This window comes from Bacillus sp. FSL R7-0685 (assembly GCF_038002425.1).
In the GTDB taxonomy this organism is placed as follows: Bacteria; Bacillota; Bacilli; order Bacillales; family Bacillaceae; genus Bacillus; species Bacillus subtilis.
This window is the reverse complement of record NZ_JBBOCN010000001.1, coordinates 1,151,797-1,208,656: the sequence shown is the minus strand read 5'-3', so window position 1 is coordinate 1,208,656 and position 56,860 is coordinate 1,151,797. Positions and strand designations below refer to the sequence as shown.

Here is a 56,860-nt window from a genome sequence, read left to right as displayed (position 1 = left end):
GGTCTCCCCCGCCAAACTTAATATCGGTCAGCAGACGTTTCGAAATTCCCAGTTCACCGGCATATTCTTTTACAGTCATCCCGTCCTCAGCGGAAGTAATGTTCTTTCTGATAAAAAAATGCTCCACGATATGTCCTCTTTCTATTCACCTTTTCCAATAAACGAATCCTGGACTCTTTTCCAAAATGGAAACGGACGGAATCTCGCAAACCGCACTTTTTCGGATGCAACTTGGCAGCGGATCGACTTTACATCCTTATGGAGAAGGGTTAAATGGTCAATCGTCACTTGAAAGTCAACTTCGTTTCTCGGCTTAATCATGCAATCATGATGGGATGGGAGAAGCAGAGGTGACCCGACCGTACGGAACACGCGGTTATTAATTGAAGCCATTTCCGCAAGCTGGATCGCCCTGATAGACGGATGGATAATCGCTCCGCCCAGCGCCTTATTGTAGGCTGTACTGCCTGATGGAGTTGACAGGCAGAGGCCGTCGCCCCGGAAGGTTTCAAAGAGCTGCCCTTTGATTTCCACATCAGCAACAAGGCTTCCTTCGATGCTTTTAATCGTACATTCATTCAAAGCTAAGTATCTTTCTTCCCGCTCGTTTTCGTGATAGGTCACAATGACTTCGAGAAGCGGATATTCGACTGTATGATACGGCGTTTTCGCGATGGCAAGAACAAGTTTTTCAATTTCATGAGGAACCCAGTCGGCATAAAAACCCAGATGACCTGTGTGAACGCCGACAAATGCTGTTTTGTCCAAGCGGTCGCTGTATCTGTGAAAAGCATACAAAAGCGTTCCGTCGCCTCCGACTGAAATAACGATTTCCGGTTCATTTTCATCCAGTTCCATATCAAAATCCAATAAATACGCCTGTATTTTGCTTTTCAGCGTATCAGAAACTTGATCTCCTTTTGATGATACGGCAAATTTCATGCTCTTCTTCCCCTTTACCTATTGTTGCTCGCTTCCTTTTTTCTTTCTTGAAAAGGCAGCTTGAGCTTCCTGTACTTCACCCCTGATCTCCGACATCTCTTCATCAAGCCGGGAAGCCGCTTCAGAAGCGCGCTGAAGCCTTAGTTTTACTTTTTCAGGAATGTTTCCGCTGTATTTATAATTCAATGAATGCTCAATGGTCGCCCAAAAATTCATCGCCAGTGTACGGATCTGTATTTCCACGAGAACATGCTTTTCTCCGGATACCGTCTGCAAAGGGTACAGCACAACAAGATGGTATGATCGGTATCCGCTCTCTTTATGTTCCGCAATATAATCCCTCTGATCCACAACGGTGAAATCTTTTCTGGCAAAAAGCATCTCTTTTACGATTTGGATGTCATCGACAAATTGGCACATGATTCTAAGGCCAGCAATGTCCTGCATGGTTTCAATTTCATGCAGCGGTATGCTTTTCCGTCTCGCTTTTTCAAGTATGCTCGCCACAGGCTTGACGCGTCCGGTCACAAATTCGATCGGTGAATGGTCGTCCTCGTATTCATATAGTGTGCGGATCCCCTTGAGCTTCACTTTCAACTCTTCGACAGCCTGGCGGTACGGCACTAAAAAACGCTCCCATTGTTTGTCATCCATCATACATCCCCCAATTCCGAACCAGTTTCTATAAAAACACGCGTTTCACTTTTTCTTCCATTTCTTCTCCATAGTTTGCATTATCTTTTATATTTTCTAAAAGATATTCCAGCTCCTCATGCAGGCCTGCCAGTTCAATTGTTTGGTCTCCTGCCTCTAAAACAACCGGTATTTTTTGTGCATGGGCCTGCTTTAGTTCCGGCCATACATGTTCCTTTATAATGACATATTCAAAAGAATCAGCTAATTCAAGTATGTATACAAAAGCAAAGTGGTCAGAATCAACAAGCATTTGACCTGACGGCTTGCGTTCCGCTTCGTTTCCTTCTGTCTGACAGGCAAGGCGAAGCTGATCATCCGATAATGTTGCATTCAAAATTTCGATTCTGTTTTGCATAATGCTCTCCTTTTTTAAACAAAGTACAGATTCATTTTATCATATCGAGCTCGATATTGATAAACCTAACATCTAAAGAGATAATAGTAAAAATAAGATTTACAGGGCGGAAAGGAAGAGCATCATGAGCCAAGAAATTGAAATCGAATTTAAAAACATGCTGACCAAACAAGAATTCAAAAACATAGCAGCGGCACTCCAGCTGACAGAAAAAGATTTTACAGATCAAAAGAATCATTATTTTGATACAGACAGCTTCGCGCTGAAACAAAAACATGCTGCGCTTCGTATCCGCAGAAAAAACGGAAAGTATGTCCTTACATTAAAGGAGCCGGCAGATGTGGGGCTTCTGGAAACGCACCAACAGCTTTCAGAGGTATCAGATCTCGCTGGATTTTCAGTTCCCGAGGGCCCTGTGAAGGACCAGCTGCACAAGCTTCAGATCGATACGGATGCCATACAATACTTTGGATCTTTAGCAACAAGCCGTGCGGAAAAAGAAACAGAAAAAGGCTTAATAGTTTTAGACCACAGCCGATATTTAAATAAAGAGGACTATGAAATTGAATTTGAGGCGGCGGATTGGCATGAGGGCAGAAAAGCCTTCGAAAAGCTGCTTCAGCAATTCAGCATTCCTCAGCGCGAAACCAAAAATAAAATTCTGCGTTTTTATGAAGAAAAACGAAAGTCTATATAAGGTGGAATGACATCGTGAATGTAACGAATTGGGCAGCTTTACTTCAGCTTCAGGCACTACAGTCCATATCTAATGCACGCAGCAGCTCGGATAATCAGAATACGGAAAGCCCGCTTTCAAGTTTCAGTTCTTTGCTCAGCCAATATACAAACGGTCTGGCATCTCAGCAATCAGCACCTTCTTCATCGCCAAGCCCGCTCAGCATGCTGAACAGCGCGAATACAACAGCGCCGCCACTGCTTTCAGCGTATGGGCTTAACTCATATACGAGCAGCAATTCAGGTTCAGTCACAAAAGCGGCAGAAAGCACTGAAACAGCTGTTGCAGATTCAGCTTCAAACAAACATGAAGCAAATCAGATCAGTTCGGGAGACTTCTCTATTGACAGTGCGATTAAAAAAGCCGCTGATAAATATGGCGTTGATGAAAAACTGATCCGCGCCGTCATCAAACAGGAATCAGGCTTTAATGCAAAAGCGGTCAGCGGAGCAGGTGCGATGGGCCTCATGCAGCTGATGCCGTCAACAGCAAGCTCACTTGGCGTTTCCAATCCGCTTGATCCGCAGCAAAATGTGGAGGGCGGAACGAAATATTTAAAACAAATGCTGGATAAATACGACGGCAATGTGTCTATGGCATTAGCGGCTTACAACGCCGGACCGGGGAATGTTGACCGATACGGAGGCATTCCTCCTTTCCAAGAAACGCAAAACTATGTAAAAAAAATAACTTCAGTTTATTACGCGTAACCAGAGGTGCTCTTTCCCTCTGGTTTTTTTGCGAAGTGAAATCTTACGCATTCCTGATTTTTATGTGATATGATATGAAATACAAACCCCGGCTGTCAGCCGAAATGAGTCATCAAACGCATAAAAGGCAGTTTGTTTGTAGAAATGATGCCTTGTTGCTAAAATAAATCTAGATGAAACAATGAAATACAGAAAATTACTTTTTGCAATAGGATTTATGATTCCTATTAGCCATATTTAAAGGAGTAGTCAACATGGGACAATCGTTTAACGCACCTTATGAAGCGATTGGAGAGGAACTTCTATCGCAACTTGTTGATACTTTTTATGAGCGTGTCGCGTCTCATCCTTTGCTGAAGCCGATTTTTCCAAGCGATTTGACAGAAACCGCCAGGAAACAGAAGCAATTCTTAACTCAGTATTTAGGCGGGCCTCCTCTTTATACTGAGGAACACGGCCATCCTATGCTCAGAGCAAGGCATCTTCCCTTTCCAATTACAAACGAGAGAGCTGATGCGTGGCTCAGCTGTATGAAGGACGCAATGGACCATGTAGGGCTGGAGGGCGAAATTCGTGAGTTTTTGTTTGGCCGGCTGGAGTTGACAGCAAGGCATATGGTGAATCAAACGGAAGCGGAGGATCGATCATCTTGACAAACTATCAGCATGAGCTATACTTCGCCCATTGCCACGGTCATCCAAAAAAACCGCTTGAAATTTATATGTTTGTAGACCCTTTATGTCCTGAATGCTGGTCCTTAGAGCCCGTCATCAAAAAGCTGAAAATCAGATACGGACGTTTTTTCACTTTACGCATTATCGCTTCCGCAAGCCTTACCGCTTTAAATAAAAAGCGAAAAAAGCATCTTCTCGCAGAAGCATGGGAAAAGATCGCGAGCCGCTCTGGCATGTCATGTGACGGCAATGTGTGGTTCGAACAGGATCAGCCGCTTTCATCGCCTTATATGGCTGCTCTCGCTTTTAAAGCAGCCGAACTGCAAGGACGAAAAGCCGGCATGCAATTTCTCAGAAATATGCAGGAGAGCCTATTTGTTTCAAAGAAAAATATTACGGATGAAAACGTGCTTTTGGAGATTGCTGAAAATACAAGTCTCGATCTTGAAGAATTCAAAAAAGATCTGCATTCTCAAAGCGCGGTCAAGGCGCTTCAATGTGACATGAAAATTGCTGCCGAGATGGATGTTTCTGTTAATCCGACACTGACGTTTTTTAATACGCAGCATGAGGATGAAGGGCTTAAAGTTCCTGGCAGCTACTCATATGATGTATATGAAGAAATTTTATTTGAGATGCTTGGCGACGAGCCGAAGCCTTCGGAAACACCGCCTTTAGAATGTTTTATTGAATATTTCCGCTTCGTTGCCTCGAAGGAAATTGCTCTTGTATATGACCTGAGCCTTGAAGAGGTAGAAAAAGAAATGAAAAAACTGGCGTTTGCTAAAAAGGTTGCCAAAGTAGAAGCCAAACACGGAATGTTTTGGAAGTCTCTCAGCACTTATTCTGATGAATATCAATCATGTGAAAAATAGCCGCAGGCGTGCATATGCTTGAGGCTGTTTTTTTACGCCATAACCGAACGCACGTTCCGTTTTTAACACTAAAGAAACCGCGCCGGGATAAGCGCGGTTTCATATGTCTTAACGACAACAAAGGGGATGGGAGAAATTTTTCACGGTCAAACAAAGGGGTAATGTTTGTTTGTGATCAATTTCACATCCTTATGATAACAAAAGATGTCGACTTTTGACAACCTCTATGCTTAATGTTCATATTTTTGTCACAAAACATAACGAAGTGCATTCACTCATATCCTTATAAGGAAAAAGGACGAGGAGGATCGCCATGATGTCTACTTTGATCTCAATTGTGTGCATTGCCGTTTTTTTCTGTCTGAATATCTTAGGCATGATGCATATGCTGCCGCTTTATATTACCTCTCCTCTGCTGTTTCTGTCTATTTTGTTTACCCTCTACCGCTTGAATCACCGGAAAACCTTTAAAGGGTTTTAAAAAAGCCTGTGCTTCATTTCCGCACAGGCTTACTTTTTTAAGACTGCTTGACTTTCATCAGCAGCTCTTCCATTTCATCAAGTTTTTCTTCAAACATTTTGCACGCGGCTTCGATTGGCTCTGGAGACGTCATATCAACACCCGCTTTTTTCAGGACATCAATCGGGTATTGTGAGCTTCCCGCTTTCAGGAAGTCAATATAACGGTCAACCGCCGGCTTTCCTTCCTTCAAAATCTGGCTGCTTAATGCTTGGGCAGCGCTGTACCCTGTCGCATACTGATACACATAGTAATTGTAATAGAAGTGCGGAATACGCGACCATTCAAGACCGATTTCCTTATCAATCACCATGCCGTCTCCAAAATACTTTTTATTCAGGTCGTAATAGACATTTGTCAGAAGCTCAGGTGTAAGCGGCTCGCCTTCTTGCGCCTTTGTATGAATCAGATGTTCAAATTCAGCGAACATCGTTTGTCTGAAGACCGTTCCCCTGAAGCCCTCAAGCATATGGTTGAGAATATATAAGCGCTGTTTTTCATCCTCTAAATTGTTCAGCAAGTATTCGCCAAGGAGCGCTTCATTTGTCGTAGAGGCAACTTCCGCGACAAAGATGCTGTAATTGCCGTATGGATAAGGCTGGTGCTTTCTCGTATAGTAGCTGTGTACGGAATGTCCAAACTCGTGCACAAGCGTAAAGAGATTATTGACGTTATTATGCCAGTTCATCAAAATATACGGATTCGTGCCGTAAGCTCCTGATGAATAAGCCCCATTGCGTTTTCCTTTATTTTCGTAAACGTCCACCCAGCGGTTTTCCAGTCCTTCTTTTAGGATAGAGGCATATTCTTCCCCTAAAGGTGCGAGGCCTTTCAGCATGTAATCTTTGGCTTCCTCGTATGTCACCTTCATCCCAGCATCTTTCACAAGCGGTGTATACAGGTCATAGATATGCACTTCATCAAGCTCAAGCACTTTCTTTCTTAGCGCAATATAGCGGTGCAGGAGCGGCAAATGCTTATTAATCGTCTTAACAAGGTTATCGTATACTTCCTCAGGAATACTGTTGTTAGAAAGCGCAGCCTCACGCGCGGACTTGTACTTTTTCACTCTCGCGTAGAAGTTGTCCTTTTTCACAGTGCCGCTTAGCGTCGTGGCCATTGTGTTTTTATATTGTCCGTACGTTTTATACACTGCGTCAAACGCATTTTTGCGGACTTCACGGTTTTCACTTTCCAAGAAATTAATAAAGTTGCCGTGAGTGATCTGTTTTTCATTCCCATCTTCGTCTTTAATGGATGGAAACGTTATATCTGCGTTATTTAACACACTGAATGTATTTGAAGATGACCCCAGTACCTCGGAGGCTTCAGCAAGCAGTGCCTCTTCCTTCTCGCTCAGCACATGCGGACGTTCCTTTGTAATCTCCTCAATCGCATGAGAGTACAGCTTTAATTCTTCTTTTTCAAGAATGAACTGCTGCAGTTTGTCTTCTTCTATGGATAAAATCTCCGGAACCAGATAAGCTGTCGCGCTTGCGGCCTGTGTATACAGGTTTCCCGCCTTGTCATTCAGCCCCTGGTAAAAGGAGTTCCCAGTATCCTGGTCAGAGCGCATATGCGCATATGTGTACAGCCTACCCAGCCGCTCCATCACTTTATCTTGATACGTAAGAGCCTCGTATAAATGATCAGCTGAATCTGCCAGCTTTCCTTTATACTTAGATAAATTCGGAATTAATTCTTTTACAGCTTGAAATTCTTTATTCCAGGCCTCATCACTAGGAAAAATATCCTCAAGTCTCCATGTGTCTTCTGCCTTTACCTCACTTCTGTCAGGCAGTTGGTTTGCTTTTTTTTCCTCAGCCATGGTGATCCCCCTCGTCTTCTTTGATTCAAGCCAATTGAAAAAACAGCTGTTTCTCAATAAACTTGTGTTGTGAATATCTTCCGGTTTTTCACTGCCTTTTGTCAAATCATATGCAGTAATGAAGAGAACGAATGCCAAAAAAGCAGTAAAAACACGAAAAACCTTTCCTTTTGTGCCTTTCACAGCCTGCCCACCACCTTTGTCTTAGGGTGAGCCAAATAAGACAAACTCATTCTATAAAACAGCTGCGGTCTCTTTCTATGAGATCCTGCATGGAGTGTATGCCGCCTGCAGGCTGATTCAGCACATATACTTCTTTCTGAGTCTCCCTTAAAAATCCCTTCTTGCACAAAAAATCAATATACTGTTTAACCGCTTCTGAAAGACACTCTTCGCTGCATTCAAACCTGAGTGCAATGTTCTTATTATGAATGTGCAGTTTGCACTGCTGCAAAACGGCTGAAAAACGAATTGGCGCACGTTTACCTCCAAGATCCGTCATAAACAAATAAAGAAACCCCTGCCACACAAAAACCGGACTCTTAAAAACTGCCCCTTTTCTAACAGGAACAAACACTTCAGTCGGCAGAAAAGAAAAAGGCGTCTGCCGCTTCTCATAAAACAGCAGCCTAAGGCGATTTGTTTCCTTTGAATTAAACCGATGGGGTTTATGGCGAAAACGGTGAATCGCTTTCGTCCAGCCTGAATATTGAATTGAGGGTTTCGGTTCAGTGAAAAAAAGATCGTCTACACCTGCCCGATGGATAGGGATCGTTTGGACTGAGGAATAAGAATGGTTTGTGTAGAATGGAATGATGTGGCTGAGCCGGAGAAAAGAACGCCTTTCAGGACAATAACATATCATCTCTCTGTATGGACTTGCATTGATAAACTGCCAATGAAAAGCTGAAAGCTGATAAAAGGACGAAGCAGTCCGTTTTAAGCGGCTGTATCCCATAATCCACTGCGGGATGATTCCTTCTTGTTTGAAGCCCTCTGTCCGCTTTTGAAAGACATCTGGAGCGATAGTGGCGCATTGATATTCAACAGCAAGCATATGCTCCTTGATCCTTGCCATGACGTCTGGTCTTTGGTTGATTGTCCTTATATACGGCTCCAATATTGGTGAAGCCCGTTGCGTTTTCAGCCATACATACAGCTGTCTTTTTCCTTCTAAGTGGTAGGCGCTTTCCGGCTCGATGTCTATGGAGCAGGACTTGTTCTGTTTATGGGCAAAATGCGGCGCTTTTTGAAGTCCGAGCTTCACAGCTAGCTCTCCTCCGCATACCGGACAGAAGAACCGTCTCCGCTTTAATTTCTGGTTTTGCTGAGCGCCTAGAAGGTGAAACATTTGGCCGTCTTCAGTCACAGCACTAAACAATTGTCATCTCTCCTTTCCAGATGAAGTATACTTTCTGGAAAAGATGATCAACTCCTGTTCGCTGTATTTTCTGCTTGTCTATATGTTTTTGATTTTTCACATCTCTAAAATGGCATTTTCGTGCATAAAAAAAACCGATTTCCGGAAGGAAATCGGTTTGCTATGATGCAAAGTGTTTTTTTATCGTTTCTAGAGCATGCTCTGAAATAATCAGCTTGCCGTACTCTTCAAGACGGTGTATGCTGATTGAGGATTCATTTGCGTACTCCAGCAGGATGCTTAGCTGATTTTCAACCTCTTCATCAGTCATATTGCAAAAATCTACATATAAATAATATCGGTTCTCAAACGAATATAAAGTCGTTTTGCTTCCGTTAACGTTCAAATTAGATAGAGAAATAACATCCTCAAAATCGCCAAATCGCAAGACAAATTGAAGCTTTTGCTCCTTCTCTTCCTGATTGACGGCTTGCTCTTCTTTCTGGAAATCATCCAGCAAGGCGTCAAGATCCTCAGATGCTGGTTCTTGCTTTTTATCCTCAGGAATCGGCAGTTCGAGCTTTTGTCCGTCTTTGGAAAGCTGGGCTTTTGTGACGATGATTTCTAATCCTTTGTCCAGTGCCTGAACTTGAATCCAAAGTGGGCCTTCAACAGCGAATTCCTCTTCTTCATGAACTTCATCCATGACTTCCCAGAAAAGTTCTTCACTGCGCTCACGGTTATACCAAATTTCTTCTCTGTCAAAACCGCGATCTTCAATATCTCCGTAAGACATATAAAATTTTACTGTATGCTCGTTAATTCTTTCAATTTCCATTTGCCAACCTTCCCTTCTATATAAGATGTTGAAGGGACATCTAAGCTCCCGATTAATTGTACTTTACTACACTTTACCCATTCCGTCCACATCTTAACCTTAACCAAGGCCAGTGTGAATTCCTTTGTATTTCTATTTTATGATAAAACAGTCACAAAAGAAATAAAAATGCACCTTTGCCTAAAAAACGGCAGTTCAGGCGGCTGATATCATAAAATACAACCTGTCTCATATAGTAGTAGTACAAGCGAAGGACTGAAAGCGAGGTGCCGCTTCATGGAGCATGACTATCTGATTTCTCTGCTTGTCATTGTTGGGATTGACCTGATCCTCGGCGGAGATAACGCGGTTGTTATTGCCATGGCCAGCAGACATTTGCCGGACAAGCAAAGACAGCAAGCCATTATTCTCGGAACATTTATTGCCGTTGCCATGAGAATCGGATTAACAAGTGCAGCTGTATATCTTTTGAACATTCCGTTCTTGCAGTGCGCCGGCGGAATTTTCCTGCTGTATTTAGGATATCAGCTGCTGATTGAAAAAAAAGACACGAAGCACATTAAAAGCAGCACCTCCCTGTGGAGAGCGATACGAACGATTGTGCTTGCAGATCTCTTTATGTCGCTGGACAACGTCATCGCAGTTGCGGGAGCATCACATGGTGAGTTTTCTCTCGTTGTTATAGGTTTGTGTGTATCGGTTCCGGTTATTATTTGGGGCAGCAAACTCATCCATATTGCACTAGAGAAAATACCGCTTCTGATTTACGCGGGAAGCGGGCTGCTTGCTTATACTGGCGGAGAAATGATTGTCAGAGACAAAAAGCTGTCGCTTTTTATGGCGCAGCACGGCACAGTCGAAACGCTCCTCCCCATTTTGACGGTTGCGTTTGTCATCCTTGCGAGCATTTATTACCAGCAGGTTGAAAAATAAAAGAAGGCTGATCACTCAGCCTTCTTTTGATGATACGATCTATTAGTTTGCCAAACGCTGTGCTTCTCTTAATTGGAAAGAGCGAACTTTTCTTGGCAGGAAACGTCTGATTTCGTCTTCGTTATATCCGACCTGCAAACGTTTTTCGTCAATGATGATCGGACGGCGAAGCAAACCTGGATGCTCGTTGATCAAGCGGTACAAATCTTGCAGCGGCATAGATTCAACGTTCACATTCAGTTTTTGGAATACTTTTGAACGGGTTGAGATGATTTCATCTGTTCCATCCTCAGTCATTCGAAGAATTTGTTTTATTTCATCAATTGATAAAGGTTCAGAGAAAATGTTTCTTTCTACAAATGGAATATCGTGCTCCTCGAGCCACGCTCTCGCCTTTCTGCATGAAGTACAGCTTGGTGATGTGTATAGTGTAACCATTCATCTTCACTCCTCTAATTAGTAGGATGAACATCTATTTTATTCTTAAATTGAAATTACTCTAAAAAAGGAATCTTTACAGGTATTATACTATAAAAAAGTAAGTGTGAACAGTATCCTAAGAAAAAAATGTGTCAATCCAGCAAATTTTTAATGTTTATGATATGTTCTAATTCTCAATTAGCTTAACTGATCGAAAATATTTTTTTGTTTTTCTTCATCAATGAGTTTCAGGACTTCATCCGTTTTTTCGTACGATTCCCCGTACCATTTCTCGTCTTTATAAGTATGAATGTTTTCATATGTTTGTTTCATGGCTTCAAGAATTTCTTCTTCTGATTCTGTTTTTGGTGACCAGTACAGAATCTCCATCTTGTTTACTTCATTCGTAGCCAATGACCGGCGCCGGTACCCAATTGACTGAGCATGCTTGAAATGCTCTCTTTGATAAAACCTCAGGCGTTTTTCTGTATCAGTATCATCTTCATCCACAGGTTCCACCTCGAGCAATATGGGCTTATTTTTCTTTTTCAGCTTCGCGATCAATTTGCCGCCAAGCCCCTGCCCTCTTGCATCCTTAGACACATACAGATAATCAACGAAGATAAAAGAATCGAATTCCGCAAACATTAAAATATGATGTTTGCCTTCATCTTTATGATAAATATCGCTTCGCTCTTTCAGAAGAGCTTCCATATGCGCTTTTGATTTCATTTCTTCAATTGGAAAGTACTCGCTAAGCTTTTCATACCAGTTCATTGATTTGCTCCTTATGAGTTCGTTGTCTTCATACTTTTAGATATACCCCATTTCTTCTTGTTTAAACAGCCTTACATCTATAAAGACGTGCGAACTTCCGCCATGGTTTCATTTTTTTTTCAGCAAAACGGAGCCAGCTGCTCCGTTCATTTTGAAGTGTTTCTCATTGAACTCGATTTTCTCGCCTGTAATGAACCAGACGGGGCTGCGCCAGTGCAATCAGAAATGTCATGATATATAATGCAGCAGCCGCGATAAAAGCTATTTTCGCACCAGCAGCATCAGCCACTAGCCCCATAATGGAGTAGGTGACGCCTGACCAAGGAGTCAAAATCGCATTTTTTGCAGCCATGATTCCGATTCGTTTCTGCTCGGGAATAACTTCCTGCAGCATGGTTTCCTGGCAAATATCACGCACCTGATAAAAAGGCCCCATTGCAGCACAAGCCAGAGCGCATAAAAATGGGAGTGGAGAAAATGAAAACAAAAGGGTCAGCGCCGACATTACAAGCGAGCTGAACATAATGGCATAGCCCATATTCCGCTCAAAAAAAGAAGAAAAACGAATGGCAATCACACTGCCGACAATTGCGCCTATAAAATAGGAAGCGTTAAACATCCCCCACCACACCTCTGTTTCATGCAAAACAGCCGCAGTAAATGCGAGGAGAATAGCAGATGACCATACGGAACCCGCCAAAGCTTCTATCACGTCCATTACAGTAATGTCTCTTACAATAGGGATGATCATTAAATCCTTCCATATACTTCTGACAGATGCTGTTTCAGCAGTTCCTGCAGCCTCTTCTTCATTTACATGCAGCACACTGATGGAAGCTCCCGATAGAACTAACAGGCAAATGGCAGCGCCGACAACGAGTTCAAAAGGGACGGCGTACGTCAGAAGGCCTCCAAGGCCCCAGCCTGCTGTTAAGAACAATTGATTCGAGAGGGAGATCACACCATTCGCTTTTACATATTGCTTCTTTGGAACAATAATCGGCAGCAGCGCAAATCTTGCCGGCTGAAAAAAAGCGCCCGCGAAGGAAAAACAAAACACAAACAGCAGCGTAATCCAAAAGAATGCCTGTCCGTGATGAGTGACGCTGTATGCCATCAGGATTGTAAAGACCGCTCTAAGCAGATTCGCTCCCGCAAGCACCTTTTTAAAACCGAGAATGCGAAGCACCGGAGAGACGCAAAAGCTTGCTGCTATACTCGCAAACGACATGAACGATAAAATAAGGCCTGCCAAAAAAACGGAGTCAGTCATTTGATAGACCCGGACCATTAAAACGATTGTGACGAGGACTCCTGCTAAAGATTGAAAAGATTGAGACAGCAATAGCGCAAAAACATTTTTGTTATGCAGAAATTGAATCGTATTTCGCCTCCGCTTTTTCCTCTAATTGTAAATGTTATCATTCTCACTTTCTATGAAGACGCAAAAAAATCCTTCAAGAGAAATCTCTTGAAGGATTGATGAATCATGAAAAAGCTTTAAATTCGGCTTCCGTGCACATCACAAAATGTCCCGGTTTGACTTCACGGAATTCCATCGTTTCCCCATCCTTTAATTGATGGACAGACGGATCATATTTCTGGCGAACGCGATTTCTCTCATAGTCCGGATCAGGAAGCGGAATCGCAGAAAGCAATGATTTTGTATATGGGTGAAGCGGATTTTCATAAAGCTCATCTGCCGGCGCAAGCTCAACCAGTTTCCCGAAATACATGACGCCAATGCGGTCACTGATGTATTTGACCATCGATAAATCGTGGGCAATAAACAGGTATGTGAGCCCTTTTTCTTTTTGCAGTTCTTTCATTAAATTCACGACCTGCGCTTGAATGGATACATCCAAAGCGGAAATCGGCTCATCCGCGATAATGAATTCCGGATCAACAGCAAGAGCTCTGGCAATCCCGATTCTTTGGCGCTGGCCGCCGGAAAATTCATGCGGATAGCGGTTCGCGTGTTCCTTGTTTAAACCAACTGTTTCCAATAGTTCATGAACCCTCTGCATCCGCTCTTTTTTCGTTTTCGCCAGCTTATGAATATCAAGGCCTTCAGCAATAATATCAGCAACTGTCATTCTCGGATTCAGGGATGCATAGGGGTCTTGGAAAATCATCTGCATTTTGCGGTTGAATTCCAGCAGCTTTTTCCGCGATTTTCTCCCGTGCACATTTTCACCGTTAAACAGCACCTCACCATCGGTTGCTTCGTACAGCCGGATAATGCTTCGGCCTGTTGTCGATTTACCGCAGCCAGATTCACCAACCAGCCCTAATGTTTCACCTTTATAGATATCAAATGATAAATCATCTACAGCCTTAACCGTTCCCCTCGGCGTGACAAAGTGCTGTTTTAAATGTTTGATTTCTAATAGTTTTTCAGTCAATTCATTCACCTTCTCTCACTAAGACAGGTTTTTCATACGTATTTGCCAGTTTACGCATTTTCGCTTTTACCGCTTCTGGCGGCTCTACCTTTGGCGCGTCGGGATGAAGCAGCCACGATTTGACATAATGAGTATCAGATACCTTAAACATTGGCGGCTCCTGTTCAAAATCGATTTTCATCGCATAAGGGCTCCGCAGGGCAAAAGCATCTCCTTTTGGCGGGTTTGTCAAATCAGGCGGTGTGCCCGGAATGGCAGTCAGCTCTTCCTCTCCTGAACTTTCCAGTGTCGGCATGGATGCAAGAAGCCCCCAAGTATACGGATGTCTCGGATCGTAGAAAATTTCGTCTACCGTACCTGTTTCTACAATCTGTCCCGCGTACATGACAGCGACCCGGTCAGCAACATTTGCCACAACACCAAGATCGTGTGTAATAAAGATGATGGACGTATCAATTTTCTTTTGCAAATCCTTCATCAATTCCAGAATTTGCGCTTGAATCGTTACATCAAGTGCAGTGGTCGGCTCGTCGGCGATCAGAAGCTTCGGATTCGCCGCAAGCGCCATCGCAATGACAACCCGCTGCCTCATCCCGCCTGAAAATTCATGCGGAAATTGGTTCACCCGCTTTTCCGGCATTGGGATACCGACTAATTCCAGCAGTTCAACCGCGCGTTTTTTAGCCGCTTCCTTCGAGATCTTTTCGTGTTTAAAAAGCACTTCCGTAATTTGTTTACCGACCTTCATCGTTGGATTTAAGGAGGTCATCGGATCCTGAAATATCATGCCGATCTCTTTTCCTCGGACATTTTGCATTTCTTTTTCGGACAGCGGCACCAGATCCTTCCCTTCAAACAGGATTTCACCGCGTTTGAAATAACCCGGAGGCATTGGAATCAGCTTCATGATTGCCTGAGAGGTTACACTTTTTCCGGACCCCGATTCGCCGACGATAGCCAGCGTCTCTCCTTTATCCAGATGGAAATTCACTCCGCGGATCGCTTGGACCTCTCCGCCATATGTTTTAAATGAAATTGCTAAATCTTTTACTTCTAATAGGCGTGTCACCCGTATCACTCCCTTATTTACGTAACTTAGGATCCAATGCGTCTCTTAATCCGTCGCCGACAACGTTAAAGCCAAACATTGTAATGCAGATAAATCCGGCAGGGAAGAATAAACGCCACGGATAATAGGTCAATGCAGGCAATCCGTCAGAAGCCATCGTTCCCCAGCTTGCCAGCGGAGCCGGAACACCGAGTCCCAAATAGCTTAAAAAGGCTTCTGTAAAAATCGCAGTAGGAACTGTCAGTGTCATCGTGACCAAAATAGAACCCATTGCGTTTGGCACGATATGTTTAAACAGAAGACGGGATGTTTTTGCACCCAGTGTCTGTGAAGCAAGCACATACTCTTGATTCTTCAGCTGCAGCACTTGTCCGCGCACGATTCTGGCCATGTTAATCCAGCCTGTAATCGTCATGGCAATAATAATCGTAAATAGACCTTTCGGAAGAACAACCATCAGTAAGATAACCATTAATAATGAAGGAACTGCCCAAAGGATATCAGCGATACGCATCATGATTTCGTCCGTTCTGCCACCGCGGAAGCCTGAAATGCTCCCCCAAATGACGCCGATCAGCAAATCAAGAACAGCAGCTGCAACACCGATAAAGATTGAGATTCGCGCTCCTACCCATGTACGGACGAAAATGTCCCGTCCAAGATCATCTGTGCCGAACCAGTGATCTTTTGAAGGCGGCTTATCCGCATTTAAGAGATTAGTAGTTGAATAATCATACCTTGAGAACATCGGCGCAAAAATTGCCATAAGGATAATAAGTACGATAATGATAAGCCCGACCATTGCAAGCTTATTGCTGCGGAAGCGAAGCATCGCATCTTTCCAGAGGGAAAGGCTCTTTTTACTTATTTTTTCTGCATCGCCGGCATTCGCTGCGGCTGGTTCAAACATGTTTTTTGGAATGTTCTGCATGGCCTAGGCTCCTTTCTTTGCTTTGGAAAGCTTGATTCTTGGATCAATAATGCCGTATAACACATCTACGATTAATACACACAATAGCAAGATGACACTGAAGAACACCGTTACACCCATAATGACTGTATAATCACGGTTTGTAATACTGTTTACGAAGTGTGAACCAAGCCCCGGGATCCCAAAAATGGTTTCAATAATGAAGCTCCCCGTTAAGACCTGTGCGGCCATCGGGCCCATGTATGTAACAACCGGCAAAAGCGCGTTTCGAATGGCGTGCCGCACAGTAACTGCTGGACGAGACAGCCCTTTCGCTTTCGCAGTGCGGATATAATCACTGTTTAACACTTCGATCATGCTTGAACGGGAAAGTCTGGCAATGAACGCCATCGGCATGGAAGCAAGTGCGATTGAAGGCAAAAAGGTGTATGCCCAGGACTCCCACCCCGCGACCGGAAACAGCCCAAGCTTCATGGAGAACACATATTGCAGAACAGCCGCCATGATAAAGCTTGGAACTGAAATACCAAATATCGTTAAAATCGCGACGGTATAATCCTGCCACTTATTATGGTAAAGAGCTGCAATGACTCCAAACAATACACCTAACGCTAAAGCGAGGAGAATAGCTTCTGCTCCAAGAGTGAATGAAACGGGGAAACCTGAATTGATCAGGTCGTTAACACTCTGACCTTTATATTTAAATGATGGTCCGAAATCCCACATTGCAACTGATTTCAAATAACTGACGTATTGTACAAACAGCGGCTTGTCCAAGCCATAGTGCGTATTTAAGTTTGCTTCAATTTCAGGCGGAAGCTTTTTCTCACCTGAAAATGGCCCGCCCGGTGCTGCTTGCATTAAGAAGAATGTCACAGTTACAATCACAAATAGTGTGATAATCATATAGACTAAGCGTCTTCCGATATATTTTAGCAAGGGGGAACACCTCCATGGTTTCTACTTTTTTATATTCCTCAGTAAGAAAGGTATATGGGAAATAGGTCCCCATATACCTTGAGGTTATTGTTTTCACAAATAAGACTTATTGAAAGTACGCGTTTCTGAAGTAAATTTCTCCAGTTCCAGTAATAATAGTTCCTTTCAGATTTTCGTCTTGTACCCAAGGAATCGTATAAAAATAAATTGGAGCTACCGGCATTTCATCAATGAAAATACCTTCCGCTTTTTTCAGCAGCTCTGCACGTTTGTTTTGATCTGTTTCAGTTTGTGACTGATTCAGCAATTTTTTGAATTCTGGGTTTTCCCAGCCTGTATCGTTATTTCCTCCGTCTTTGTCACGGAACAATTCTAGGAAGTTGATAGGATCATTGAAGTCCCCAAGCCAGCCCATACGGCCGATTTGATAATCTTGGCTGTGGAGCTTATCAATATAGACATTCCATTCTGAGTTATCAAGCTCAACATCAACGCCTAAATTTTTCTTCCACATTTCTTGTACAGCTTGAGCGATTTTCGCATGTGCATCATCAGTGTTATAAGACAATTTGATTTTCGGAAGGTCAGATGCCTTGCTTAAGCCCATTTCTTTTAGGCCTTTTTCAAGGTATTCTTTTGCCGTTTTAACATCGTTGTCTTTGTAGTAGCCTTCTTTGTTATCCTCAAATCCCTTCATTGTCGGCGGCACCGCAGCCATAGCCGGGATTTGTTCACCTTGCGTAATGTTTTTAACAATCGATTGACGGTCAATCGCATAAGATAATGCTTTACGGATATTGACGTTGTCTAACGGCTTAGCTTCAGTGTTGAATTTGTACCAATACACACCTGCCATCGGCTCAACATGTAAAGAACCGTCTTTTTTCAAGGAAGGGAGAGATTCTGTCGGAAGCTGCCCGAGCGGCAAACCGGCCCAATCAAGTTCGCCAGCTTGGAATTTTTTTAGTTCCGTATTGTTATTGTTGATCATAACCATATCGATTTTCTTCAGTTTGACTTTGTCTTTATCCCAATACTGGTCATTTTTTTCGAGAGTAATAGAACCGCTGTGTTTCCATGCCGTCATTTTGAACGGCCCGTTTGATACATAATCATCTCCGGCATTTGTATTCCACTTTTTATTTTTCTCTGCAATTTTCTTATTGATCGGCATATACGTATAGAACGCAGTTAATTCAGTGAAATATGGCGTCGGGTTATTTAATTCAACCTTCAGCGTTTTGTCATTCACAGCTTTTACTGCCACATCATCTAGGCTGCCTTTGCCGGTATTCGCCGCTTCAGCACCTTTTATGTAGTAGAGCTGGTAAGCGTATTGTGATTCGTTATTAGGATCAAGCGCCCATTTCCAAGCATATTCAAAATCTTGTGCTGTTACAGGGTCTCCATTAGACCATTTCACACCATCACGAATAGTGAATGTATATGTTTTACCGTCCTTGCTCGTTTCAATTTTAGAAGCCATGCCTTCTTCAGGCTCACCATCTGCATTGATACGTGTCAATCCTTCAAAAGTCTGACGGATGACACCGCCTGATACTGAATCATTTGCCAATCCCGGATGTAAGGAGAACGGCTCAGTTTTAATATTAATGTTAAGTGTCGTCTTTCCTTTACTGTCCTTTTTCCCTTCACCGTTTGATCCGCTGCCGCCAAAGCCGCACGCGCTCAGCACGAGAGTGAAAATGAGCATCAACGTGACAATCGACCAACGTTTTTTCATATTCGCAAACCCCCTAATAATAATTTTCAGCTCCTTACGGCTAAATCCTCAGAAATATCAGACAAATGAACCTGAGTTTCCACAACTTTTATTCTGTTCCGTCTTTTCTGATTATTTTTGTAAAAAAGCTGTAACAATAGAGTGAACAAGTTCATTATAATGAAACAAATAATTTATTGCAATATTATTTTATCAATTTAAAATATTTAAACTTCGTTAGTTTTTCTTCCATGAACATAATATCCTTCTACCATTTAAAGCATAAATTGATTAAAAACTTTTTCATGTGTTTTCTGCCCATATTGCTTTTTACATATAATATCTGCCTGTTTTTACGCTGATAGCAGTTATCATTTAAGGATTTTACAGCACTCGTGTTATTTATATTATTACAATTTTACTGGAAAAAAGAATGTTTTTTCATGATGACAATTGGTTATAATTGATTTATAATGAAGCAATCAAAAGAAAAGCTTGCTATGAAAAAGAGTAGTACACGTTTCACCTGTTTGAAGAGAGTCTGCGGTGCTGGGAGCAGATAACGGGCAATGTGGAATGGACTTTGGAGCAGCTGACCGAACTGGAAAAAAGTAGGCTCAGCCGGAGCAGTCTCCGTTACAAACGTCAGAGTGATTCCATTTTAATGGAATAATCAGGGTGGTACCACGGTTCATTCGTCCCTTTTTTACAGGGGAAGAATGAGCCTTTTTTATTATGTTTTAAGAAATGAGGTTGATGTTTTCATGAAACAAACGATTTTTTCAGGCATTCAGCCAAGCGGCTCAGTGACGCTCGGCAACTATATCGGTGCAATGAAGCAGTTTGTCGAACTGCAGCATGATTATAACAGCTATTTTTGCATCGTCGATCAGCATGCGATAACTGTTCCTCAAGACCGGCTTGAGCTTAGAAAGAATATCCGCAATCTCGCGGCGCTTTACTTAGCTGTCGGACTTGATCCAGAAAAAGCAACATTGTTTATTCAGTCAGAGGTCCCCGCGCATGCGCAGGCCGGATGGATGATGCAGTGTGTCGCCTATATCGGCGAGCTTGAGCGGATGACTCAATTTAAGGACAAATCCAAAGGCAATGAAGCTGTCGTCTCCGGCCTGTTAACATATCCGCCGCTGATGGCCGCTGATATTCTGCTGTACGGAACGGATCTTGTACCTGTCGGCGAGGATCAAAAGCAGCACCTTGAGCTGACGCGGAATCTTGCAGAACGCTTCAACAAAAAATACAACGACATCTTTACGATTCCGGAAGTGAAAATTCCAAAAGTCGGTGCACGTATCATGTCTCTGAATGATCCGCTGAAGAAAATGAGCAAATCTGATCCGAATCAGAAAGCTTATATTACATTGCTGGATGAGCCGAAGCAGCTTGAAAAGAAAATCAAAAGCGCTGTAACGGATTCTGAAGGCATTGTGAAATTTGATAAGGAAAACAAACCGGGCGTTTCAAACCTTCTTACAATTTATTCAATCCTCGGCAATACGACAATTGAAGAGCTTGAAGCAAAGTACGAAGGAAAAGGCTACGGCGAGTTTAAAGGTGATTTGGCAGAAGTCGTGGTGAACGCATTAAAACCGATCCAGGACCGCTATTACGAGCTGGTAGAATCTGAAGAATTAGACCGGATTCTTGATGAAGGCGCGGAACGAGCGAACCGGACAGCAAACAAAATGCTGAAAAAAATGGAGAATGCCATGGGTCTTGGAAGAAAAAGACGCTAATCAAAAAACCGCTCTTTGCAAAGAGCGGTTTTTTTTAGTTGACCTTTGATTCGTTTTCCATTTCCCATAGCTTTTCGAAAAAAGGCTGTCCTTTTATTAGGTTTTCGCAAAAAGCTAGGTGCTTGTCCGACCAGCCTTCAATTGTTTCGTTATACAGCATGTCCCAAATCTCTTCAAAGCTCATCCTTTTGATTTGTTCATACATATGCGGATTCCACTCTGTGTACCAGTAGCCGATTTCTGCCCGGTTTTTCAGCCCTTTCAATTGGTCAAGCGCCATAAACATCAGCTGCTTGATTTGCCGTTCTTTTCTTGTCAGTCCTCTGACATGTTCTGGTGCTAATGATAAGATGTGATATTCCTTAGAGGATTCCAGCTTCTTTGGCTCAAATTCATATGCTTCAGGCTCTACATCTTTTACCATTTCATAAACGAGCTGCTCCTGTCTTGGGATCAGACGGCTTTTTCTGACAGGGATCGTGTAGCCGATCGTGTCGACAGCTAAAATGCCGATTCCGTCTGTTACGACAAAACAATACTCAAGCTTTGTCCGCTCATGATTTTTCCGAATGTACGATTTCTGATGTACGTCTTCAAGCAAACCTTCCGGAAGCTCTGACAAATCGTTTTCTATGTAATGAAACAGTACTGACGGCACCCTTAACAGCGGCACCTGATCCAAAAGCTCAACCGTATCTTCCTTGCGCCATTCGTGAAAGTGGCATACATTGTAGCCATTTTCTTCCCCTTCAAACCAATTGACCCACACATCATGAAGAAATAACATCTCTAACCCCTCACTTTTATAAAAACTGTTGTCCACAGTATAGGCAAGGGATAGAGAAATTATTCCAAAGAGATTGAGGAAATCTGGAATCATTGGGTTTATGTAAGAATCATAAAAAGCAGATCTCTTTGTATATTTTCTGACAAAAGGAGACCTGCTTTTTTTCTGATTTGGTGATATTTTATAACAGATATTATTTTCATTTTTATTTAATATTTTTCGGGTCAAGCGCATCCCGCAGGCCATCACCGACAAAGTTGAAGCATAAAACGGTCATTAAAATAAATAGCCCGGGAAATAACGGGTACCACCATGCTTGAATCATTAATGTAAAGTTTTGAGCATCCTGAAGCATGTTTCCCCAGCTAGCAATTGGCGGCTGGATACCGAAACCCAAATAGCTTAGCGTTGATTCAGCTAGAATGACACTGCCTACTTTTAGAGTAGCGGAAACAATAATTGGCCCAATACAATTCGGCAATATATGCGAAAAAATAATTTTGTGATTTTTTGTGCCTATTGTTTTAGCAGCCAATACAAATTCCCTTGACCTTAAAGATAAAAACTCACCTCTGACTAGTCTCGCTGTTGTAGTCCAACCCGTCAAAGAAAAAATCAAAATTAACTTATCCATTCCGGGTTGAAAAATTGTAACCAAGGTAATAAGCAGAAAAATATCAGGAATAGATAAGACTACGTCGACAGCCCTCATTAATACAGCATCTACTATTCCTTTAAAGTACCCTGCTACAGCTCCAACAACCGTACCTATAGTAATCGCACCAATTACGGAAGCAAAACCGACTAATAAAGACACACGAGCTCCATATAACACCCTTGTAAATATATCTCGCCCAAACTTATCCGTTCCCATTAGATTTTTAGGGCTTGGCGGCTTCAGTTTGTTTAAAAGTGATTGACTCTCAGGTGAGTAAGGCGCAATAAAAGGGGCAAAGACTGCCATTAAAATAATAACTGTTAATATGATACCCCCAACAACAGCAAGCTTATTTTTGAAAAATTTCTCAAAAAAGATCCTAGTCATTGTTTCTGGTTTTTTTCCAATATTTTCTTTTAGCTTTACCTCATTAGAGGGAGCCGCAGTGTTTGGATGTGCCATATGTGTCTCCCCCTTTTAATATTCAATTCTCGGATCAACTAATGCATACAAAATATCTGCAATCAAGTTCCCCAGTACAACCAACACAGCAGAAATCACAGTCATGGCCATAATAACCGGATAATCTCGAGAGAATGCCGAATCAATAAATAACTTTCCTAATCCTGGCCAAGTAAAAATCTGTTCCACCACGACCGCACCGCCAATAAATGACGGAATCATCAATCCGAAAATTGTAATAACAGGAAGCAGGCCATTTCTCAAACCATGTTTGAAAATCACTTTATTTTCTTTGAATCCTTTGGCTCGAGCTGTTCTTATATAATCTTGCTTTAATACATCAAGCATACTTGATCTTGTATAACGAGTAATACCTGCCATATCCGCAGTTGCTAAAACAAACGCAGGTAAAATTAAATGATGGAGCCTATCAAAAATGTTAAAGTCAGCGTTTAAAGTGCCGACACCTCCCGTAGGAAACCAACCGAGATTTACGGAAAGAACCATAATAAGAATTAATCCGAACCAGAAATTTGGTATTGCCAGCCCCAAAAATGACGTGACGGTTATACCATAGTCAAGCTTAGAATAAGGGCGTTTTGCAGAAAGAACACCGAAAGGAATTGAAATCAGAAGAGCAACAAGAGTTGAAAAAACCATAAGCACCAGAGTATTTGGCAAACGTGAAAGGATTAGATCGGAAACTGGTGTCCCCTTTTTCACAATAGATGTCCCAAAGTCGCCTTGGAGCATGTTCCCAAGCCATTTTAAGTACTGAACAGGTTCTGGATCATTGAGCCCGTACTTTTCAATAAATTTGGCTCTGTCAGCTTGGCTGATTGTCGGATCCATCATAAGTGACATCGGATCACCTGGTGCCGCTTTCATTATCGCAAATGATAAAATTGTAATGCCCAAAAGAATTGGCAGAGACATTAATGTTCGACGAACAATATATGTAACCATATTCTTGTCCCCTTTTCTAAAATAGGATAAAGAGGAAAGGATGCATAATCCTCACCTCTCTAGGGATTTAACTATTATTGTTCAAGCCACCATTTTTCAATATGATATAAGTCATTTTTCGGATGGAATACATATCCATGCATGTTTGTCGGGATTGCCCTATGATAATTGTAATAAAACAGGAATGAATAAGGCTGGTCCTCAGCAATCAATTTATAGATTTCTTCATATTTTTTCTGATATTCTTCTCTGTTTGTAATTGACTTTGCCTCAACCAAAAGTTTATCAACCTCAGGGTTTTTGTACCAAATATTGTTCAATCCATTTTTAGACTGACTTGAATGGAAGATCGTGTATTGGTCAGGGAACGTAGCTAGACTCCATCCGAGCAACAATGCATCATAATCCCAATTTGGTGGATTTGTCTGTTCGATTAGAGCACTAAATTCCACAATTTGCGGTTTTGCTTCAATTCCTACTTCTTTAAGTTGCTGCTGAACAACAACTGCTAAATCCTCCCGAATCTTATTACCCTGGTTAGTTTTAATGGTAAATGAGAATTTTTTTCCGTCCTTATCAAGGTAACCGTCTCCATCTGTATCTTTCCATCCTGCTTCTCCCAAGAGCTTTTTAGCTTTTTTAGGATTGTAATCAAATGTAGGTACATCACCTTTTGGATAGTTCCAAGAAAGCGGACTTTCAGGAACGTTTGCAACTTTACCATCACCATTTAACACCTGATCTACCATTGCTTTTCGATCAAGCGCATACGTAAGAGCTTGGCGGACTTTTTTGTCTTTAAATAATTCGTTTTTTTCATTCCATCCAATATAGCTGTAGTTCAAACCAAGATCTGATTTAACTTGAACATTATCAAATGTTTTAACTGTCTCAATGTCTGTGCCCGGTACAACAAAGAAGTCAATATCCCCAGCTTTTAACTGAGCAACAGCGGCATTAGAATCAGGAATCGTCTTAACTGTCACTGTATCTAAATATGGTCTTCCGCCATAATAGTCATCATTTGCTTCAAGTTTTACATAATCGCCCTTCTTCCATTCAACAAACTTGAATGGACCCGAACCAATTGGATTCTTCCTGTTAAATTCATTTTCGCCTAAATCTGCAACTGGCACTTTCCCTAAAATGTGTTTAGGCAGAATACCGTAACTGCCTAAAACAACATTGTAAAAATACGCATCCTTTTTCTTTAATTTAAATTCAATTTCATAATCACCTTTTTTTGTAACAGATTTTAGTGATTCAAAACCAGAACCGCGTTCACCATTATAGTCCTTGTTTAAAGGGATGCTATAAGTGAAAACAACGTCATCGGCTGTAAGTTCTTTTCCATCATGGAATTTTACACCTTTTCTAATTTTGACATCATAAGTCAGGCCATCTTTGGATTCCGTTACTTTCTCAGCTAAAGCAGGTTTCACATTTAGTTTTTCATCCGTTTCTAATAATGTACTATAGATCATCCCTTCAATATCTGAACTGGAAACGTCTGTAGAATAGAGTGGATTAAACAACGTTGGCTCCCCAGTAGAACCAACAACCAAATCCCCGCCTTGCTGCGGTTTGCCTGCTGATTTTTTCTCGCTGCTGTTGCTCGATTTTGATCCCGAGCAGGCTGATAAAAAGATGGCCAGAACCATCAATACACTTAGCATCATCAGTGCGGTTTTCCGTCTTTTCATTAGATATTCCCCCTCTTGAAATGTTCGTTCTTCTCAGCTGTTGTTTATGTAGTGTGCATACCCCCTCTCAAAGCTGTGCGGGCAACATTAGCTATAAAGGTGACAAGCCACAAAGTGGCTGGGAGCAGCTTCTTTAAATTCTGGTATTTGTTCCTTGCATATCGGTTTTGCAACAGGACATCTTGTGTGGAATACGCAGCCTTTTGGCGGTTTGGCCGGACTAGGCAGTTCTCCCTTCAGGACAATGCGTTCACGTTTGACAGATCCTCTTTTTCTTGTAACCGGAACGGAGGATAAAAGCGCTTGGGTATATGGGTGAAGCGGGTTGTCATAAAGCTCATGCTTGCCGGTCAGCTCCATCATTTTGCCAAGATACATTACTCCGACTCTGTCGCTGATATGGCGGACGACACTCAGATCATGAGAGATAAATAGATACGTAAGATTAAATTCTTCCTGTAATTCCTCCATCAAGTTAATCACTTGGGCCTGAATGGATACATCAAGTGCGGAAACCGGCTCATCTGCAATGATCAGCTCTGGATTCAAAGTGAGTGCTCTGGCAATGCCGATCCGCTGACGCTGGCCGCCGGAAAACTCATGGGGATAACGGCTGGCAAACGACGGGTGAAGCCCTACTCTTGCAAGCAGCTCTTCAACTTTTTCGTTTCGTTCACGCATGGTATACATGTTGTGCGTATTAAACGGCTCCTTTATGATGGAACGCAGGGTCTTTCTCGGGTTTAACGAAGCAAATGGATCTTGGAAAACCATTTGAATATTTTTGCGGACACTCTTCCGCAGCTTCTCCTCTGACAGATTGGAAATATCCTGCCCTTTAAAAAGAATTTGGCCCTCTGTCGGTTTGTACAGTCTGATCATCGTTCTGCCGGCAGTCGATTTTCCGCAGCCCGACTCTCCAACAATTCCGAGTGTTTCTCCTTTTTTTAACGAAAATGAAACACCATCCACCGCTTTTACATCACCGACTTTTCTTTGAAAAAGGCCTGACCGGATCGGAAAGTATTTTTTTACGTCACGAAGCTCTAAGATTGTTTCTTGATTAGCTGCTGTCATGATTGTTCGGCACCCTCTTCCTCATATAAAAAGCATCTCACCGTTCTTCCGCTTTTGTGTGTCAAAAGCGAAGGCTGATTTGTCCAGCACTTATCCATAGCTTTCGGGCACCTTGGGGCAAAACGGCACCCCGGCGGCAGATTATCCGGTGTAGGCACACTGCCTTTAATCGCATTTAATTTATCAATCTCTCCATCTATAACAGGAATTGACGTAAGCAGGCCTTCTGTATACGGATGAAGCGGTTCTAAAAATAAGTCATCAACAGTGGCGTTTTCTACGACTTGTCCGCAGTACATGACAATCACTCTATCGGCAGCCTCAGACACGACACCTAAGTCGTGTGTGATGAGAAGAATCGATGTATTGAACTTCTGACAGAGATCTTTCATGAGCTCCAGCACCTGGGCTTGTATTGTCACGTCCAGCGCTGTCGTTGGTTCATCAGCAATGAGCAGTTTAGGATTACAGCTCAGTGCGATGGCAATCATCACCCTCTGTCTCATACCGCCGGACAGCCGATGCGGGTACTCCTTCATAATTTGCTCCGCCCGGGAGAAACCGACCATCTGCAAGAGTTCAACAGCTCGTTGACAGGCTTCTTTTTTCTTCATGTTTTTATGGTAAATCAGCACTTCGGTAATTTGTTCTCCGATTGTTAACACCGGATTAAGGGAGGTCATCGGTTCCTGAAAGATCATGGATACTTCGTTACCGCGGATTTTGCAATAATCGTTTTCAGTGAATGAGGTGAGGTCTTTGTCTTCGAGTTTAATAGAGCCGTCCATGATTTTTCCGCCTGAGCTTTGGACGAGGCCCATAATTGATAAAGAAGTAATGCTTTTTCCGGAGCCCGATTCACCTACAAGCGCGACGGTTTCGCCTTTGCTGATGTGAAAATCGACTCCGTCAACCGCAGGGATCGGCTCCTTTTTCCTGAAAAAATATGTCTTTAAATTATTCACTTCTAAAAGTGTGCTCATGCTAGCTCCCCTTTCCCCCCTCTTGTTGTCAAACGTTTTCAAGAGAAAGCAATCCCCTTATTCAGAAATAATAAATAATATGAATTATCGAAAAATTTTATAGTTGTATATTATTACAATCATTTTGCAAAATCAAGAATTTTTTAGGATAAATGTAATATTATTAATGAAATTCCATTATTTTATCCTTTTAAAGCATTGCATCCAAAAAGGTTTCAGCAGGAATGGACAGCCCGTCTGCGGTGCTTGCCTTGCTGGCGGTTAAATATTTTTTTACAATATTGAATCCAACTGCGTATCCAAGCATTTTTGGCTGATATCCTTTGCCGAATAACAGCTGGGGAAATAATCGATTATCCCGTTTGATATCCCGATGGGGCGCAATCTTTTTTTCATATAAAGCCTGAAGCTGCTCCGGTGTATACCAAGTCGTCCACTCAGCCGTTTGACTTCGGCCGAACCTCTCATAAACAGCATATTCCGCCAGCCCTTCCATGATGATTGTATCAAGTAATGTGACATCCTTTTCCTCTTTTGTCAGATGACCTAACCGGCAAACGTGATGATACTCATGCGTCATAAGGGCAGATACCGACCCAAAATCTAAATCTGACGAAAGAAAAAGGAACATTTTGTCTTGAAAGGCGAGTCCTGATTTTGATCCGAATTCTAAACGGATTCTCCTGTTTCGTTCATCAACCGGCAGCGTGACAATTGGTACATCAGGACCTTGCCATTTGTTTTTGAGGTACTGTTCTTCCTTTTGGATATGTCCGTAAAAACCTTTTTCCTTCAGCTTGGAAACCGTCTGAATACCCTCTTTTATGTTTTTAAACATCCCATGATGCTGAAGATGCCCCAGAATGCCCTTCCAGTTCTTTTTCTCCGCACCTGAAAAAAGCGGGATAATGTAATGCGCCAAATCATCTATTGAACCTGCCTTCCTGAGCCAGCTATATGTTTGTTCTACACTCATGTGATCGCCTCCTCTTTTAATCCTATGCACACAAAAAAAACCGGCTACCCTTTAAGGGCAGCCGGTTTGGCTTGATTATGATTGATATTTTTTAAAGATTAATGTTGCGTTGTGTCCGCCGAATCCTAATGAGTTGCTGAGAACATAATTAAGTTCCTGTCTGCGGGCTTCATCAGGCACATAATCCAAATCACATTCTTCGTCAGGTGTTTGAATATTGATTGTCGGCGGAATCACGCCTTCTTTAATGGCAAGGATAGAGAAAATGGCTTCAATACCGCCGGCTGCTCCTAAGAGGTGGCCTGTCATCGATTTTGTAGAGCTTACCGCAAGTTTATGCGCATGCTCGCCAAAAACGGTCTTAATCGCCATTGTTTCGTATTTGTCGTTGTAATACGTGCTTGTCCCGTGAGCATTGATGTAATCAATTTCTTCAGGTGCAATGCCTGCATCTTTAATGGCTTCTTGCATCGCTCTCGCTCCGCCTTCACCGTCTTGGGCCGGCGCTGTGATATGATAAGCGTCTCCGGTTGAGCCGTAGCCGACAATTTCTCCGTAAATTTTAGCGCCGCGGGCCAGGGCATGCTCAAGTTCTTCAAGAACGATAATCCCTGCACCTTCCCCCATGACAAAGCCATCACGGTTTTTATCAAACGGGCGGCTCGCTGTTTTCGGATCTGGATTAGTAGACAGCGCTTTGTTGGCACTAAAGCCGGCGAATGACATTCTTGTCAGCGGCGCTTCTGTTCCGCCTGTGACCATCACGTCTGCATCACCGCGCTGAATAACCTTAAACGCGTCACCGATGGAGTTCGTTCCTGTAGCACATGCTGTAACCGTACAAGAGTTCACCCCTTTTGCTCCTAATGCAATAGAAATCTGGCCTGTCGCCATGTCAGGAATCATCATTGGCACGAAAAACGGGCTTACCCGTCTTGGGCCTTTTGTTAAGAAGATTTCAAATTGAGACTCTAGTGTTTCAAGTCCTCCGATACCGGAGCCTACCCAAACACCGACTCTCGGCGCGATCTCATCGGTAATGTTAAGATCTGCATCTTCAACCGCCATTTTCGCAGCCACAACCGCATATTGTGTAAAGCGGTCCATTTTTCTGGCTTCTTTTTTATCCATATAATCTTCAACATTAAAATCTTTTAATTCAGCGGCAACTTTTGCCGGATATTCTTCAGCGTCAACACGAGTGATCGGACCGATTCCGGACACACCGTTGATTGCGTTATTCCAACTTGTATCGACGTCGTTGCCAAGTGGAGATAATGCTCCAAGTCCTGTAACAACTACTCTTTTTTTAGTCATCTTGTGTGCACCTCACCTTTTTTTATCGGCCCCAGCGGATTGCAATGGCGCCCCATGTTAGTCCTCCGCCGAACCCTACCATAACGACCACATCGCCGTCTTTGATTTTACCGGCTTCCAATTCTTCTACAAGAGAGATCGGAATGGATGCGGCAGAAGTATTTCCATATTTATGAACAGTTTTAGACATCTTTTCGACAGGAAGCTCTAAACGCTCGCGAGCAGCTTCCATGATGCGGATGTTCGCCTGATGCGGAATCAAAAAGTCGACATCCTCTTTTGAAAGTCCGGCTTTTTCAATGACATTTACGCATGATTCTCCCATTTGGCGGACTGCAAATTTGAAAACTTCTCGTCCATTCATGATTGTATGTCGTTTTTCATTCAGATACAAGTGCTGACCGCCTGTGCCGTCGGCTCCTAGTTCAAATGAAAGGATTCCTCTGTCATCACTGACTGGCCCGACTACCGCAGCGCCTGCTCCGTCTCCAAACAGAACGGCTGTATTGCGGTCTTCCCAGTCGGTAATGCTTGAGAGCTTCTCTACACCGACAACTAGAACATGCTTGTAGGTTCCGGATTCAATAAATTGTTTACCGGTTACAACCCCGTACATGAAGCCCGCACAAGCCGCGCTGATATCCATAGCACACGCTTTCTTCGCGCCGAGCTGTTCTTGAATCATACAAGAGACCGTAGGAAATGACTGATCAGGTGTAACAGTTGCAACCAAGATCATATCCAGATCCTCAGCAGCCACTTCAGCTTGTTCCAGCGCATTTTTCGCTGCTGCAACAGCCATATGTGATGAAAACACATCATCTGCTGCGATTCTTCTTTCTTCTATTCCTGTTCTTGTACGAATCCACTCGTCAGAAGTTTCAACCATTTTTTCAAGATCATGATTTGTTAAAACCTTCTCAGGAATGTAACGTCCAACACCAAGTATTCCAGCTTTCATAAGGGAAGACTCCTTTATATCTTAAATTTAGAAGATCAATCAGGTTGTGATCAATTATTAGTATCAGGTACTAATTCTATCCTATTTTTTTTCACATGGCAATATATTCGTCTAAACTATCAGTTCATCTTACTCATAGAGTATGGTATATGGAAAGGAGGCGTATGCAGTTGGATGTGTTTTCAAGAATGATGTTCGGCGATGCAGCAAAACCAACAGAAGAGAAGGAGGAGGAACAGCAAGAGGAAGTTTCTCAGGTTTCTCAGACAAACGACGAAGAGACGATTAATTACATGCATATTATGGACCAAATCGGTTCAATTATGAACTCTCTTGATCAAATCAAGCCCGCTTTAAAGGAGCTTGCGCCCATGCTCTCCGCTATTAAAAAGAAAATCATGTGAAAAGCCACTTTCAAAAAAGTGGCTTCTTCTTATTCTGTTTCAGATTTAGCGTCAGACTTGCCAAGCTCATAAGCTTCCGCCATTACCGTTGTAAATAGATTCATAAACGGCTGGATGGCCTCCATTGAGAGCTCAATGCCTGATTTCTCAAGCTGTTCTTTCGCTTCAGGGAGATATTTCATGGCAATTTGCAAGAATTCAAGTGATTTTTCGTGCTGCATGTGACGTCACTCCATTATTCGTTTTTTGGCAGCTCGCCTGTTTTGTTGTATGTTTTGATCAGCTTGGCGATTCTTTGCTGAAAGTCTTTGTCGACGAGCGGGCTGAATGTTCCCATCTCAACGACTCCCGTATTCAGGTCGTAGTAATGATCGCCGCCCTCAAGGGTGCCTTTATTAAATTGTTCAGCAATGATTTCATAGGCCTTGTCCACATTTTGCACCGTGCTGGTTAATACGGTATTCTCGCCCAGATCCGATTGATCTGTGACGTAACCAATGGCATAAAGACCGTCTTTTTTGATTTGCTGAATAACAGGAACATTATACCCGTCTCCGGCGGGATACACAACATCCGCGCCTTCGTTCTTCATTTTCTGATAAAGCTTTACTGCTGTTGTATCATCATCCCAATGATCCGTATATTTCGTATTTACCTCTATATCCGGATTTTCATACTTGGCCCCTTTGATAAAACCGTCAACCTCAGGCTGCCACGTAAAGGAGGCAATTACACCGACCTGATTCGTTTTCGACATATGGGCAGCAGTCATTCCTCCAAAAAAGCCCATTGCTTCCCCGCTAAAATGGACACTCGTTACATTATCAGCTTTCGCTTTCGCATTGGAAATGACGAATTCCATATCTGGATAATCTTCGCCGACCAAGTTAAACACCTCAGCATATTCACTCCCATGACCGTAGAGCAGATTGACGCCCCTCTTATGAAAATCCTCAATCGCATTTATGATATCTTCTTCTGTTTTAACGCCTTCTTTATAATAGACGTCCACATTGTATTTGGATTGTATATTCAGTAATCCTTTATACCCTTTTGTGCCCCATACGAGGTCATTAATCGTATCAGGAAAGAGCATGCCGACCTTCTCAATTTTTCCTTTGAACGGAGTTTGTCCACATCCACTCAATAAAAGGAGGACAGAAAAGATCATGACAAGCCTTGTGATCAAGTCATGTTCAACTCCTTTTGACAAGCTATAACATGTTTATTTTTATACGTTTATTGTATCTAGAAAACTCGAAACATGGAAGGTTTTTCTTAATATTTGTCGAAAATTGATGAAAATTGTCTTTTCCACTCGATAATTTTTGTTTTTGCTTCTTCTTTTGAGGTTTTTTCTGTGACTTGCAATTCAAAAAGCTGATCTTTGCTATGACGGCTTGGTTCTAACAGGAATCTCAGCAACTCGTCAGCCACGTCGTTTGTGTAATAGCCATTTTCCTCTGTTTCTTCTTTCCATGGCCCATACATTTTCGGCAGGATCACGGTTTTTTCCGAGCCTGTTTTTTCACGTTTTTCCCATTCTTTTCGGTCTTCTTCATATACTAAAATATAAGGAGAATCACATTGGTCTAAAGGCAAAAAACTTCCGAACTGGATACAAATTGTATCATACTTTTGATCTCCAATGTGCTCAAGCTGGCGAAAGAGTTCATTTCTCCCAAGCCACATGAGTCTTTCTTCTAAGTACATTTGTCTCATTTTATCTTCTGTTTCCGCCAGAACAACGTCAACATGTATGCCTTCATCCATCATTCGCTCACATAATGAAAGGCCGAAAAATTCGTCCGCACCTACAATCAGCGTTGATTCCATTGCATCTGCCGCCCTTCCGGTTTTTCATTTCCCAAAACAAAACAGCCTCCGCAAAAGAGAAGGCTGTTGTCATTATATTCGCTATAATTCTTTTTCATGACTATGAAAGAATTTGCAAATTGATGCATAAATTCTGCTTGGATGCTCAAATAAATGAAATGTCATGTCGACCGGTGAGCCTTGCTTTTGCTGCTTTTCCTTGAAAACTTCCGCATGTACACTGTAGGGATATGGAGCTCCGGTCATACGCTGCCATATATGAACCGGTACGCCGCTCGGGTAGCTTTGAATTGTTTTATAACGAAGCGCTTCCGCTTCTTTTTCAGAAATTCCGTAGCTTTTCGATACTTCTTTCAAAAATTGCTTATAGAAAAATTTATTTTCTTTTTCCGATTCATAATGTGCCTGAAGATCGAGACAAGGATTCAACATTGCGGCTGAGCGGATATGATCCGGGGAAAAACGAAGCAGTTCATCGGCCACTAGAGCACCCATGCCTTCTGCTAAAATATGAATCTTCGGATTGAGGATTTCCTGCTTCAGCACAGAATGTATCAGCTGTTTGGCATAGGTGACTGCTTTTTCCGCCCCCCAATGCCTTCCGAACAGATTGCTGTTAAAAAGAGTATATCCTTCATTCATCAACATGCTCAGAAGCTGATTTCTGCCATAATGCTGCTGCCAAAAGCTTGAATCATGTCCGACAAAGTGGGTTCTGTCCCCCAAGATAAAGATGCCGAAGCCGTTCGGGCGATAGGGCAGATGAATGACATTATGCTCCGTTCCCAGTTGAAAGTATCTTTCCGTTATTCCCATCGCTTGCCCGCCTCCTTTCACACTTCATCTCACGCTATCTTATGTAAATAGAAAAGAAACGAATAAGGTAAAGTCCTAGCCTTTTACATTTTTGGCTATTATACTGATTGACGTTTTATATTTTACCATTAAAGTGTGACGAATCAGACTCTTTTGTCACCTCACTTTCTGCTAAAATTGGATTCCCCCTTCGCTTTTTGTATGGTATGATAACTTTTAGAATAGAATGAGAAGGACGAGGTGGAAACGTGCGATATATTATTGCCTTTATTTGGACGTTCCTTTTATCACATATGGCATGCTACTTGGTTGCAAGCATGAACAGCGTTACGTATAATTTCAAAACATCATCTGTCATTGCTGTTGTACTGTATGTCTTAATCATTGTTTTAGCAGAAATCATGCCTATGAACAAAAATGCAAGCCAGCATTAAAAAGCCAAAAACCCAAAACATTTATTGTTTTGGGTTTTTTAGTGGTCACGGCTTTCTTTTGTAGGTCCACAGCCGGTTGTGGTTTGATGTTTCGGGGAACATTTCCCCTGCTGACAGATGGACCTTTTGAGGGTTTTTAACCATGCTCCCTGTCTCGCCGATTTCTACGTAGACACCGTTATTAGGCGCTTTCTGTCCGGGCCGGAATTGGTGCTGCTGTCCCACTGTTTTTCCTCCTTTTCCTTTTTGCTGTAGTATGCGCCTAAGCGGCTGTGAATATGTTGCCATCAAAAAAACTGCTGAGTTTGGCTCAGCAGTTTTTTGATGATTCCCCTTTATATAAAATAGCCTTCAGCAGTGCTTTTTGCACATGAAGACGGTTTTCCGCCTGCTGGAACACTGCAGAGTTCAGCCCGTCAATAATCTCCGCAGTCACTTCTTCCTCACGATGCGCAGGGAGACAATGTAAAAATGTATAGTCAGGCTTGGCATGGCTGACCAGCGACGCATTCACCTGATAAGGCGCAAAGACAGCAAGACGTTCTTGCTCTTCCGCTTCCTGCCCCATGCTTGTAAACACATCAGAATAAATCACGTCCGCGTCTTTTACAGCTTCAATCGGATCATCTGTCAGCGTGATAGAAGAGCCGGATTGAAGTGCGTATGTTTTTGCCGCTTCAGCTGCTTCATCTAACACTTCATATCCCTTTGGCGAAGCGATCGAGATATCACAGCCCATTTTCGCGCAGCCGATCATCAAGGAGTGCGCCACGTTATTTCCGTCACCGATGTATGCGACTTTTACGCCTTTAAGCTTCCCTTTTATCTCCTTAATCGTCAAGAGATCCGCCAGCGCCTGGCATGGGTGGTATTTATCGGTAAGTCCATTGATCACCGGAATGTCAGCTTCTTTGGCAAGTTCCTCCACCTTTTCATGTTCAAAGGTCCGGATCATGATGGCATCCACATAGCCTGACAGCACTTTTGCCGTATCAGCGACAGTCTCACCGCGCCCCAGCTGCAGATCTTTCTGGCTTAGAAAGAGGGCGTTCCCGCCCAGCTGCGCCATGCCCGCTTCAAATGAAACACGGGTCCGCGTTGATGATTTTTCAAAAATCATCGCCAAGGTTTTGCCATGGAATATAGGCTGAATTTTGTTTTGTTTCAGCTCACCGGCTTCTGCGAGCAAGGCGTTTATATCCTCTTCACTAAGGTCCTTTAACGTTAATAAATCTTTTCCGTATAAACTGGTTTGCGTCACTGTGTGCATGATGCCACTTCCTTTTTATAGAGGTCTTTGAGAGATACAGGCTGCGGATGGCCTGAACCGCTTTGTAAAAACGCCCGCACAGTTTCTTCTTCTGTAAAGACGGGGATGCCGTGCGTCATGGCTTCCAAACGTTCTTTGCGTGCTTCTTCAGAACCGCTCAGATTGATGTGGAGCGATTTTCCTTCCTGTTCCATCCATGAGGCAAATGTCCCTTCATGAATTGTAAAACCTGCGTTTTCTGCTAACTCCTTCACTTCTTCCGGAACGTTTTGCAAATAAATGCTTCCTTTTTGACTCCAGACTCTTGTATAGATTTTTTTCAAGGCGCTGTTAGAATCATATGCGACACACATGCCTTCTCCCGTTGATTTCATTTCCGGCCCAAGCTTGACATCCACATCCTGGATTGCATGAGAAGAAAAAACAGGGAACTTCACGGCAACTCCATGATGATTTTGAACTTCCGGATTTAGATCTTTTAAGGACGCTCCCGCCAGCAGTCGTGTGGCGAGCGGAATCATCGGAACGCCCATTACTTTGCTGACGACAGGCACCGTGCGGCTCGCTCTCGGATTCACTTCAAGAACGAGTATGTTTCCATTGTCGATCACAAATTGAATGTTCATGATGCCTTTAAATGAAAGTTTTCGGGCAATTTTTTGTGCCGCATCTTTCATGCCCTGCTGCAGCCCGCTCGTGATGGACGGTCCGGGAAGAATGGCAAAGCTGTCCCCTGAATGGACACCTGCCCGTTCAATATGCTCGGTATATGTCGGGATAAAGACATCCTCGCCGTCGGAAATCATATCAATTTCGACTTCCTTTCCAGACACATACTGATCAATCAAAATCGGGTATGGCATGCTGTCCTCATCATTCAGCAGCTGAGAAAGCTGGGCTTGCGAGTCAACAATGATCATGCCCATTCCGCCGATAACGTAAGATGGGCGGATTAACACCGGATAGCCGATCTCACTCGCTTTTGAAGCGGCTTCTTCTTTTGTATAAGCAATTTCTCCTTTTGCGTGCTTCAATCCCAGCTCGTCAAGAAGCTGATAAAATTGATCCCGATCCTCTAACACGTCGAGCGTTTGAAATGATGTGCCAAGAAGAGTAATGCCGGCTTTTTCGAGCGCTTCAGCAGCATTGATTGCAGTTTGGCCGCCGAATTGCACAATTGCAAAATCAATATTTTCCTGCTCCGCCACGTTTACAATATGCTCCGTTGTCATCGGTTCAAAATACAGGCGATCCGCAATTTCATAATCGGTGCTGACCGTTTCTGGGTTATTGTTAATCATGATGGTTTCGAACCCAAGCTCTTGCAGTGTCAGCACGCCGTGAACCGCACTGTAATCAAATTCAACGCCTTGGCCGATCCGAATCGGTCCTGATCCGATAATCAGCGCGCGTTTTTTCTCTTTGCGGCTGATATCTCCATCGGTCTCTCCGAAATATGTGGAGTAAAAATAGTTTGTTTTCGCATCAAACTCAGCCGCGCATGTATCGACAATTTTGAAGGAAGGTGTAATGCCCATCTCCTTGCGAAGCGCGCGCACCTCTTCCTCTGTTTTGCCGATCAATGAGGCAATCGTTGCGTCTGAGAACCCCTTTTCCTTTGCTTTTTTCAATAAGTCAAAAGAGAGATCGCCGCCCTCTTCCATCAGGCGGTTTTCCAATTTGATGATGTTGTTAAAGGTATATAGGAAAAACGGATCAATTTTTGTTTTCGCATGAATGTCATCAATCGAGACGCTGCGGCTCAACAGCTCCATGACAACGAAAAATCTGCGGTCATCCGGAGTGACTGCCAACTCCCATAGCGCATCAATTGACAAGCCGCTGAGCTCTGGAAGGTGTGTCCCGATATTTTTTAATTCAAGCGACGCGGCTGCCTTCTGTATTGCTGCTTCTAAATTCCGTTCAATCGCCATCACTTCACCGGTGGCTTTCATTTTTGTGCCAAGCTTGCGGTCTGCGTTTTTGAATTTATCAAACGGCCAGCGCGGAAATTTGACGATCACATAGTCCAGTGCCGGTTCAAAGCTTGCGTAAGTTGAGCCTGTGAGCGGATTTTTCAGCTCGTCAAGTGTGTATCCGACTGCCAGTTTCGCGGCCATCTTCGCAATCGGATAACCGGTCGCTTTAGATGCGAGAGCCGATGACCGGCTGACACGCGGATTCACTTCGATCACGTAATATTGCTTGCTGAAAGGATCAAGCGCGAATTGAATATTGCAGCCGCCTACGACATCAAGTGCTGAAATGATGGTCAGACTAGCCGTCCGCAGCATTTGATAGTCTTCATCTGTCAATGTTTGTGAAGGCGCCACAACGATAGAGTCACCTGTATGCACGCCGACCGGATCGATATTTTCCATGTTGCAGACGGTAATGCATGTGTTATTGCTGTCACGCATGACTTCATATTCAATCTCTTTAAAGCCGGCAATGCTTTTTTCGACAAGGCATTGATTGATCGGGCTTGCTAATAGCGCCTGTTTAATCATAGCTGTAAAGGCTTCTTTATCAGGGGCGATTCCTCCGCCCTTTCCGCCTAATGTGTAAGCCGGTCTGATAATAACAGGAAAACCGATGGATTCCGCAAAATGGAGGGCATCGGCCTCGTTATCAACAATTTCACTCTCCGGCACGGGCTGTTTTAATTCATTCATTAACGAACGGAATTTTTCCCGGTCTTCTCCTTTTTGTATCGTTTCAACGGATGTGCCGAGGAGTTTGACGCCGTGCTCTTTTAAAACACCCGTTTCTTCAAGCTCCACCGCTAAATTCAACGCGGTCTGACCGCCTAAATTGGCAAGAAGCCCATCAGGCCGTTCTTTCTTAATGATGGCTGTCAGGCTTTCTGCTGTCAGAGGCTCAAAATAAATTTCATCAGCGAAGGCTTCATCAGTCATAATTGTCGCCGGATTGCTGTTGACGAGAATGACCCGGTAGCCCTCCTCCTTCAGCGCGATGCACCCTTGAGTGCCTGAATAATCAAATTCTGCCGCCTGCCCGATGATGATCGGGCCTGAGCCGATTACTAATATGCTTGAAATACTGGTGTCTTTAGGCATGCGCGATTTCTCTCCTTGCTGGTATCACATTCTTTAGATAATCATCAAAAATCCATTCGCTTTCCGCAGGTCCGGGATGGGCTTCCGGGTGGAATTGAACACTCATGACAGGCAGTTTTTTATGGGCAAGCCCTTCAACTGACGTATCATTGACATGATGAAACCTGATCGTGAGCTCTTCTTCATTAATCGACTGTTCATCAACCACATAGCTGTGGTTTTGGCTTGTCATAAAGACCCGTTTCGTCTCACGGTCGATGACCGGATGATTAGCTCCCCTGTGTCCGAATGGCAGCTTAAAAGTATTCCCTCCGAACGCGAGCGCGATCAGCTGATGTCCGAGACAAATGCCGAGAGTCGGAAAGCGGCTGATGATGCTTTTGATCTTTCCTAAATATGGCTGGATTGCTTTCGGATCTCCAGGTCCGTTCGATAGCACAATGCCATCGGGTTTGATGTTGTATACGGCCTTCATTTGCTGGTATGGCACCACGGTAACCTTGCAGCCTCGTTTGACAAGTGATGATGCGATTGACTTTTTATAGCCAAAATCAATGAGAGCGATATGTTTATTCCCGTCGCCGAATGTGCTGATTTCCTGGGCGGAAGCCTGCTCTGCCACATTCTCTGGTTGAAGAGCAATCTCAGCTCCTTCTTTAGAGGCTGTGACTGTCGCACCCATCGTCCCGTTTGCCCGGATTTTCTTCACGACAGCCCTCGTATCAACATGGGTTAACAGCGGAATATTCCATTTCTGTAGATACTCCTTGAGGCTGTATACCGCTTCATAATGAGAAAAGTGATCACACGCCTCATAGACAACCGCGGCTTTTACTTGCGGTTTCTTGCTTTCAAAATCCTTTTCATTTATGCCGTAGTTGCCAATCAGCGGGTAGGTAAATACAATAATCTGTCCCTTATATGATGGATCTGTCAGCACTTCCTGGTAGCCTGTCATTCCTGTGAAAAAAACAGCTTCTCCCGTGCAGTTTTCATGACCGTCCAGCTCGCCGCTGAACGATGTCCCATCTTCTAACACTAAATAACCTTCCATCTAACAGCCCACCTCTTGATGAATAATTAATTATAAAAATGAATTTTTATGCCTTTATATCGAAAAAAAATCACTGGTTTACAGCGGAATGATGAGCGATTGCCTGTTTCAGCTTGCTGACGGCTTCTGCTATTTCATCCTTAGTCACGGTGAGCGGCGGCAGCAGCCGAATCACGTTCGGGCCGGCCGGCAATACAAGCAAGCCTAATGTCTGCAATTCAGCAATAATGTCAGCAACCGGGCCATCACACTCAATTCCAAGCATTAATCCTTTACCTCGGATTTGTTTAACAAAAGGGCTCTTTAGCTCTGCCTCAAGCTGTTCTTTTAAAAACGCCCCTTTGTCAGCAGCCTCTTGCAAAAAGTCAGGCTGGAATACAATTTGCAATGTGGCATTCACAGCAGCCATCGCCAGCATGTTTCCTCCGAAAGTCGTTCCGTGAGAACCAGGGGTAAACGCTTCTCCAAGCTGTTTCTTTCCGATGACAGCGCCGACCGGAAAGCCGTTTCCCAATCCTTTGGCGACTGTGATGATATCCGGTGAGAGTCCGAAGTGCTCATATGCGAAGCCTTTTCCCGTCCGTCCGATGCCGGTCTGGATTTCATCAATGATGAGAAGGGCTTGCTTTTCCTTGCAAAACGACTGTACGGCTGATAAAAATTCAGCACTCGCCGGATTGACTCCTCCTTCTCCCTGCACTGTTTCAAGCATCACCGCGGCAATATCGCCTTCCTCCCCAAGAGCTTTAAAAGCAGAAGGATCATTGTATGGCAGATAGTGAAAGCCTTCAAGCATCGGGCCGAAGCCTGTTTTGATTTTATCCTGTCCGGTCGCAGCCATCCCTGCATACGTGCGGCCATGGAACGACTGAAGAAAAGTGATGATTTTTGTTTTTCCAGTTGCTTTTCGGGCAAGCTTTATCGCACCTTCATTCGCCTCCGCGCCGCTGTTGCAGAAAAAGACAAGATCTCCTGCACTATGCGCTGCCAGCTTCTGCGCCGCTTGCTCTTGGAGACTGTTTTGAAACAGGTTTGATACGTGCCATACGCTGTCAAGCTGTTTTTTGACTGCCTCTGTCACCGCTTCATGGCAGTGTCCTAGATTTGATACCGCAATCCCCTGAATGAAATCAAGGTACATTTTGCCGTTTTGATCCTCAACGTACGTTCCCTTTGCTTTTTTGATGTCAATATCCCAACGGCCGTAGGTTTGAAACAAGCTGCTCATGAAACAGCCTCCTTTGCTTTGACGATTTTTGTCCCCTGAAAGGTTTGTTCTGCGAAGAATGAACCTTTTCCGTTTACGATCATGACTTCAGACACCTGATCTGATAAAGCTGACAAGGCTGAATTGACCTTCGGGATCATCCCTCCGGTGATCACTTCCTGCTTGATCAGCATCTGAATCTCCTTAGGGGTCAGGACGTCCAGACGTTGCTTTTCCTTCATGATTCCATCGACATCCGTGACGAACATCAGCTTATCGGCTTCAAGCGCTCCGGCGACTGCTGAAGCAGCCAGATCAGCATTTACATTCAGCGTTTTGCAGTCGCTTGTCATAGACAGCGGCGCAATAACGGGGATGATGCCATTTTCCATCAGCGCGTTCACCATGGACGCATCGACTTTTTTGATTTCTCCCACTTCTCCGTATGTTTCCGGATCTAGATAATCAGCCTCCAAAAGACCTCCATCCTTACCAGAAATGCCTGCGGCTCGCAGTCCGTGTTTGGCAAGCTCAGCAACGAAAAATTTATTGACAGAACCGGATAAAACCATTTCCGCCACTTCCAGCACCGGCTTCGTTGTTTTCCTCTGTCCGCCCGAAAACTCTGTCTTGATATTTAACCGTTTCAGCATATTTGTGATTTCCGGTCCCCCGCCATGTACGATCGCCAGCTTCCAGCCTGACGCCATCAGCTCTTTCAGATTTTGAAAAAATTCTTCCGACAGCTCACGGATTACACTTCCCCCGCATTTAAAAACGATTGTCTTCTTCATTTCGCTCCCCTTATTACGTGCGATAGCTCGCGTTAATTTTGATATAGTCATAGGTCAGGTCACAGCCCCACGCTCTCCCGTTTCCGTCCCCTTCATCCATCTTGATGACAATGGTGATTTCATCTCCTTCAAGGTATTCCTTGGCGAGAGATTCAGAGAATGGCTGAGGTTCGTTATTCTTAAACAGGCATTGGCCGCCAAGATAAACCTCTACTTCTTCTGCCGTCACCTGTGCTGCGGAGTGTCCGATGGCTCCGATGATCCGCCCCCAGTTGGCATCTGTTCCGTATACTGCCGTTTTTACAAGATTTGATCCGACAATCTTTTTGGCAATGACGTTTGCATCAAGATTGTTTTTCGCTCCCTGTACTTGGGCTTCAATTAGTTTTGTCGCGCCCTCTCCGTCTCTGGCAATCTCTTTAGCCAGATCCTCACAAGTGAGCATGAGCGCTTTTTTAAAGACCGGCCAGTCTGGATGGTCTTCTGTCAGGCACTCGTTTTCGGCGCAGCCATTCGCCATAACTAATACCATATCGTTCGTGGATGTTTCTCCGTCAACTGTGATTTGGTTAAATGAAACGTCAGTGATTTCCCGAAGCGCCTTTTGCAGCGCTTTTTCTTCAATTGCCGCGTCAGTTGTCACAAATCCCAGCATCGTGGCCATGTTCGGATGTATCATCCCTGAGCCTTTGGCCGCTCCGCCGATCGTGACTGTTTTGCCGCCAATTGTCAGCTCATAGCACGTCTGCTTGATCACCGTATCAGTTGTTAAAATCGCTTCCTCAAAATCGCCTGATCCCGCAGGTGTTTCTTTCAGCAGCTCGATCCCCGTGTGGATTTTTTCCATGTCTAAATGCTCGCCGATGACACCCGTTGATGAAACAGCGACAAGCTCCGGCTCAATGCCAAGCTGTGAAGCAAAGCTCTCCCGCATTGTGTATGCGTCCTTTAGACCTTGTTCTCCCGTGCAGGCATTGGCAATGGCACTGTTGACGATGACGGCTTTCAGTGTCGGTCCGTGCTTTAAGCTGTCTTGTGTCACTTTGATCGGAGCAGCCTGAAAGTGGCTTTGGGTATAAACTGCTGCACTCACAGCCGGTGTCTCGCTGATAATGACACCGAGGTCTTTTTTCGAGTAGCGCAGCCCGCAATGCACACCCTTTGCCTGAAACCCTTTTGGCGAGGATACATCCCCTGTTACTTTTACAATTTGATCTTCACTTAACTGAATCATAGTTCGATTCTCTCCCGTTCTATGGATAAATTGGCGTGATGGTGAGTCCAGTTTCTTCATTCCAGCCATTCATCAAATTAAAGTTTTGCACTGCCTGACCGGCGGCACCCTTCATTAAATTATCGATTACCGAGACGATCGTGACTCTGTTCGTTCTCTCATCGAGGGTCACGGCGATATCACAGAAATTGCTGCCGTACACTTCTTTCGTTTGCGGGTACTGACCTTTTGGCCTCACTCTCACAAAATATGAATCTTGGTAAAATTCCGAATATAAATCATGCAGGTCATCTGCTGATAGATCACAGGTTAATCTGGTATACATCGTCGCCATGATGCCCCTTGTCATCGGAACCAAGTGAGCCGAAAATGTAATGGGCCCGAGGCCTGGCTGCCATTCATTCAGCGCCTGCTCAATTTCCGGCGTATGCTGATGTTCATTGACTTTGTAAATTTTAAAATTGTCGTTCAGCTCAGAAAAATGGGTTCCCATGGATGCTTTTCTTCCCGCTCCGGAAACACCCGTCTTCGCGTCAACGATAACGAAAGATTCATCGAGCAGTTTCTTTTGAGCCAATGGCGCGAGGCCAAGCAAAACAGCTGTTGGAAAACAGCCTGGATTGGCAATGAGTTTCGCCTGTTGAATTTGCAGTTGATTCAGTTCTGCCAGACCGTATACCGCCTCTTGAATCACCGCCTTCGGTGCCGCTGTCCGTTTATACCATTTTTCATATTCAGCCGGTTCTTGTATCCTCAGATCACCTGACAGATCAATAACCGGAATTCCCGCGTCTGCCAGCTTTGGAGTCAATTCACTTGATACTCCGGGCGGCGCAGCGAGAAACATGATATCTATTTCGTGTTTGATCGTATTCATATCAATCGGCTTCAGCTTCTGATCCGCTAAGCCGGTAAGATGAGGATAACCCTCGCTATAGACATTCCCTTCTCCGCTGGATGAATAAAGTATGCATTCCTCTGCATGAGGATGATGCGAAAGAATCCTGACAAGTTCGGTGCCTCCATATCCTGTAGCACCTACAATTCCTATTTTCAAAACAAGTTCACCCTCTTGGTCTTTGTGAAATTATTTAACATTATAACATGAATAAAAATTAATTCAATCGTATATTTAATATTTTTATTCATTTATAAATTTTCTGTTCAATGGAAATTCCGCTCAAAAAAATCAGCACGACTCCAGCACAAAAACGTTGATGCGGCGCCGCATTTCAGCCGCATAAAAAAACAGGCTGACCGCGTCAGCCTGTTTTCATCATCATCAATCCACTCAAAAAATATAGAATAGAGCTTGCATAAAAAATCATTTGCACTGTAAAAAAGTCAGCGAGAAAGCCCCCGAGCATAATGGCTGCTGCTGAAAAGACAGCTGTCCAAAAATGGTAATTTCCAATCTTCTTTCCACGCTCTCCGCTGTCTGTAAAATTAGCGATCAGCACTTTTTCTCCATGCTTTTGCATCGCTCCAAAGAGCCCTAACAGCACTTGGACGATATACACTTGAACGACGCTTCCGATATGCGGGACATATAAAAGCAGAACAGCCATCCCCCACGAGTTCAGAAGCAGAAAATAACGGCTGTCAAACCTTTCAGACAGCCGTCCGAGGAGCGGGTAAATGAGCGCTCCGCTCAACCCGAACAATCCGTAGGAAAAACCGAACTGTGTGTAGCTTGAGCCGATATTTTTCACAAACAGAATATAAAACGGAAAGATTAAGCTGCTTGCGAAAAACACGCTGCTTTGTGATAATGTCAGCCATTTTAATTTGTTTTTCCCCATTATTTATACCTCTGATAAAAGTAATTCATAAAGCGCTCATCCGGGTCATAGGTTCGTTTTTTCTGAAAAAACGCTTCACTTTTCGGATATGCCTGTCTCATTTGCTCTTTTGTCTGGTAGGTCATATAAGGCAGATAATAGCTGCCGCCGTGCTTGATGGCAACGTCTGTCATGCGCCTGATGATTCGGGCAGTATCTGCCTGGTCTTCTTTTGAAAAGCCCTCGTTTATTAATAGCACGAGCGAAAACATATCGTCCTTCGCATAGGAAAGGTCGGCCTTTTCATTTTTCTGCACGTAGCGGATCGTAATGTTCAGCAGGTTCAGATCTTCGTCCGACAGCGTTTGTCTCAGGTCATCAATATAGGACCCATACTCCTTCACGGGCACAAAGTATTCTTGCAAAACATCTGTGTTGTCATTGTTTTCATACTCAAGAAACTTTGATTCGGACCGCATGACGTTATTGCGTGAAATCTCTGTGCCGTTTTGGCTCAGGAAATAGGATTGCTGTGTGTCCCACAGCCAATTCCTGCCCCATTCATACTGTCTTGACAAACCGAGTGCAAACTTTGTGGCTCCCGTATACTCATCTTCTTTGAGATCGCTGTATGATGGCAGTTGATCCTGATGATCAGCCAATACGTAATTTGTGACATACATGTCTTTCAGAAATCCTTTTTTCACTGTTGAAATTCGCGCCAGATGCATTCGGACATCTGGATTTCCTTTTACATGCTTTGAAAAATAGTCTGAGTATGTGCTGTAATTCATTTTTTCTGTCTTCATGACATACAGCTCATCATCTGTCAGCTCAAGCGTTACATCAAGAATCACGCCAAAAAGGCCGTACCCTCCGATGACCGCCGTAAACAAATCATCTTTTGGAGTGACAGTGATAATCGTCCCGTCAGCTTTTAAAAGCCGGAATGATTTGACTGTATCAATTAGCGAGCCGTAGCGAATATCACGTCCGTGTGCATTTGCGCTGAGAGATCCGCCGATTGTAAAAATGTTTTGTGACTGCATGACTTTTACCGCGAGTCCGTATGGATTCACGTATTTCTGGATATCATTCCACGTTGCACCGCTTTGCACCCTGATGGTTTTCTTCTCTTGATCGAGTGACAGGATTTTGTTGTAGCCCGTCATGTCGAGAACGATGCCGTCCTCATAATATGTATGGCCGCCCATGGAGTGCTGGGCCCCGGCGATTGAAATTTTTATGTTTTTTCGATTTGCCTCTTTGACTGTGTCAATGAGCGTTTCCTCTTCCTGCCCTTTCACTGTCTGCTTTATTTTTACAGGCATCAGGCGGCTGACATCCGTCATCTCGCTTGTGTCTGTTTTTTGCTCTGAGTTCACAGAGTACGCAAACAGGGCCGCATACGCGCCAGTACAAAGCGCGAATGCAAGCAATTTCTTTTTCATAGTGCTCTCCCTGCTGTTTTTTATGACCATTATACCATGACTGCGTCCTCATTTTTCCAAATTATCTTCTTGCCCGTTTTTCGGCACGGCGGTCGGCGACGATAAAGCAGGCATGAATCGCGCCCGGCAGCCAAAAGATACAGGTCAATATGAGATTCAGCAAGGCCTGAAACGGTTTTCCCGAAAACAAAACAGCAAGCGGCGGGCATAAAACTGCCAGCAGGTACATCATTTCCTTTCACTCCTTTCAGCTGTAAAAAAGGACAGCCTCACATGTCAGGCTGTCCTCTTTTGTTTTATTGAATGCCAAGCGCAATTTTTGCGTATCTGGACATTTTATCCCTAGTCCAAGGCGGATTCCATACAATGTGAACCTCTGTGTCTTTCACTTCAGGAAGGTCCGCTAATGCTTTTTTCACCTCATCCACGATAATCGGCGCTAAAGGGCATCCCATTGATGTTAGCGTCATCGTCACGTGCGTCAAGCCGTCTTCATCCATATCAACGTCATATACCAAGCCGAGGTTCACGATATCAACGCCAAGCTCAGGATCGACAACCTGTTCCAGGGCGCCCATGATGTTTTCTTTTAATGCTTCTTCCACGTTCCCTCACTCCTTTTTTCTACAGTATAACGTAAATTCAGCTCTTGTTAATAACTTAGTGCTTTATAAGTACGTTTCAAACCATTCAATCGTTTTTAACACAGCTGCCCGCGGGACTTTATGGTCAGCGTTTTCATCTCCGATAAATTGCAGGCGTTCCGGCTGCTCGCTGTAATGGGATTTGATCGTGTCATAAAATTTCCGGGTCGGCGCGTAAGGCACGACCTTATCTTTTGCACCGTGCCAAAATAAAAGCGGGCGCTGTTGCAGTTTCTCCGGCTGAAGGCTGAGATCCCGCAATTCGAGACGTTTCATCAGCTCCTGTACCTTCTCTTCCGGCACATTGATTTCAATGCCCTGAGATTGAATATGGTCAATCTGCTGCTGAAACAGCTCCACGTAATTGGGGCTTCCCATCAGGCTGACGCCGGCTTTTATCCAATCATATGCAGTCAAAGCGCCAAGCGTTGTGATGCCGCCCATTGACGTGCCTGCGAGACCGATGCGGCCGCCGTCTATCAGGCCCTCTTTTTCAAAATGGTTTTTAAGTACGCCGATCTCTTCAATCTCGTTTAGGACGATATCCCAAAAATGCCCCGCCAGCTCTTCGACAGCCATTTCTTCTCCCCGTTCCCCATGGTGCAGAGCCTCCGGCAGAACGGCTCTAAAACCCTTCTCCGCAAGCAGGTAAGCAATATGAAGGTTGTGTTCCTTCGCGCTTGTAAAACCATGGATAAAGATCACGAGAGGAACAGCGCGGTGCCTGTTCTCTTCCTTTACAATATGTAAAAACGGAATACCGGAAACGGTTTGATTCTCAATTTGTATCACAATGTGCCCTCCTTAGGATAACCATAATCATAAGTGTAACATGTAGACAATAAAGATGGTAAAAAGCTACACTGTAAGTAAGGCCAAACAAGCAAAATCTAAGGTTAAAGGAGCTTTTCATGGAGACAAAACCCTATTTAATCGCATTAGATTTAGATGGAACATTATTAAAGGATGATAAAACCATATCTGAAAACACCCTTCAGACGATACAGCGCCTAAAAGATGACGGGCATTATGTCTGCATCTCAACAGGCCGTCCGTATCGTTCAAGTTCCATGTACTACCAGCAGATGGAGCTGACTACGCCAATTGTCAATTTTAACGGAGCATTTGTCCATCACCCGCAAGACGACAGCTGGGGACGGTATCATACGTCACTGCCGCTTGATGTTGTCAAACAGCTCGTGGATATCAGCGAAAGCTACAACGTACATAACGTGCTTGCTGAAGTGATTGACGACGTATACTTTCATTACCATGATGAGCACCTGATAGATGCCTTTAATATGAACACAACAAATGTAACGGTCGGAGACTTGCGGGAAAATCTTGGTGAAGATGTGACGTCTGTACTCATACATGCAAAAGAAGAGGATGTGCCGGCAATACGCTCATATTTATCGGATGTGCATGCCGAGGTAATCGACCATAGAAGATGGGCCGCACCGTGGCATGTCATTGAAATTATCAAAAGCGGCATGAATAAAGCGGTCGGCCTGCAGAAAATCAGCGATTATTACGGCGTGCCGAGGGAGCGGATCATTGCTTTCGGGGATGAGGATAACGATTTGGAAATGCTTGAATTTGCAGGCTGCGGCGTTGCAATGGGAAATGGAATTGACGCGGTCAAGCAGATTGCCAACCGAACAACGGCTACAAATGAAGAGGACGGCGTTGCAAGATTTTTGAAAGAATATTTCTCATTTTAAAGAAGGTCCGTATTAATTTTTCCCACTCATAAACCTTACTTTGCCCCACCATACTATTGAAGACGACTCAGCTCGTCAAAGTATGGAAGGGGGCAGTCTCAAAATGGGTAAACGAAGCAAATCCAGAAGGTTTATTCAGCAGGGTAAAGACTCCATCGGGCTACACGCCGCAAGATTTCCATATCGGTCTACTTTAGAAGAAGCTCACCAGCATGCCGCGGCACGAGACTCGGCCGAAAGCCAGGTTGAATATTAAATGAGGAATGAACTGTTTCAGCAGGCAAAATCATTTGTTCAACAGGCGGTCATGGTGACAAACGGCTTTGAGAAAGGCGATCAGGAGCAAGCGATTCTGAGAGCCAAAAATGCTGTATCTTCTGCGTATGCCAATTCGACAGATGCGGAACGTCGACAGCTCCATCAATTTCAAAATCAGCTGGACAAACTGCAATAAAAAAAGGCTATGGCGACTCGCCATAGCCTCTTATTTGACTTCAAACTGCTGAACAGCCTGAACCTGCTTGAGATTTTCCGCCCTGCCCTTAAATGTCACCTTTACCTCATAGGTTCCGGGCTCTGGGACTTCCTTCCACACATCAGAGAAATCATATGTTTCTCCAGATTCAAGCGTCAGGTTTTGAAAAGCCTGCGTAAACATTTTGTCTTTCGAATAACGGTATCTTTCTTTGTGCTCAGAATCATACACGACAAGTTCAAATTTTTGCCCTGTGCTGAATTGAAACTCAATAGCACGTTCACTTTGGTTCTTCAGCGACATGTTAAACTTGATTTGTTCAGGCTCCTGAATTGCGTCAATAGATAAAACAACCTCTTGATTCTCCATTCCGCCTGATACCTCCTTATCGGGTTCTGTCTGCTCATCTTTCCCGCAGCCTATCAAAAGCAGCACGGGGAGGAGCATCACAAGCAGCCGTTTCACGACTTCCACCTGCTTTCGTCAGTCTTTTCTAAAGAAACCAAAAATCCCTGTCGTTTGAACAATGTTCGTAAATGCTTTCGGATCAACTTCTTTGACGATCTTTTCTAAATCGTACAGTTCATACCTCGTGATGACGATAATCATCATTTCTTTCTGTTCGTTCGTAAAAGCTCCTTTTGCCGGAACAGTTGTGATGCCGCGCACCATTTTTCCGTAAATGGCTTCCTTGATTTCGTCCGCCTTTTTCGTCACGATCATTGCCGTGAGCTTCATGTGGCGAGTGTGAATGGCGTCGATCACCCTTGTTGTCACATACAGCGTAACCAGGGTATATAATGCTTTCTCCCAACCTTGCAATAATCCTGCCGTCAAGATGATAATCCCGTTCAGAATGAAGAAATACGTGCCGACGGGTTTATCCTTCCACTTTGCAAGCACCATGGCGACGATATCAAGCCCGCCTGTCGAAGCTCCGTATTTTAATGTTAAGCCGATACCGACTGCGGAAATGACGCCGCCGAACACCGCGTTCAGCAAAATGTCATGTGACAGGCTTGTTTCCGGCAGGATCCCCATAAACAGAGTAGTGAGTGCGACACTTAAAATGCTGTACACTGTAAACGATTTGCCGACCTTCAGCCATCCTAAAATACCGACCGGAATGTTTAAGAGGAACAAGAGCGTTCCCGTCGATATGTAAAAGGGGGCATATTGATCAACGACGCTTGATAAAAGCTGGGCAACACCTGTAAATCCGCTGGCATATACATCTGCAGGTATCAAAAATAAGTTCAGCCCGGCAGCATTGAGTAAAGCGCCGATGATGACAATGAGTAATTTTTTTGTTTGATCTAGTACCATGGCATGTTCCTCCGCTCTTTCTTCTTTATTATGTTTTCCCTTAAAACAAATATTTGAACACGATTTTGGCAAATTAATATGATATAGTTGGCTTAACTCTCATGATAACGAGCGATAACGGAAAGAAGGGAAGCAATATGACAGTTCATCTCATCGCTGACAGCGCCACTGATTTGCCTCGTTCTTATTTTGAAGAAAAAGGCATTGGCTTTATTCCGCTCAGGGTTTCTCTCGGCGATAAAGAATTCGAAGATGCAGTCACAATTCATGCGGATCAAATATTTGAAGCGATGCAAAATGGAGAAACGCCTAAGACGTCCCAAGCCTCACCGCAAACGATTAAAAATGTGTTTTTGCAATATGCCGAAACAGGTGATCCCGCTCTTTACATTGCCTTTTCCTCAGGTCTCTCCGGCACGTATCAGACAGCTGTAATGATCGCCAATGAAGTGAAGGAGGAATTCCCCGATTTCGATTTGCGGGTCATTGATTCCAAATGCGCTTCATTAGGATACGGTCTGGCTGTCCAGCATGCTGCCGATCTCTGTATCAACGGGAATACAATACAAGAAATTGAAACGTCTGTAAAGAACTTTTGCAGCCAGCTTGAACACATTTTTACCGTTGATGATTTAACATATCTCGCGAGGGGCGGCCGGATATCCAAAACGTCCGCTTTTGTCGGCGGCCTGTTGAATATTAAACCGCTGCTTCAGATGGAGGACGGCAAGCTTGTGCCTCTGGAAAAAATTCGCGGACAGAAGAAACTTTTCAAACGGATCATCGAGCTTATGAAAGAGCGGGGGGATGATTGGAGCAATCAAACCGTCGGGATCAGCTACGCCGCGAACAAAGAAAAAGCCACGGACATGAAACACCTGATTGAGGAAGCGTTCAAGCCGAAAGAAATCATTATGCATCCAATCAGTTCAGCAATCGGCTCGCATGCCGGTCCAGGTACATTGGCGATATTCTTTTTAAGAAAATGAGCAAACAAAAACAGTCAGACTCTGTGTCCTGACTGTTTTTGTTTGCTCATAGAATGCCGACAGCCTCATACGCCTTTTCGACTGAAGCTGATTGCTTCGAGCCTTCACCGTATAAATCATTGGCAGCTTCAATCGCCGCTTGCTTCATCATGCTGAAATCTGTAGATGCCGTTACATAATATGTTAAAGCCCGATAGTAAATTTGTTCACTTGCTTCACGCCCAATCCCTTCAACCTGTACACCGTGGTGCACGCCTCCTTGTGCAAGAAGATAAGCTGCTTTATTGTGAATGGACGAATTGATATGGACTCCGCCATAATCCTCTGTTCCTGTGTAGCGGTTCGAGTAATGATCTGGATTTCCCTGCTTAGATGGGTCCTCCAATGACCGCAATGAATCTCCTGCAATATCAGGAGTATAGACATCTTCGCCGATCTCCCAATCATCACGGTCAGCCATCACGCCCATAATGTCAGAAATGGACTCATTTAATGCACCGGGTTCTCCTTGATATAAAAGACCGGCGGAATACTGTGTGACTGCGTGTGTGATTTCATGCGCGACAATGTCGAGCGATCCAGACAGCGGCTTAAATTTCGAACCGTCTCCATCCCCGTATACCATCTGGACACCGTTCCACGCAGCATTGTTCCATTGTTTGCCGACATGCACGGTAGACGTAATCCTTGCTCCGTTTTGATCAAAAGAATCACGGCCAAATGTCTTGCTGTAATAATCGTAAACGGCTTGCGCATTTGCGTGTGCGTCTACAGCCGCAGGTTCATTAAATACGGACGTGCCGCTGACTATTTCTTTGCCCGTATACCCAATCAGTTGAGACAAAAGCGTAAACAAGGTTTCGTTCAGGTTCTTCGCGTCAAATGTATTGATCCCTTTTCCCCTTGTTTCGTCAGCCAAATAAAAGCGCCCATTTTGTTCTGTGACGTCAAAGCTTTTTTCATCACCTGACACGCCGATTCCTGTACCTGCCGCTTCATGAATGGCATTAAAGGACTCGATGACCTTTCCGTTTTTGGCATCGATGAAATAATGCCAATAGCCAGGCTCAGGTTCAGATGTCGAGAGTCTCACAAGGTAGGCGAGATCATATTCACCGTCGTGTGGATAGATATATAATTCGCCTTTTGGTTCCCCATCAAGATATTCGATTTTTCCAATGGAAGCCTCGAGCTCACGCCTTGCTGTATGTATTGCTTTTTTCTCAGAAATAGACGGTGTGACGGAGACGTCCTTGATTTGCGGATGCACCTTTCCAAAGAAACTTTTCACTTGTTTGTTTTCCTTCATCGCGACCGCTTGTTCAAAGCCGTAAATCGGAATTCCTTTGTAAACCTCCGTTAATTTAAAAAACGTTTGTTTTGTCTTTGGATCCTTTATGGTTTTCGAAACGCGAAAATGGCTGTTCGCATTCCCTTTGAGCTTAAACTGCGTTTGATGCTTGTCAAGATAGGAAAATAGCGATTCTTTCTGGGTTGTGTTTTGTACCGGCTTCTGCGATGACTTTTCGATGATGTATGAAGGGGTTTGATACGTATGGTCGTATTCGATGCTTTCTTCAGCTGAGGCATGTGTTACAAAAACCATTTGGGCCGCTGTGCATAAGCCGGCCAGTAATAGAGATGTCTTGGTCAAGTTGCGCAAAACACCACATCCTTCCTATTTTGGAATCTACCATTTTTCTTCATCCTATCAAAAATACAAAAACTTGTATGTGGTGCTTCGTTCTTATTTTCCCAAAAAAGAAGGGCAGAGATATTTCGCTCTGCCCTTCTTTTTCTACTCTACTAATTTTTTATTGACATAAATAATAACCCCTGCTCCATATGCCAGTATAAGCGGAGGTATGAGCTGCTCCTGACCTTGAAATGAGATAAAACTATTCAGCAATATGAACAAACCGGAATTCAAGAAAAAGTAGCCTGCTATTCTGGCCAGCCGGTCTTTATCCCGTATACGCGCCTCGTTAAACCCAGCCAGCATCCAGGTTTGTTTTTTGATTCCGACAAAATAGGCAACCACAAAGAATAAAAGCGCGATGACAATTAATAGATAATTGATGCTGATTTCCATCTTACAGCCTCCTACAAGATTACTTGATGTTAAGAAAAAGAAAAAAAGCGGCGCAGCTTACTGCAATCAGCAGCAGGACGACAAGCGCATTGAGGAACGGGCTCAAAAAAAGCAGCACTGCTAAAAACAGCAGATAAACCGCACCGACTCGCGAAATCTTGACAATCTCCTTTTGAGAGCGCATTTTGTTTTTTCTGACACCTGCAAACATCATCAATTTTTTCCGCTTCCATACATATCCGGCGAGCACCATTAAATAAACAGCCAGCGGCAGATGTCTGAAGTCGGACGGCAGCAGCGGCAGGGCGATAATCGTGACAATGAGAAGGACCGAAAGCCAGCTTTTGCCCAATAAAGACCTCCTCCTTTTCGTCTCTCCCCCATCACCCATCATCAATTCGGCAAGCTCCTTCGGATGAGAAAATTCAGATTCAACAGCTTCCTGCAGTTCCTCTTCACTAAGGCCGGCTTTGATTCTGTCTTGAACGAAAGCGGTGATATGCCCCTTTAATTCGTCGATAGCGTTTTCTCTCTCTACATCAGGCATATTCGCCAGCTCTGCATTTAGTTCCTCCATGTATCGGTCAATGATAAGCTGTCCATTCATAGCAAATCCCCCGATAAAGACAGTAAGGCTTGATGGGTTTCCAGGTATTTCTCCAGCCGTTCTTTTAACATTTCTTCTCCTTTTTGCGTCATTTTGTAATACTTTCTTTTCGGGCCGTCCAGTGAATCTTCCCAAAAAAATTCGATCCATCCCTTCTCGGTCATACGTTTCAAAATCGGATAAATCGCTCCCTCTGAAATAGCCAGCGCCGAGGTGGTTTTTAAGGATGACGTCAGCTCATAACCGTACATCGGTTTAGAACGCAGTAGGGATAGGATGGCCAGCTCGAAAATCCCTTTTCGAAATTGAACAATCCAGCGGTCATTAACTTGATTCGTTTTCATGGTTTAAATATATCGAAAAAACTACTATATATCAATCACATATAGCAGTGTAAAATGTCCTGTTTTTTTCTTTTAACAAAAATGGGATTTCTCATACTTTTTAACCTTTTTATTACATAAATGTTTTTATATTATGAAAAGTGTAAAAACGATTCTTCAGGTTAAAAGGAGCAGTCGAATGCAGAAATCGATATCATTTTTTGTCATTTTTTCAATCCTTTGGGGTTCGCTATTTCTGTTTTCTATTATTGGCAGCTTAGGGACAACCCCGATTCCGCTGACAAAGGACTCCAAATTTCTCATGTCCAGCATCCTCCCTCAGGGCTGGGGCTTTTTTAGCAAAAATCCGCGTGATACTGCAATCGGCTTATATGAGGCTGAAAATGCCAGCGCCAAGGTCAGATGGCCCAATATGAGGGCTGACAACCTATTTGGCCTGTATCGGTATGGGCGGTCACAAGGCGTTGAAATGGGCGTGATCTACAGCCAAGTCGGCAAGGAACAGTGGACAGCATGTAAAGAAAAGGACCTCGGCGCATGCAAAAGCAAAGCCAAAACCGTGCAATTAAAAACACCCGCTCCCCGCCCGCTGCTTTGTGGAAGCTACTATTTGACGAAAGAGGATATTGTTCCTTGGAGCTATTCTAAATACACCCCTTCGTCTTATCAGGTAAAAAGCATAGTCAAGGTTGTGATCTCATGCTCGAAAACATAAAACAGACCATCACCAGATGGGACGAAAGAAACCCGTGGACAAATGTATACGGCCTCGCGCGAAGCATCATTGCGCTATCCAGCCTGCTGACGCTGCTCATCAATCACCCGAGCCTCATTATGAAGCCAGCCAGCGGGATCAGCAGCTATCCAGCTTGTAAAATGAATCTCAGTCTCTTTTGCCTCGGCGAAAATAACTATATGATGTTAAATCTTTTCAGATGGGTCTGCATTGCCATTCTGGTGCTTGTTGTCATTGGCTGGCGCCCCAGAATCACCGGGGTTCTGCATTGGTATGTCAGTTACAGCCTGCAGTCATCGCTGATCGTCATCGACGGAGGCGAGCAGGCAGCAGCCGTCATGACCTTTTTACTGCTTCCCATCACGCTGACCGATCCGAGAAAATGGCATTGGAGTACGAGACCTATAGAGGGCAAAAGAACACTTGGAAAAATAACAGCTTTTATTTCTTATTTTGTGATCAGAATCCAAGTGGCGGTGCTTTATTTTCACTCTACCGTCGCTAAGCTGTCTCAGCAGGAATGGGTGGACGGAACGGCCGTCTATTATTTCGCCCAGGAAAAAACCATAGGCTTCAACGGCTTTTTTCAGGCGTTAACGAAGCCAATTGTAACAAGTCCGTTCGTGGTGATTCCGACATGGGGGACGCTGCTGGTTCAAATTGTCATCTTCGCGGCGCTGTTTGCGCCGAAGAAGCATTGGAGATTGATTTTGATCATCGCTGTTTTTATGCATGAGATTTTTGCAGTCATGCTGGGCCTCATCAGTTTTTCGATTATCATGGCCGGCATTTTGATATTGTATCTCACTCCTATCGATTCCACGATTCAATTTACATATATTCGCAGACTGTTGTGGAATAAAAAACACAAGAAGGGAGAGGTTTCAGTTTGAAGAAGGCGTTTCTAGTATTTTTGTCGGTTGTATTGGTGACGACTGTGTTTTTGGTGAAGCAGCAAGAAAGTGTGGCACAGGCAAAGCAGCTTGAGTATTCAGGTGAGGAAATTTTTAAAGGCTTTGTGTTTGCCCAAGGGGAAGTTGGCAAACAGCTTCCAGAGGTCTTTAATAAAGCGATGACAGACAAACTCAACACAAAACAGGCAAAGGCTTTTGCCAATCAGGTTGTCGCTGATATTAAAAAAGAGGATGCTGACTTTTTTGATAACCTGAAGAAAGCTGTTTACAGCAAAGATGCATTGAAAGTGGATGAACTGCTGAAAAAAGCAGGTCAAATCGTTGAAGAAAAAGTAGAAGCTGCAAAGGAAATCGCCGCTTCTAAGGATGATACATCCAGAGTTCAGGCCGAGCTTGTCAACACTGTTGATACCGCTAACTATTTCTATTATGTTTCTTATGTTGCTGCAGCAGGTGCCCTGATTCTGATCATTCTCGCCATTGATATTACGCCGATTGCGATTTCAGACAATGTGGATCGCGAAATGGCAATCAGAACACTGGTTGATGAATTAAACTAGACATAAAAAAACGGCTCGCTCCGCAGTCTGCTGCAGGCGAGCCGTTTTCATGCTATTTTTTCTCGTATGTCCATCCATTTTCCTGATACACTTTTCCGTTTTTCATCAAATGGCCCAGTGCGCGTTTAAAGGCGGCTTTGCTCATATTAAAACGTTCTCTGATATCGTCAGGCTGGCTTTTGTCACTGTACGGCATGGCACCGTTTCTCATTCTCATATACGTTAGAATGCACTCAGCATCAACTGACATTGCATCCTGTTTTCTCGGAAGCAGCGACAAGTTGACTGAACCGTCTTCTTTCACTTGAATCACCCGGCCTGTGACTCTTGAACCCAGTCTTGGCTCCTCTTTTCTTTCTGACGGGTGAATAAAACAGCGGATACCGTCATCCGTGATCACGAATGAACCCGATGCGATCAGCCTGTACACCGTACCTGTCAGCTCTTTATTCATCAGATCTTCTGAAGCGTCGGTAAACAGTTCGCTGATGATATCTTCCGGCGCTGGTTTCGCAAACATGCGCCCCCGGTTCGTCACCTTCAGCATACAGTAAAGTTTGTCCCCTTTTTGCGGCCAGACATCTTCGTACGGCGGCAAATGCTCAGTTGCGACTAGTGCGTCCTTCGATAAACCGACATCAACGAAAACGCCCATATCTTCCACTTTATCCACCACTTCAACCCAGCCATATTCATCCGCGCTGATGACC

General features: G+C 43.8%; 65 protein-coding genes, 1 pseudogene and 1 other annotated feature (2 of these 67 running past the window's edge). Of the genes and pseudogenes, 17 read left to right on the top strand and 49 right to left on the bottom strand.

The annotated features are described in order from the left end of the window. The 4 genes in view from MKY50_RS06320 to MKY50_RS06305 are tightly spaced (at most 28 nt apart) and all read right to left on the bottom strand, a layout consistent with a single transcriptional unit that may run on beyond the window. A protein-coding gene (locus tag MKY50_RS06320; RefSeq protein WP_167408056.1) for an RluA family pseudouridine synthase crosses the window boundary here: on the bottom strand, positions 1-127 show its start. The gene continues 773 nt to the left of window position 1, outside the view; 127 of the gene's 900 nt are visible here — the first part of the coding sequence; the start codon lies at positions 125-127; its stop codon lies off the left edge, out of view. A gap of 14 nt (positions 128-141) precedes the next feature. After that, the gene (locus tag MKY50_RS06315; RefSeq protein WP_003232918.1) at positions 142-942 is read right to left on the bottom strand and encodes an NAD kinase; all 801 of its coding nucleotides are present in this window, start codon (positions 940-942) and stop codon (positions 142-144) included. Between the two features lie 18 nt (positions 943-960). After that, positions 961-1,596, bottom strand: coding sequence for a GTP diphosphokinase (gene yjbM / locus MKY50_RS06310; RefSeq protein WP_003245294.1), 636 nt, complete (start codon positions 1,594-1,596; stop codon positions 961-963). A 28-nt stretch (positions 1,597-1,624) separates the two neighbouring features. Then, a complete protein-coding gene (locus MKY50_RS06305; RefSeq protein WP_003232922.1) occupies positions 1,625-1,993 on the bottom strand; it encodes a UPF0738 family protein in 369 nt (122 codons plus the stop codon). 124 nt (positions 1,994-2,117) lie between these two features. Here MKY50_RS06305 and MKY50_RS06300 point away from each other — a divergent pair, with 124 nt between their 5' ends. From MKY50_RS06300 to MKY50_RS06280, 5 genes are all read left to right on the top strand, one after another. Further along, a complete protein-coding gene (locus MKY50_RS06300) occupies positions 2,118-2,690 on the top strand; it encodes a CYTH domain-containing protein (RefSeq protein WP_085186275.1) in 573 nt (190 codons plus the stop codon). A gap of 14 nt (positions 2,691-2,704) precedes the next feature. Next, complete coding sequence (gene cwlQ / locus MKY50_RS06295; RefSeq protein WP_250621654.1) at positions 2,705-3,439, top strand: bifunctional muramidase/murein lytic transglycosylase; 735 nt, start codon at positions 2,705-2,707, stop codon at positions 3,437-3,439. A 254-nt stretch (positions 3,440-3,693) separates the two neighbouring features. Beyond that, a complete protein-coding gene (locus tag MKY50_RS06290; RefSeq protein ID WP_003232928.1) occupies positions 3,694-4,092 on the top strand; it encodes a globin domain-containing protein in 399 nt (132 codons plus the stop codon). Further along, a complete protein-coding gene (gene spxH, locus MKY50_RS06285; RefSeq protein WP_003245184.1) occupies positions 4,089-4,988 on the top strand; it encodes a protease adaptor protein SpxH in 900 nt (299 codons plus the stop codon). The genes MKY50_RS06290 and spxH overlap by 4 nt, the downstream gene beginning before the upstream one ends. Positions 4,989-5,301: 313 nt before the next feature. Continuing rightward, positions 5,302-5,469 (top strand): hypothetical protein, encoded by a 168-nt coding sequence (locus MKY50_RS06280; RefSeq protein WP_003244944.1) that lies wholly within the window; start codon positions 5,302-5,304, stop codon positions 5,467-5,469. Positions 5,470-5,506: 37 nt separating this feature from the next. On the opposite strand, the gene pepF is transcribed toward MKY50_RS06280, so the two are convergent. Both pepF and coiA read right to left on the bottom strand, forming a co-directional pair. Next, on the bottom strand, positions 5,507-7,336 hold the full coding sequence (gene pepF / locus MKY50_RS06275; RefSeq protein WP_003245178.1) for an oligoendopeptidase F: 1,830 nt from the start codon (positions 7,334-7,336) through the stop codon (positions 5,507-5,509). Positions 7,337-7,565: 229 nt separating this feature from the next. Continuing rightward, the gene (gene coiA, locus MKY50_RS06270) at positions 7,566-8,687 is read right to left on the bottom strand and encodes a competence protein CoiA (RefSeq protein WP_250621656.1); all 1,122 of its coding nucleotides are present in this window, start codon (positions 8,685-8,687) and stop codon (positions 7,566-7,568) included. Between the two features lie 73 nt (positions 8,688-8,760). Here coiA and MKY50_RS06265 point away from each other — a divergent pair, with 73 nt between their 5' ends. After that, the gene (locus MKY50_RS06265; RefSeq protein WP_003245684.1) at positions 8,761-8,883 is read left to right on the top strand and encodes a hypothetical protein; all 123 of its coding nucleotides are present in this window, start codon (positions 8,761-8,763) and stop codon (positions 8,881-8,883) included. Here the strand turns inward: MKY50_RS06265 and mecA are convergent. Beyond that, positions 8,878-9,534, bottom strand: a complete 657-nt coding sequence (gene mecA, locus MKY50_RS06260) for an adaptor protein MecA (RefSeq protein WP_003232942.1) — start codon at positions 9,532-9,534, stop codon at positions 8,878-8,880. The two genes, MKY50_RS06265 and mecA, sit on opposite strands and share 6 nt — an antisense overlap. Then, positions 9,501-9,641 (bottom strand): hypothetical protein, encoded by a 141-nt coding sequence (locus MKY50_RS06255; RefSeq protein ID WP_119122854.1) that lies wholly within the window; start codon positions 9,639-9,641, stop codon positions 9,501-9,503. Before MKY50_RS06255 ends, mecA begins: the two co-directional genes overlap by 34 nt. A 169-nt stretch (positions 9,642-9,810) precedes the next feature. Between MKY50_RS06255 and MKY50_RS06250 the strand changes: the two genes are divergently transcribed. Beyond that, a complete protein-coding gene (locus MKY50_RS06250) occupies positions 9,811-10,467 on the top strand; it encodes a TerC family protein (RefSeq protein ID WP_003232944.1) in 657 nt (218 codons plus the stop codon). 42 nt (positions 10,468-10,509) lie between these two features. On the opposite strand, the gene spx is transcribed toward MKY50_RS06250, so the two are convergent. From spx to oppA, 8 genes are all read right to left on the bottom strand, one after another. Further along, positions 10,510-10,905, bottom strand: a complete 396-nt coding sequence (gene spx / locus MKY50_RS06245) for a transcriptional regulator Spx (protein ID WP_014476435.1) — start codon at positions 10,903-10,905, stop codon at positions 10,510-10,512. Positions 10,906-11,085: 180 nt separating this feature from the next. Then, positions 11,086-11,664 (bottom strand): GNAT family N-acetyltransferase, encoded by a 579-nt coding sequence (locus MKY50_RS06240; protein ID WP_003224597.1) that lies wholly within the window; start codon positions 11,662-11,664, stop codon positions 11,086-11,088. Between the two features lie 163 nt (positions 11,665-11,827). After that, positions 11,828-13,045, bottom strand: coding sequence for an MFS transporter (locus tag MKY50_RS06235; RefSeq protein WP_341117291.1), 1,218 nt, complete (start codon positions 13,043-13,045; stop codon positions 11,828-11,830). A gap of 106 nt (positions 13,046-13,151) precedes the next feature. Continuing rightward, positions 13,152-14,069 (bottom strand): oligopeptide ABC transporter ATP-binding protein OppF, encoded by a 918-nt coding sequence (gene oppF, locus MKY50_RS06230; RefSeq protein WP_003245567.1) that lies wholly within the window; start codon positions 14,067-14,069, stop codon positions 13,152-13,154. Position 14,070: 1 nt separating this feature from the next. Continuing rightward, positions 14,071-15,147 carry an oligopeptide ABC transporter ATP-binding protein OppD gene (gene oppD, locus MKY50_RS06225; protein WP_015252358.1) on the bottom strand — a complete coding sequence of 359 codons (1,077 nt, stop codon included), beginning with the start codon at positions 15,145-15,147 and terminating at the stop codon, positions 14,071-14,073. Positions 15,148-15,151: 4 nt separating this feature from the next. Beyond that, on the bottom strand, positions 15,152-16,069 hold the full coding sequence (gene oppC, locus MKY50_RS06220) for an oligopeptide ABC transporter permease OppC (RefSeq protein WP_003232954.1): 918 nt from the start codon (positions 16,067-16,069) through the stop codon (positions 15,152-15,154). Between the two features lie 3 nt (positions 16,070-16,072). Then, positions 16,073-17,008, bottom strand: a complete 936-nt coding sequence (oppB, locus tag MKY50_RS06215; protein WP_014479444.1) for an oligopeptide ABC transporter permease OppB — start codon at positions 17,006-17,008, stop codon at positions 16,073-16,075. 106 nt (positions 17,009-17,114) lie between these two features. Further along, entirely contained in the window at positions 17,115-18,752 is a 1,638-nt protein-coding gene (oppA, locus tag MKY50_RS06210) for an oligopeptide ABC transporter substrate-binding protein OppA (protein ID WP_021479550.1), read from the bottom strand. A gap of 470 nt (positions 18,753-19,222) precedes the next feature. After that, positions 19,223-19,437 (top strand) — a binding site (T-box leader). Positions 19,438-19,495: 58 nt separating this feature from the next. Here oppA and trpS point away from each other — a divergent pair. Continuing rightward, complete coding sequence (gene trpS, locus MKY50_RS06205) at positions 19,496-20,488, top strand: tryptophan--tRNA ligase (protein ID WP_080530043.1); 993 nt, start codon at positions 19,496-19,498, stop codon at positions 20,486-20,488. A 34-nt stretch (positions 20,489-20,522) separates the two neighbouring features. Here trpS and MKY50_RS06200 read toward each other — a convergent pair whose 3' ends face one another. The 9 genes from MKY50_RS06200 to fabH form a co-directional block, all read right to left on the bottom strand. Then, the gene (locus tag MKY50_RS06200; RefSeq protein WP_003232959.1) at positions 20,523-21,275 is read right to left on the bottom strand and encodes a YjbA family protein; all 753 of its coding nucleotides are present in this window, start codon (positions 21,273-21,275) and stop codon (positions 20,523-20,525) included. 205 nt (positions 21,276-21,480) lie between these two features. Further along, the gene (opp4C, locus tag MKY50_RS06195; RefSeq protein ID WP_114523659.1) at positions 21,481-22,395 is read right to left on the bottom strand and encodes an oligopeptide ABC transporter permease; all 915 of its coding nucleotides are present in this window, start codon (positions 22,393-22,395) and stop codon (positions 21,481-21,483) included. Between the two features lie 15 nt (positions 22,396-22,410). After that, positions 22,411-23,361, bottom strand: coding sequence for an ABC transporter permease (locus MKY50_RS06190; protein ID WP_015252362.1), 951 nt, complete (start codon positions 23,359-23,361; stop codon positions 22,411-22,413). A gap of 74 nt (positions 23,362-23,435) precedes the next feature. Beyond that, the gene (locus MKY50_RS06185; protein WP_174223345.1) at positions 23,436-25,064 is read right to left on the bottom strand and encodes a peptide-binding protein; all 1,629 of its coding nucleotides are present in this window, start codon (positions 25,062-25,064) and stop codon (positions 23,436-23,438) included. An 87-nt stretch (positions 25,065-25,151) separates the two neighbouring features. Further along, entirely contained in the window at positions 25,152-26,141 is a 990-nt protein-coding gene (gene appF / locus MKY50_RS06180; protein WP_029317611.1) for an oligopeptide ABC transporter ATP-binding protein AppF, read from the bottom strand. Further along, on the bottom strand, positions 26,138-27,124 hold the full coding sequence (appD, locus tag MKY50_RS06175; protein ID WP_014663522.1) for an oligopeptide ABC transporter ATP-binding protein AppD: 987 nt from the start codon (positions 27,122-27,124) through the stop codon (positions 26,138-26,140). Before appD ends, appF begins: the two co-directional genes overlap by 4 nt. Positions 27,125-27,314: 190 nt before the next feature. Next, the gene (locus MKY50_RS06170; RefSeq protein ID WP_003232967.1) at positions 27,315-28,100 is read right to left on the bottom strand and encodes a DUF2268 domain-containing protein; all 786 of its coding nucleotides are present in this window, start codon (positions 28,098-28,100) and stop codon (positions 27,315-27,317) included. A 75-nt stretch (positions 28,101-28,175) separates the two neighbouring features. Continuing rightward, a complete protein-coding gene (fabF, locus tag MKY50_RS06165; RefSeq protein ID WP_003244890.1) occupies positions 28,176-29,417 on the bottom strand; it encodes a beta-ketoacyl-ACP synthase II in 1,242 nt (413 codons plus the stop codon). A 22-nt stretch (positions 29,418-29,439) separates the two neighbouring features. Beyond that, entirely contained in the window at positions 29,440-30,378 is a 939-nt protein-coding gene (gene fabH, locus MKY50_RS06160) for a beta-ketoacyl-ACP synthase III (protein ID WP_003232971.1), read from the bottom strand. Positions 30,379-30,542: 164 nt separating this feature from the next. On the opposite strand from fabH, the gene yjzB reads away from it, so the two are divergent. Next, entirely contained in the window at positions 30,543-30,782 is a 240-nt protein-coding gene (gene yjzB / locus MKY50_RS06155) for a spore coat protein YjzB (RefSeq protein ID WP_003232972.1), read from the top strand. Between the two features lie 29 nt (positions 30,783-30,811). Here yjzB and comZ read toward each other — a convergent pair whose 3' ends face one another. From comZ to MKY50_RS06135, 4 genes are all read right to left on the bottom strand, one after another. Further along, a complete protein-coding gene (comZ, locus tag MKY50_RS06150) occupies positions 30,812-31,003 on the bottom strand; it encodes a ComG operon transcriptional repressor ComZ (RefSeq protein WP_003224559.1) in 192 nt (63 codons plus the stop codon). A gap of 14 nt (positions 31,004-31,017) precedes the next feature. Beyond that, on the bottom strand, positions 31,018-31,971 hold the full coding sequence (gene med / locus MKY50_RS06145; RefSeq protein WP_014476425.1) for a transcriptional regulator Med: 954 nt from the start codon (positions 31,969-31,971) through the stop codon (positions 31,018-31,020). 89 nt (positions 31,972-32,060) lie between these two features. Beyond that, positions 32,061-32,618, bottom strand: coding sequence for a hypothetical protein (locus tag MKY50_RS06140; protein WP_089172508.1), 558 nt, complete (start codon positions 32,616-32,618; stop codon positions 32,061-32,063). Between the two features lie 81 nt (positions 32,619-32,699). After that, positions 32,700-33,434 (bottom strand): hypothetical protein, encoded by a 735-nt coding sequence (locus tag MKY50_RS06135; protein ID WP_032721340.1) that lies wholly within the window; start codon positions 33,432-33,434, stop codon positions 32,700-32,702. Between the two features lie 248 nt (positions 33,435-33,682). On the opposite strand from MKY50_RS06135, the gene MKY50_RS06130 reads away from it, so the two are divergent. Continuing rightward, the gene (locus tag MKY50_RS06130) at positions 33,683-33,868 is read left to right on the top strand and encodes a YjzD family protein (RefSeq protein WP_029317607.1); all 186 of its coding nucleotides are present in this window, start codon (positions 33,683-33,685) and stop codon (positions 33,866-33,868) included. Between the two features lie 45 nt (positions 33,869-33,913). Here the strand turns inward: MKY50_RS06130 and MKY50_RS06125 are convergent, their stop codons facing one another. The 13 genes from MKY50_RS06125 to MKY50_RS06065 all read right to left on the bottom strand — a co-directional run bounded on the left by MKY50_RS06125 (position 33,914) and on the right by MKY50_RS06065 (position 47,175). Further along, positions 33,914-34,093 carry a YjzC family protein gene (locus tag MKY50_RS06125; RefSeq protein ID WP_003245356.1) on the bottom strand — a complete coding sequence of 60 codons (180 nt, stop codon included), beginning with the start codon at positions 34,091-34,093 and terminating at the stop codon, positions 33,914-33,916. An 85-nt stretch (positions 34,094-34,178) separates the two neighbouring features. Continuing rightward, entirely contained in the window at positions 34,179-35,138 is a 960-nt protein-coding gene (gene argF, locus MKY50_RS06120) for an ornithine carbamoyltransferase (RefSeq protein WP_198878861.1), read from the bottom strand. Further along, a complete protein-coding gene (locus MKY50_RS06115) occupies positions 35,126-38,218 on the bottom strand; it encodes a carbamoyl phosphate synthase large subunit (RefSeq protein ID WP_213414411.1) in 3,093 nt (1,030 codons plus the stop codon). Before MKY50_RS06115 ends, argF begins: the two co-directional genes overlap by 13 nt. Next, positions 38,211-39,272, bottom strand: a complete 1,062-nt coding sequence (locus MKY50_RS06110) for a carbamoyl phosphate synthase small subunit (protein WP_341116324.1) — start codon at positions 39,270-39,272, stop codon at positions 38,211-38,213. Before MKY50_RS06110 ends, MKY50_RS06115 begins: the two co-directional genes overlap by 8 nt. Positions 39,273-39,342: 70 nt before the next feature. After that, positions 39,343-40,500: an acetylornithine transaminase gene (locus MKY50_RS06105; protein ID WP_225721952.1), complete on the bottom strand. Its 1,158-nt coding sequence runs from the start codon at positions 40,498-40,500 to the stop codon at positions 39,343-39,345. Further along, on the bottom strand, positions 40,497-41,273 hold the full coding sequence (argB, locus tag MKY50_RS06100) for an acetylglutamate kinase (RefSeq protein WP_014476417.1): 777 nt from the start codon (positions 41,271-41,273) through the stop codon (positions 40,497-40,499). Before argB ends, MKY50_RS06105 begins: the two co-directional genes overlap by 4 nt. Before the next feature lie 13 nt (positions 41,274-41,286). Beyond that, positions 41,287-42,507 (bottom strand): bifunctional ornithine acetyltransferase/N-acetylglutamate synthase, encoded by a 1,221-nt coding sequence (gene argJ / locus MKY50_RS06095; RefSeq protein ID WP_341116321.1) that lies wholly within the window; start codon positions 42,505-42,507, stop codon positions 41,287-41,289. 19 nt (positions 42,508-42,526) lie between these two features. Further along, entirely contained in the window at positions 42,527-43,564 is a 1,038-nt protein-coding gene (gene argC, locus MKY50_RS06090) for an N-acetyl-gamma-glutamyl-phosphate reductase (RefSeq protein ID WP_341116320.1), read from the bottom strand. A 205-nt stretch (positions 43,565-43,769) separates the two neighbouring features. Next, entirely contained in the window at positions 43,770-44,309 is a 540-nt protein-coding gene (locus MKY50_RS06085) for an MFS transporter (protein WP_003232993.1), read from the bottom strand. After that, a complete protein-coding gene (locus tag MKY50_RS06080; RefSeq protein ID WP_341116319.1) occupies positions 44,309-45,739 on the bottom strand; it encodes an FAD-binding oxidoreductase in 1,431 nt (476 codons plus the stop codon). Before MKY50_RS06080 ends, MKY50_RS06085 begins: the two co-directional genes overlap by 1 nt. A 61-nt stretch (positions 45,740-45,800) precedes the next feature. After that, positions 45,801-45,971, bottom strand: coding sequence for a YqaE/Pmp3 family membrane protein (locus tag MKY50_RS06075; protein WP_003232996.1), 171 nt, complete (start codon positions 45,969-45,971; stop codon positions 45,801-45,803). Between the two features lie 64 nt (positions 45,972-46,035). Beyond that, entirely contained in the window at positions 46,036-46,344 is a 309-nt protein-coding gene (locus tag MKY50_RS06070) for a metal-sulfur cluster assembly factor (protein ID WP_014479422.1), read from the bottom strand. Between the two features lie 63 nt (positions 46,345-46,407). Continuing rightward, complete coding sequence (locus tag MKY50_RS06065; protein ID WP_341116318.1) at positions 46,408-47,175, bottom strand: prolyl oligopeptidase family serine peptidase; 768 nt, start codon at positions 47,173-47,175, stop codon at positions 46,408-46,410. 119 nt (positions 47,176-47,294) lie between these two features. Between MKY50_RS06065 and yitU the strand changes: the two genes are divergently transcribed. From yitU to MKY50_RS06050, 3 genes are all read left to right on the top strand, one after another. Beyond that, entirely contained in the window at positions 47,295-48,107 is an 813-nt protein-coding gene (gene yitU / locus MKY50_RS06060; protein ID WP_019712363.1) for a 5-amino-6-(5-phospho-D-ribitylamino)uracil phosphatase YitU, read from the top strand. A gap of 103 nt (positions 48,108-48,210) precedes the next feature. After that, positions 48,211-48,363, top strand: a complete 153-nt coding sequence (locus MKY50_RS06055) for a hypothetical protein (RefSeq protein ID WP_017695668.1) — start codon at positions 48,211-48,213, stop codon at positions 48,361-48,363. After that, on the top strand, positions 48,364-48,561 hold the full coding sequence (locus MKY50_RS06050; RefSeq protein WP_273796792.1) for a DUF3813 domain-containing protein: 198 nt from the start codon (positions 48,364-48,366) through the stop codon (positions 48,559-48,561). Positions 48,562-48,591: 30 nt separating this feature from the next. On the opposite strand, the gene MKY50_RS06045 is transcribed toward MKY50_RS06050, so the two are convergent. Next, the gene (locus tag MKY50_RS06045; protein WP_014479419.1) at positions 48,592-49,047 is read right to left on the bottom strand and encodes a BsuPI-related putative proteinase inhibitor; all 456 of its coding nucleotides are present in this window, start codon (positions 49,045-49,047) and stop codon (positions 48,592-48,594) included. Positions 49,048-49,065: 18 nt separating this feature from the next. Then, positions 49,066-49,908 carry a YitT family protein gene (locus MKY50_RS06040; protein ID WP_003245017.1) on the bottom strand — a complete coding sequence of 281 codons (843 nt, stop codon included), beginning with the start codon at positions 49,906-49,908 and terminating at the stop codon, positions 49,066-49,068. Between the two features lie 137 nt (positions 49,909-50,045). On the opposite strand from MKY50_RS06040, the gene MKY50_RS06035 reads away from it, so the two are divergent. Beyond that, positions 50,046-50,897 carry a DegV family protein gene (locus MKY50_RS06035; RefSeq protein ID WP_128747026.1) on the top strand — a complete coding sequence of 284 codons (852 nt, stop codon included), beginning with the start codon at positions 50,046-50,048 and terminating at the stop codon, positions 50,895-50,897. Positions 50,898-50,943: 46 nt separating this feature from the next. Here the strand turns inward: MKY50_RS06035 and nprB are convergent, their stop codons facing one another. The 4 genes from nprB to MKY50_RS06015 form a co-directional block, all read right to left on the bottom strand. Next, complete coding sequence (gene nprB, locus MKY50_RS06030) at positions 50,944-52,560, bottom strand: neutral protease NprB (protein ID WP_129010187.1); 1,617 nt, start codon at positions 52,558-52,560, stop codon at positions 50,944-50,946. Between the two features lie 135 nt (positions 52,561-52,695). Further along, on the bottom strand, positions 52,696-52,989 hold the full coding sequence (locus MKY50_RS06025) for a DUF3784 domain-containing protein (RefSeq protein WP_003233021.1): 294 nt from the start codon (positions 52,987-52,989) through the stop codon (positions 52,696-52,698). A gap of 19 nt (positions 52,990-53,008) precedes the next feature. Then, on the bottom strand, positions 53,009-53,596 hold the full coding sequence (locus MKY50_RS06020; RefSeq protein WP_341116317.1) for an HAAS signaling domain-containing protein: 588 nt from the start codon (positions 53,594-53,596) through the stop codon (positions 53,009-53,011). Next, positions 53,593-53,940, bottom strand: coding sequence for a PadR family transcriptional regulator (locus tag MKY50_RS06015; RefSeq protein WP_003245674.1), 348 nt, complete (start codon positions 53,938-53,940; stop codon positions 53,593-53,595). Before MKY50_RS06015 ends, MKY50_RS06020 begins: the two co-directional genes overlap by 4 nt. Before the next feature lie 178 nt (positions 53,941-54,118). Between MKY50_RS06015 and MKY50_RS06010 the strand changes: the two genes are divergently transcribed. The 3 genes from MKY50_RS06010 to MKY50_RS06000 are packed head-to-tail and all read left to right on the top strand — an operon-like array spanning position 54,119 to position 56,150. Next, positions 54,119-54,655 (top strand): SdpA family antimicrobial peptide system protein, encoded by a 537-nt coding sequence (locus MKY50_RS06010; RefSeq protein ID WP_003245405.1) that lies wholly within the window; start codon positions 54,119-54,121, stop codon positions 54,653-54,655. Continuing rightward, positions 54,640-55,569: a sporulation-delaying protein SdpB family protein gene (locus MKY50_RS06005; RefSeq protein ID WP_003233028.1), complete on the top strand. Its 930-nt coding sequence runs from the start codon at positions 54,640-54,642 to the stop codon at positions 55,567-55,569. Before MKY50_RS06010 ends, MKY50_RS06005 begins: the two co-directional genes overlap by 16 nt. Further along, complete coding sequence (locus tag MKY50_RS06000) at positions 55,566-56,150, top strand: sporulation delaying protein family toxin (RefSeq protein ID WP_003244950.1); 585 nt, start codon at positions 55,566-55,568, stop codon at positions 56,148-56,150. The genes MKY50_RS06005 and MKY50_RS06000 overlap by 4 nt, the downstream gene beginning before the upstream one ends. 52 nt (positions 56,151-56,202) lie before the next feature. On the opposite strand, the pseudogene MKY50_RS05995 reads toward MKY50_RS06000, so the two are convergent. After that, positions 56,203-56,860 (bottom strand): annotated as a pseudogene (locus MKY50_RS05995) (CvfB family protein) (it continues 240 nt past the right edge of the window).

Bases quoted from the DNA above. Each gene is read 5' to 3' on its own strand.
- MKY50_RS06085 (WP_003232993.1), bottom strand. From the start codon at position 44,309: ATGGGGAAAAACAAATTAAAATGGCTGACATTATCACAAAGCAGCGTG.
- MKY50_RS06115 (WP_213414411.1), bottom strand. From the start codon at position 38,218: ATGCCTAAAGACACCAGTATTTCAAGCATATTAGTAATCGGCTCAGGC.
- MKY50_RS06290 (WP_003232928.1), top strand. From the start codon at position 3,694: ATGGGACAATCGTTTAACGCACCTTATGAAGCGATTGGAGAGGAACTT.
- yjbM (WP_003245294.1), bottom strand. From the start codon at position 1,596: ATGGATGACAAACAATGGGAGCGTTTTTTAGTGCCGTACCGCCAGGCT.
- fabH (WP_003232971.1), bottom strand. From the start codon at position 30,378: ATGAAAGCTGGAATACTTGGTGTTGGACGTTACATTCCTGAGAAGGTT.
- MKY50_RS06185 (WP_174223345.1), bottom strand. From the start codon at position 25,064: ATGAAAAGACGGAAAACCGCACTGATGATGCTAAGTGTATTGATGGTT.
- MKY50_RS06140 (WP_089172508.1), bottom strand. From the start codon at position 32,618: ATGGAATCAACGCTGATTGTAGGTGCGGACGAATTTTTCGGCCTTTCA.
- trpS (WP_080530043.1), top strand. From the start codon at position 19,496: ATGAAACAAACGATTTTTTCAGGCATTCAGCCAAGCGGCTCAGTGACG.
- MKY50_RS06015 (WP_003245674.1), bottom strand. From the start codon at position 53,940: ATGAAAACGAATCAAGTTAATGACCGCTGGATTGTTCAATTTCGAAAA.
- MKY50_RS06075 (WP_003232996.1), bottom strand. From the start codon at position 45,971: ATGATGTACCTGCTGGCAGTTTTATGCCCGCCGCTTGCTGTTTTGTTT.
- argB (WP_014476417.1), bottom strand. From the start codon at position 41,273: ATGAAGAAGACAATCGTTTTTAAATGCGGGGGAAGTGTAATCCGTGAG.
- argJ (WP_341116321.1), bottom strand. From the start codon at position 42,507: ATGATTCAGTTAAGTGAAGATCAAATTGTAAAAGTAACAGGGGATGTA.
- MKY50_RS06055 (WP_017695668.1), top strand. From the start codon at position 48,211: ATGGGTAAACGAAGCAAATCCAGAAGGTTTATTCAGCAGGGTAAAGAC.
- MKY50_RS06005 (WP_003233028.1), top strand. From the start codon at position 54,640: ATGCTCGAAAACATAAAACAGACCATCACCAGATGGGACGAAAGAAAC.
- MKY50_RS06025 (WP_003233021.1), bottom strand. From the start codon at position 52,989: ATGGAAATCAGCATCAATTATCTATTAATTGTCATCGCGCTTTTATTC.
- MKY50_RS06250 (WP_003232944.1), top strand. From the start codon at position 9,811: ATGGAGCATGACTATCTGATTTCTCTGCTTGTCATTGTTGGGATTGAC.
- mecA (WP_003232942.1), bottom strand. From the start codon at position 9,534: ATGGAAATTGAAAGAATTAACGAGCATACAGTAAAATTTTATATGTCT.
- oppC (WP_003232954.1), bottom strand. From the start codon at position 16,069: ATGCAGAACATTCCAAAAAACATGTTTGAACCAGCCGCAGCGAATGCC.
- MKY50_RS06105 (WP_225721952.1), bottom strand. From the start codon at position 40,500: ATGAGCAGCTTGTTTCAAACCTACGGCCGTTGGGATATTGACATCAAA.
- MKY50_RS06020 (WP_341116317.1), bottom strand. From the start codon at position 53,596: ATGAATGGACAGCTTATCATTGACCGATACATGGAGGAACTAAATGCA.
- argF (WP_198878861.1), bottom strand. From the start codon at position 35,138: ATGCACACAGTGACGCAAACCAGTTTATACGGAAAAGATTTATTAACG.
- yitU (WP_019712363.1), top strand. From the start codon at position 47,295: ATGGAGACAAAACCCTATTTAATCGCATTAGATTTAGATGGAACATTA.
- MKY50_RS06305 (WP_003232922.1), bottom strand. From the start codon at position 1,993: ATGCAAAACAGAATCGAAATTTTGAATGCAACATTATCGGATGATCAG.
- MKY50_RS06135 (WP_032721340.1), bottom strand. From the start codon at position 33,434: ATGGGAATAACGGAAAGATACTTTCAACTGGGAACGGAGCATAATGTC.
- fabF (WP_003244890.1), bottom strand. From the start codon at position 29,417: ATGACTAAAAAAAGAGTAGTTGTTACAGGACTTGGAGCATTATCTCCA.
- MKY50_RS06265 (WP_003245684.1), top strand. From the start codon at position 8,761: ATGATCAACTCCTGTTCGCTGTATTTTCTGCTTGTCTATATGTTTTTG.
- MKY50_RS06170 (WP_003232967.1), bottom strand. From the start codon at position 28,100: ATGAGTGTAGAACAAACATATAGCTGGCTCAGGAAGGCAGGTTCAATA.
- MKY50_RS06050 (WP_273796792.1), top strand. From the start codon at position 48,364: ATGAGGAATGAACTGTTTCAGCAGGCAAAATCATTTGTTCAACAGGCG.
- spx (WP_014476435.1), bottom strand. From the start codon at position 10,905: ATGGTTACACTATACACATCACCAAGCTGTACTTCATGCAGAAAGGCG.
- opp4C (WP_114523659.1), bottom strand. From the start codon at position 22,395: ATGGCACATCCAAACACTGCGGCTCCCTCTAATGAGGTAAAGCTAAAA.
- MKY50_RS06300 (WP_085186275.1), top strand. From the start codon at position 2,118: ATGAGCCAAGAAATTGAAATCGAATTTAAAAACATGCTGACCAAACAA.
- MKY50_RS06080 (WP_341116319.1), bottom strand. From the start codon at position 45,739: ATGAAAAAGAAATTGCTTGCATTCGCGCTTTGTACTGGCGCGTATGCG.
- MKY50_RS06040 (WP_003245017.1), bottom strand. From the start codon at position 49,908: ATGGTACTAGATCAAACAAAAAAATTACTCATTGTCATCATCGGCGCT.
- oppA (WP_021479550.1), bottom strand. From the start codon at position 18,752: ATGAAAAAACGTTGGTCGATTGTCACGTTGATGCTCATTTTCACTCTC.
- MKY50_RS06110 (WP_341116324.1), bottom strand. From the start codon at position 39,272: ATGGAAGGTTATTTAGTGTTAGAAGATGGGACATCGTTCAGCGGCGAG.
- appF (WP_029317611.1), bottom strand. From the start codon at position 26,141: ATGACAGCAGCTAATCAAGAAACAATCTTAGAGCTTCGTGACGTAAAA.
- MKY50_RS06010 (WP_003245405.1), top strand. From the start codon at position 54,119: ATGCAGAAATCGATATCATTTTTTGTCATTTTTTCAATCCTTTGGGGT.
- pepF (WP_003245178.1), bottom strand. From the start codon at position 7,336: ATGGCTGAGGAAAAAAAAGCAAACCAACTGCCTGACAGAAGTGAGGTA.
- comZ (WP_003224559.1), bottom strand. From the start codon at position 31,003: ATGCAGCACGAAAAATCACTTGAATTCTTGCAAATTGCCATGAAATAT.
- MKY50_RS06200 (WP_003232959.1), bottom strand. From the start codon at position 21,275: ATGTTATTTCTTCATGATGTGTGGGTCAATTGGTTTGAAGGGGAAGAA.
- appD (WP_014663522.1), bottom strand. From the start codon at position 27,124: ATGAGCACACTTTTAGAAGTGAATAATTTAAAGACATATTTTTTCAGG.
- coiA (WP_250621656.1), bottom strand. From the start codon at position 8,687: ATGTTTCACCTTCTAGGCGCTCAGCAAAACCAGAAATTAAAGCGGAGA.
- MKY50_RS06315 (WP_003232918.1), bottom strand. From the start codon at position 942: ATGAAATTTGCCGTATCATCAAAAGGAGATCAAGTTTCTGATACGCTG.
- MKY50_RS06240 (WP_003224597.1), bottom strand. From the start codon at position 11,664: ATGAACTGGTATGAAAAGCTTAGCGAGTACTTTCCAATTGAAGAAATG.
- yjzB (WP_003232972.1), top strand. From the start codon at position 30,543: ATGCAGTTGGATGTGTTTTCAAGAATGATGTTCGGCGATGCAGCAAAA.
- MKY50_RS06190 (WP_015252362.1), bottom strand. From the start codon at position 23,361: ATGGTTACATATATTGTTCGTCGAACATTAATGTCTCTGCCAATTCTT.
- MKY50_RS06035 (WP_128747026.1), top strand. From the start codon at position 50,046: ATGACAGTTCATCTCATCGCTGACAGCGCCACTGATTTGCCTCGTTCT.
- MKY50_RS06280 (WP_003244944.1), top strand. From the start codon at position 5,302: ATGATGTCTACTTTGATCTCAATTGTGTGCATTGCCGTTTTTTTCTGT.